Here is a 55,869-nt window from a genome sequence, read left to right on the forward strand (position 1 = left end):
ACTCAAAAATGCCCTATAAACAAGGGTGGGAAACTTTAGTCTATGATTTCCGTATCAGAAGTACCATCGGACTTTTCCGTAGTATGGATTATCATATCTTGTGTTATATTAGAGCCATTCAAGTATCGAGAAGCTTGCGCCACAGCCTTCACAGATGCAACACGATTGATAATACTTTCGTTGTTCTTATATTTTATCGGCTCCAACACCAAGACAGAAATCAAATAGGCGTTGTCATAGTCATTCACAGCACGCACGCCCTCAAAAGGTGCATTGTTATACATACGGACAAGAAAGTTGGTAAACGCCACCTTGTCGCTGGAATATCCTTGGGCATATGCCCCCAAGGACATCATTACAAATAATAAAATCAATAAATTTCTCATTGCTTAACTTCTTTTATGCGTTTTGTATATTCATAATATTCCCAAACAAGCCTATGAATCAATATTATTCTATCAAATATCAAATAAAACAATAATAAAAACAGAAGAATTCCACCTATACAAAAGAGGAGTTGAATCATATTTTGACAATAGCATTAGTATAAGTAGTCCGGGAATCACCATACTTTGTAAAAAAGCAACTTGACCTTCTATTATTGGAATACCATCATAACAACTTTCTTCTAACACATAACTATAAGCTTCATAATATTTGTCTTCCAATAATATTTTTGATTGCAAGTCTAATTTACAACAATCTAAATTGACATTCTCTATCAGAGAATTCAACTTATTTGTATATTCGTTTTTCGCCTTTTTCAAGCTATAAGATAAAAGAAAATTATTGTTACGGAATACTCCCCAAAGTTTCTTTGCTATTACATGGTTACCCATTCCTATTATATAAGAGGCTACAACTGCTCCTAAAACGGTCAACGGACTTATATCGTTGGAACCGATAGACAACAAATCTACGCCATAATAATCCAAGAAGAACAAAAGAATTGCTCCTCCTGGAATTATCATGACAATTATATCATAAAGAGATAATTTCCCTAAAAACTGATCCATATCAACGTCTATCTTGTATTTCAAATTTTGAATACTTAGAAATATCACTTGCAGGGATTAAAAAGCCAATTGTTATCTCTGGCCAAGTTTCCATTTGAAACGAAACATATTGTAGATTTCCGATTGAATCATACGCCTTACTTATATCATCTGGAATCATTGAATATTCGTAAGTATTCATATTCCCTGACGTCTCTGAATTTTTGTTCCAATACGTATATGGTCCTATCAAATTATCTTCAAGCTTGAAAAATGGAGCCAATAAGCCATGTCCTTTGAGTACGTAACTATGCCTGCCCGTTTGATCCCAAACGATAAAGTCACTGAATTTTGAGAAATCAGAATCATGCATAGCCTTGAACTTTTCATCATAACCTTCAAAATATGACTTGTTTCCCAAATTGTCCATTATTTCAAACCCAGTAAAATAATCATAGAAGGCATGTACCAAATTACGGTTCCAAGCATTAATGTCTGTAATTGAATTTCTGAAGTAGAAATTATTCTTCATGAAATTATAGGTTGACCATTTCAAGCCATCCTTTTGATATTCCCCCAAATCTTCAGAAGACAAAGAAATAGCATTGAGAGTTTTCAAAATGTATTCCAATAATTGTTTGGTGTTATCATTTGCAGTATACGTTATCTTCATAGTTACAAGATAAGAATTCGATTTCAACCACTGCGCCAATTGACTTCGAACCGTTTCTTGCTTACGCTTTACAACCATAGCATCTCCTTTAGCATAACGATAGAAGCGTTCGGTACAATAGTCCAATGTATTTAGACGTTCGAAATCATCATCAGGTAGTTTAGGCTCAGCCAATACCATTTCACGTTCAAAAAGGCTCGGCAAAAAAGCCTTTACTTGCACCAACAGATTGTCTAAAGCAGCCAACTCATTTTTGCGATTCAACTCTTTCATCTTCATGTTCATACCAAATGTAGAACCTGCAAATTCTGCAGATGCACCTTTAGACTTTGCATAGTTTACCAATTTAGAAATGCTCACAGTTGCTTGCAAGGTAACAATTGTCTTATTGTCTGTAGACAATGACTCTATTTCTTCATACGACTTAATATTTCCAGACGATATTGTCACGATTTCATCCTTCGTCAACTCATCATTTACAATAGAAGTGTTTGCAGACACAAATGTACCATACACTTGTTCTATCGCACTTCTTAACGCTACATTAGTAGCTTCCTCCTTGTTGGCACCATCACCTGAAACCACTAATGTTACATCATCTGTTGCTCCATTAGAGTCTGATTGTGAAAATACATTTGATACAACCAATGTTAGCATCAAACAGATCAGCAATAAATTCTTCATTTTCATCATAATTTTATATTTTAATGTAAATAATCTAAATCACATATATCACCACCACCCACGGATGATATTCTTTACTATACTTTGAGGTTGATTGTTAGCCCAAGCCATACCGACATCACGACAAGCCTTAACTATACTTCTTTTATAATCCTGACTATCTTCATATTGCTTCTGTTGGAAGTTCCACTCACGCAAATCGTCAGCTTTTAATTTGGAAGCCACTTCCTTACGTAACTTTTCCACATCTTGGTAACAAGAACTATACGGAGAAATGACATTAAGATATTGGGCGACCTCATTGGCACCATAGGCATCTTGACTTTTCATCCAAGCATTGCGAGCCTTATTCAACTGCTGCAATCCATAAGCATCTATTTTCTGCTGATAGAAACTTGTAGCAGCCACTTGGCATTTGTCGTAACAATCGGCACAAACATTAGGTACTGCCATCATACGAGAGATTGCCTCATCATAATTACCAACAGAAGCCATCGTACGGGCCTTACTTATCTCTTCCGCGCAATGATTCGTATAAAAATCAACAATCTTGCCCTTTGCCGTATCCAACATTTCGGAAAAATCTTTCTGATTAGGATTCAATTTGCTAAACGCACTAATCAAAGCTTTGTTTTCATTCGTTCCAATTCCTTGTAAAGACACAGTACAAGACGCATAGAGTTTGTTCTCTACAATATCACCCACAAAGAATGTAACTTCCATTTTTTCGGACACTCTTGCAGGAGTCGAAGGAACGATATCCTTGCTCGTAACATCCACTTTGGCAGTCAACACAAACCGCTCTACATAGCCATTATCACCATAGCCATTGCCTACAAGCATTCGCTGCATACGTGTCACCAAGTTTTTGCTTGCCTCTACAGAAATCACACCATCGGGCATCATTGCTTGTATGGAGATTCGCCCCTCATCAGATGTCTGAGCAAATGTAGCCATCGACATCATCAACACAAATAAAATGACTAACCTTCTCATCTTGTTATTTCTCACCAAGTACGACAATAGCTTCACCCAAACCTCTCACCATCACCTTAGAAGTAATATTGAAAGGAGGCTGTTGCAAATATTTTCTCAACTTTGTAGCAAACGCCCTGGCATCCATAGCCCTGTCTTTTTCATCAAGCAATGGGATACGCACCTGTTCAAACTGGGCAAACGACTCTGTTCCGTCACTCAGATTGAATGTTCCATTCACACAATTCTTCTGCAGCCAATCCTGTATGCAGTCAGTCAATTCCTCACCATTATATTCCTCCTCTAAATCTTTGTCCCAACTATCCCAACACCTTATGGTAAGACTGATTTCCCTACCACGTTTACTTTGGTCGGCAAACCAATCATCCATTTGGCTATCAAAAGGCTTAATATTTTCCTTTACCGCTTTAGCTAATAAGACAGGAATCATCTCTGAAGAAGGTTTGGTGGTGCCAGTAGATGTAGCTATACGCTTATTGGTATAGGCATCGAAGGCTTCAAGTGTAAAAGACACCGAATTACCATTTCCTGTACGATTTACCTGCCACCATAGCTGAATGATAACGTCAGACTTTACTCTACGCTTCAGTTGGTCAAGAGGAGATTCTACAAGCGAGGCTCCACTCTTTTTACTAGTCGTTACATTATCTTCAGCGATTTTCATACTGATGCTTTTGATTTCTTGCTCGGCATCTTTTAGGCTATAGCCCTGATCAGTAAGTACTTGACCAACCTTGCTAATAACCTGTCCCAATTCCGTATCCTCAAGAAAAGCCTGCTGGTAGTTTGCAACCTTTACCACATTCCCTTGATCGGAAAAATTAGTCATAAAGTATCGCTGATTACACCAATTGTCACTTGGCAAAATCATAATCGTTGGTTTCTTGGCTATCTGTGCAAAGCAAAACATGTTACACAACCAAAAAGCTAATACAAAAGAAATAAGCTTTCTCATAACTAATACTGATTTGGCTTGTTATTTTTTAGTCCAACTTTATAAATTCAAAATCATTCGGATTGCAGCAGGCTTTCTTATAGTCGAAAGCATAGATGCGCATGTAGGCTTCTTGCACCTCCTTGGCTCCATTGTAAAAAGGGGTGGCGGTGTGCTGCATGGTTGTTACTGTCACTACCATATCGGGAGTGAGGACAGTACCATTTGAGCGTTTAAGGCGCTTAGGCTTCACTTGAAATACTTTACTCATAAGCATTGAGTTTTTAGGTTATTACATATTGCTGCTCCTGCTTTTCAACCGAAACAGCAGATCATTTACTTTTATTATGCTGATATGCAGCTTATCTTACTGCAAAATTCATGCAAACGGGCGCAATGAAAACTGCTTTCAAATTGCCGAATGCAAGTATATCAGGTTGCAAAGGTAGGTAAAATCTGCGAACCAAACAAGTTCATAATGGTTCATAAGTGAAAAAAGATGGTGCGAACCCCTACTTTCTTCACTTCCTTGTAAGTTAGGCTCTGGTAAAACCCGTAGAAAAGAAAATGCGAAAGAGGAATCCACACCTATGACGGCGTAGACTCGCTCAAACAATTTCTCGTTCTTTCTACGTTTCAATTTACCAGATTTCAACCTACAGAACTGAATAGTTTGCTCGTGTCCACAAGATTATCTTGTTTCTCTGCATCATAGCGACTTCAAGCAAGGACTTTCACCTGCCCTGTCACTAATATTATGGCAAATTTAGTAAAAATCTGATGAACCACCAAACTTTTAACAAGAAATCTTATGGATTCCTCTTATATTTCACTTTTCAGGGGCTCCACTCCCTCTTTCTTTCAGCTTTCATACCTTAACTATATAGAGTTATTGTCAATTCTGCTGCAAAAGTACAATCCAGTTGCGACAAAAACTGACATAGGAGGAGAAAAGATGAAGAAGGAAGATTAAATTGCAGATGAAATACTATATGCATACTGCCCGGAAAGGAATGTGACCACGATTCTGACAAATCCATCATTTTCACTTTCGGAACCACCATTTCCGAAACAGCGGTTTCGAAAATATCCACCAATTATCCCAAGCGGGTCTAACCATCGGAAATGAAAGGATATAGTAAGGTGATGTAATATCACTGATTTACAGCAATAAATTGGAATACAAAAAGATACTGTAGCTATAGACAACGAAAATTAAGCATTTTTATTAACAAATATATATTTAAATTCCATTTCCTCTAAAGAAGTGCAAGTACGAACTCTAACGATGCGCTTTATTAAGGTCTAATGATGCGCATCGTTAGGTGTTAATGAAGCGCATCGTTAAGTATTAATGAAGCGCATCATTAGACCTTATTGAAGCGCTTCGTTAGGTTATGTAGATTTTCTACCAGCTATATTACTGAAAATCAGCAAATTACACTCCATCTCAAGACTGCGAACTCTTGCCGTCAACAGGAAGAACAGAAGTATAAAAGTTTGTTTCATCATTATATTGTATCATTAAACTATGCCATTGCAAAAGTATAAAAACTTTTACAATAACATACTATTTTATACCTGAAAATAACTAAAAACCAACATTGAAATTCAGTAGAAAAGAAAATCCCAATTAGGAAAAACTTGTCAATCATCTGACAAAATATTTTTTCCTAACTGGGAATTTCTTTTTTCTCAACTATGGATAATAGGTTTCCGCATACATATTATATATATGCAAGAAACGCCATACTATCTTTTTTCTGATCCTTACTCCGAGAGCATGGTAACCTCTACACGATGATTCTGCTTCAACAACTCCTTAGCCATTTTCTGCACATCAGAAGCTGTCAGGTTGTCCACCATCTTGCAGTAATCCTTGTCGAAGTCGGCATCGTCGTCGAGCTGGTGCCAGATGACGTAGCTCCAATAGTCGTTGGTGATTGCCATCTGTCCGTATTGCTTCTTCAGATACTTCTTCACCTTATCCATACTGCTTGCCACAGGACCATGGTCGGCGATGTTCAGGAGTTGCTTGTAGATGACAGGATTCAGTTCCTCGTAACGCTTGGGGTCGCTCTTGTAGGAAATGCGAAGCAAGGCATTCGGATTATCCTCCTTCTCGAGATTGAAGCTTACGCCCACTCCGTATGTTCCACCCTTCTCCTCACGTACCGAGTCGGTGTAAGCGATCTGGAGGACACGGGTCAATATGTCGAGCACCAAGTCGTTCTTCGGCGAAAATGGGACGTTGGCTGTATAGAACACGCTCACGTTGGCAAGCGGAGTTTCCTGCTTATGCACGAACTTCACCACCTCGTTCTTCTTCACAATCTGAGGCACGTTGGCCTTGTTGCTCTTTTCTGCCTTGTGGGTAGAAGGCAGGGTGGCGAGATACTGGCAGAGCAACGGACGAAGCTGCGCCATATCGACCTTGCCGATGAAGACGGTTTTGAAGTTGCTCGCATCGCTGAAACGCTCACGATAGATTTCGAAGATGCGGTTGTAATCCGCTTTTTTTGCAATCTCCACGGTTACAGGAGCCTTACGCACATTGTGGTCGTACAGAGTAGCCGAGAGGGAGTCGTTATAGACAACCTTCGAACTGGCGTTGCGGTTCTTCAGGAGCGAAAGGTTGCGATTCATCATTCCCTCGAACGCCATGCTGTCCTTGCGAGGAGCAGTGAAATAGAGATGAGCCAACTGAAGCATCGTCTCCAAGTCTTTTACTGACGAGGTGCCTGTGATGCGCTGTCCCTCGCTGTTGATGGAAGGAGCCAACTTCAAGGACTTTCCTGCCAATGCCTTGCGAAGACGAGTGGCCGTGAAGTCGCCCACACCCGCCTCCGTGACGGAACCACTCAAGAAGGCGAAGTTAGGTATGTCCTCGTCGCCATAGACGGATGTACCGCCCTCGCCTCTCATGCTCATGGTGATTTGGTCGGCCTGATAGTCAGTGGACTTCACATACACCTTCATGCCATTGCTCAAGACTATCTCCGTCATGCCAAACTTGCCGTATGGTTTCTCCGACACAATCTTGCCTGGTGCAGGCAAGACCGCCATCAAGGTAGCTGGCACTTGCTCCTCCTGGTAAGCATCGTAACGCTTCTGCTGTGCGGCAAGCACGGTGCTCTCAATTTCCGATTCCGAAGGAACCACGAAACCATCCTTGTCGGGTCCATACATGATGAACACCTGGTTCTTATCGGTGATTATCTCGCCCACCTGACTATTTACCTCGTCAAGACTCACCTCGCCATCAAACAGTTTCACCAACTGGAGGTTATAGGCAGGGGTCAAGATAGGCTCTCCCTCCAAGAAGTTGTTCACGCACTGGCTCACATAGTGAGAGTTCTTATAGTCTTTCTCCATCTTCAGTTGTCGCTCGGCAGCATTGAGATAGAGTTTCTTGGCACGTTCCAGCTCACTCTGTGTAAAACCATGCTGACGGGCACGTTCCACCTCGCCTACGGCTACCGAAACGCCACCCAGTACATTGTCCTGCTTGCAACTGATGCTCAGGCTGAAGGCATCCTTGGTGCGAGAAACGAAGAACGCACCATTCTTCACCGTCGCACTCATGAAAGGCGGATTGGCAACTTGCTTTTTCTCCAAAAGGCGACCATTGAGCATATAGGTGATTAAACCGTTGATGTAATCCTCACGCTGATATTTCACACTGTTTTTCTCGCTGTCTGGAGTGGTCTCGCTCTTCATATAGAGATGACCGAGGATGATAGGCTGCTCCTTGTCCTTCTCGATGGCGACAATCATCTTGTCATTATCGTTCACAGGATAGTAGATGCGCTCGGCAGGATTCTTGTGTGCCTTAATCTTACCAAAGAGCTTTTGGATTTTCCTCTCCATCATATCCACATCAAAGTCACCCACCACCACGATGGCCTGCAAGTCGGGGCGATACCACTTCTGATAGTAGTCACGCAGGTCCTGGTAAGGGAAGTTATCCACAATGTCCATATTGCCGATAGGCAGGCAGTCCTCATACTTGCTGCCCTTGTATATCTTAGGCATCACATTCTCCATCATGCGCTGCATGGCCATGCCCGTACGGCGGTTGCGCCATTCCTCGTGGATGACGCCACGCTCCTTGTCTATCTCCTTGGGTTCAAGGTTGATAAACTGGCTCCAGTCGTTGAGCACCAAGAGGCAGGAGTCGATGATACCTTCGCGCTTGATGGGAGCCGAACCGATGTGATAAACCGTCTGATCGACTGATGTGTAGGCATTGAGGTTGGTACCAAACTTCACACCGATGGTCTCGCACCAAGGCACGATGCCCAGTTGCTTACCCTTGCCAGGGAAATGTTTGGTACCATTAAACGCCATATGCTCCAGGAAGTGAGCCAAGCCACGCTGGCGAGGTTCCTCCAAGATGGAGCCCACACGCTGGGCTATATAGAAGTCGGCAAGTCCTGCCTCCTTGGCATTATGACGAATGTAGTAAGTGAGTCCGTTCTTCAACTTGCCCTGACGGATGGATGCATCCTGCTCCACAGTTTGAGCAAACAAAGATGCAGGAGCTAAGAGAAGAAGGAACAGGCTTAGAAATTGTTTCTTCATTTAAAAAGAGTTTATAAAATGATTACTTTACGATTACCTTCTTGTGGTTGACAATATAAATGCCCTTGGCAAGACCTTCTGTTGCATTGCTTGCTGCAACACCACTCTTTACCTTCACACCACCGATCGTATAAACATCTACAATTGCATCAGAATCAATGCCAGAAATGGTAGGTCTGTTGATACCTGTAGAAATGACATCACTCATCTTGTAGCTGTAATATACAGAACCCCAGTTTTTCAAATTCTCAAACTTTTTGTCTGTCCCATAGAAAGACGCTGCGCTTTTACCTCGATTTGCCATCACAAAATTCTCACCATCAACGATAGGGGTGGTTGCATTACCGACAATACCATAGTCACAAACTTGAATTGGAGTCTCAACTGCATAAGTATTCTTATTGATTGGAGCAACAATAGCACCACCACTGAAATCATAGCCAAAAGCATACAACTTCTCTGCGCCTTCATAAACACCAAAGAAGCCACCAATGCCACCATCTGTACGAACAGTAGCTTTTTCAACTTTTCCAGTTTCAGGATTCATCTTCAAGACATAGCCCTTCAACTGAGCAGAAGTATGGTTTGTTGCTATATTCTCACTTTCCCCCTCTTGCTGCCAGCTACCATTCAAAAGACCTGTGAAATAAACATAACCATTCAAGTATTGAACACTCTTGTTTTGTATAACAAATCTTCCTGATTTATTCGCAACAGACGTCAACGATTTGATATAGTTTACAGACAAATCCTCCGTGTTTACAGAAAGCAAGAGTTGAGTCTGAAAATCCTTACTTGCATTAACTGTGACACCACCAAATGTTATTTCATTGCCTACACTTTTCACACGACCATCAAGATAAAGTTTTCCATCATTATATACCACCTTATCCAAGAAAGCACAATCAACAACACCCTCATTTACGACACTATTAAGATAATAACCCTTGCTATCCAACTTGGCAAGGAACATATCACCCACCGTATTTTGAGAATCACCACCCCAAGTATCTACACTACTTTTGGCTACCAAAGTAACCTTTGTCTCGTCAGACTTATTCAGATACATTTCTGTTCTGAAATTACCTGCAAGATAAATATTATCATTCTCATCTACAGCCAAGCCATTAACATAGATGTTATTCTTGGTAGGCTTTTTTTCACCATTAGTTTTAACTAATCCCGTAATTTTACGATACCATTCAATCGTACCGATTTTAGTTATCTTCATAATCAAATAACGATACTCACTTTCTACTTGGTCACCAGTAATATTAGTTTCTGATTCGGTAGCATCTACATAACATAGCATATTTTCCAATCCTGCTTCTTTTACCCAAGCACGGCATTTCAAAGCAACAATCAAGCCACCATCAGAAGTTGGAGCAACCTGAGCGTGATCTACATCACCTTTCTTGGTAAACGTAGTCCAAACAACAGAACCGTCCTTAGCTACTTTTTGTAGCAACATATTGCCATTCTGACTTGTACCTGTGTATGGACTGCCCTCGTAAGCACCATGCTCATTTTTCAACAGTTCACCATCAAACCAAACGTTCAACGCTTTTTGAGTCGTTGACGTACCAAAGTTTGTGGCAATATAATAATAGCCATCACTTGATTTGCACATGCCCATCACATTGTCACCACCAGTAGTTGCACCATCAACAGAGTGTGCCCACTGAAAAGCCAGAGGACTTTGAGCATTCAGACTCATTGTAAGCGATAGGATCGCAAACAATAATAAAGTAAACTTTTTCTTCATAAAATTGATACTTTTAGTTAATAAAATTATTTTAAAGCTACATCACTTCTTTAGAACCGAATTCCTAACGACACAACCAAACTATTTTGATGTGCAGTCAAAAGATAGTGGTCGTACTGCCACGACAGTTTAACGAAAGGCAAGAACTTACAAGCCACCAAGAGAGGGACTTCCACATCCGCCCCCATGTTCCAACGGTCATGGACAAAATATTCATTCGTATGGATAAGCGGTCGCATCATCGCAGATTTATCCTCCAACAAGAAGCTATCATCATTATGCTTATTGATAGCCCACTCATAACCACCATGCACATTTGCCATCAACAGACATTTGCCTACCTTCACCTTGCCATCCAACAACAAAGAAGTCATCACAGCCGCATGTTTTAATCGGCGATAAGGTTCTTGATACTTTTCCGAAAAACCCATGTAAGCTAATTTCCACTTACCTCCCCATGCAGACTTGTTGGAATACACGCTTTGATAGAAAGCTTCCATCCCTATCCTGTCTTGTAACGAGGAGTAAAGACCTGCCGAAGCTATCAGAGGATAGATATTGTCTTGCGCCGTACCAAAGATGTTCTCTGTGCCATCCTTGCGGTAAAATTCACCATTCAAGTTAGCTCCATAATACTGATGCTCATCATTCATCAAGTAACCCACCGTAACATGGAAGCGAGTGCTCTCCAATGTTGCCATCGGCAGTTCGTTAAGCGTGGATATGATTTTATCTATGTTGGTATATTCGTACTCTGCCTGTGCAAACCATCCTTTCTGGTCTTTTTGCGAATACGTCAACATACCCCCTACTCCATAGCCTTTGTAATAAGTAGAGGTGTTGACACCCCGAAAACGATAGTAGTCATTACCAAGTCCTGTAAGATGATAGATGGTTGGCACAGACACCTCGTTATAGAGTTTCAGTTCATTGGTTTGCTTGTACTTACGAGCTGTCACAGCTGCGCTTATCGAGTGTAAGCCACTCAAGAGATACGAGACACCCACTTTCGCACGCAAGTCACCTGTAAGGTTCTTGGGACGAGGGTCACGAGTACGGTATTCCATTCTTGCAGTATATTCACCTTCCGCACCTATCGTCCACTTCTTGCCTAATGGGTAAGAGAAACCACCCATGAAGTGGTAAAACTCCTGCTGGGTCTTTCCGCCCACAGTATCAGCCATCAAATAAGGATAGAGTAAATCAAAATCCGTGGTTTCATTGTAACGAACGTTGCGAGTACTACCGTTCACATAATAGGCATTTCCCCAAAGTGTAGCCTTTCCCTTATGCAAATAAGCATCCACATCAGCAAAAACTCTACTATGCCCATCTCCCTCTTCCCATCTCTCAGGAGTAGTGGCATGACGATAGTCGTACCCCACATTCAGCGTATTCAACGAATGCTGATAATGAAACGACTGCATGGCAGGATTCTGGAAGACAGAAGCATTCACGCCGTCACGAAGCAAGGTGTGCTCGAAGACCTTGCCCGCCAAACTTACCTTTTGCGCTCCAGCATGGTTTGCCACCAATGCCATCATGACCATGAAAATATATATTTTTTTCATACCTTATTCTTATTTCTTAAGTTGAGCACCATCGTATGTCTCAGTCATTGCCTTTGTGCCCTGAGCATCAATGGCAGAATGTTGCATCTCGATGATGGAAGGAATACACTCAGTATTGAAGTCTTCCGTAGAATTGTTGGTATCCTTCAAGTGCATTGTGCCATCCGCATTGAGATAGAGCATCTTGCGACGAATGCTGCGAAAGTATCGGGTTTTGTCTTTGTCAATCTTGCCTACATGTGTCCAACCTGCATCAATGGATGGAGGCAGGATATTCCAAAGTCGCTTTGCCTCCACACTGCAGTTCACGCCATCAACAATCCAAGCATTTGGCATCTTATAAGCCTCTTGTTGCATAGGGAATGTACCTGCTGGAAGATACATCGTATATTTATAGGTATATCTATATTTCTTCAAGTATTCCTCTTTGTCGATTGGAATGCGAGCCAAGGCAAACGACGTAAAGCCACGGTTGTGAAGCACATAAAACGACTCTGTATAGCAATACCATTTATCCAAATTAGGCACCGTAGGACTATCTATGTCCATGTGATCAGGTTGGATGGAGACGTCATACCATTCAAAATCAGCATGACTCAAGTCGAATGAGTTTGGATTTGCCGTACGGTGATCGATGCCTGTATCACACAGAATCATGGAATGACCCGGCAAGACAGGATGGTCATGTCCACTACCAGGAACCACATACAAAGACCAGATGGTCATTGTGTCCTTACGAATATCTGGAGTATAATCAAAGTATTGCGTAGATTTGAACTTAGACTCGCAGAAAGCCAAGCCATCGGCATAGAGTACATGGTCGGTATTATTGTATATCTTAATATAGCTATCACCATTATACTGCAAGCCTGAAGAGCGCAAGGTGCCAGAGAAGAAGATTTCCTCAAAAATGAAGTCATCGTTCTCTGCAGAGAGATAGGTCTCAATCGAAATATTCTTGGTCTCCCCTGTTACCTCCACATTCTCTGCCTTACCTGTCAAGATACCTTTACTTTCTGTTTCCTCTCCATCAGAGTTCTTGGCTGTATATATGACATTGGCAGAATAGACGCAGTCGTAAAGTCCCTCCAGTAGGCTGACATTCTTCAAATCGTCCAAAACAGTTACCTTACCCGTAGATAAATTGGTCATCTTCAAGGTTTGGTCCACAACCTTCAGGTTTTCAACTCCTTCCGGCATGGATACACTAAACTCCGAGTTGGTGTGTGGAATATCAGACGTTTGGTCTTCACAAGCCAACAAGAACAAACTCACCACCCCAAAGACCAATAACCATATTGTTTTTGTTACGTTTCTAAAATCTTTCATCTTCTTACACCTTATTATATTATATAGTAAAACCTGCTTCAACACCAAAATAGGGCGAAGCATTTCTACGAATCACTCTTCCATTGGCTGTATAATCTGGCAAATAATCCAAAATTTTATTAGCAAAGAAAGAAAGACGCATATACCTACCTATTTCCTTAGTCACCTTCAGATTGACAACCATCGACATTGGGACTGTAAAAGCCTTAAATTGATCGTCGTTATAGGTTCTTGCCAACTGTAACAGATAAGGGTCATTCAGACTTTCTTCCGTATAGTCATGAAGTTGTCCATCCTCCGAAGAAATATAGGCTATTGGCATACCATTCTTCTTCATCTGCTTGGTACGAATCATCCACATACACTGCACAGAAGTGGTGAAGATAAGTTTCCACTCTGGTATCTGGGTGTCAAAAGTGACATTGGTATTCAAGCGGTCATTTTCTCGGCCATCGTTCCAGTCATAAAGCCCCACATACTTATCCCTAACCGTCTGTCCATTGACTACCGTACTGACGGCATCAAACATCGGTTGGCTATTGGTATATTGGGTATGGAACCAAGCCCCTGTCACATTCACACGAGTTTTGAGACAATGAATACGCTGGGAAGTGAAAGCCAACTCGATGCCCTGCTTCACCAGTTTACTGCCATTAGAAACCTGCTGATACCCATCCAACACTCTACGATTCTCGTATAGAAGTGTGGTGTAATCAACACCTGCTCCCATCTGACTTACATCATAATATTTATAGTCATATACCCCATAGATGGAAGAATAACGGAATCCCGAGTTCATTGCCTCTCGGAAATAATCAACAGAAAGACGATTGTCATTCCAGTTCATATCTAAACGAACCTCCCACTTATGGTTTCGAGCAGGCTTGATTTGATAATTGGTAGGATCCTGCACATAAGTATGCACAATGAACTTACTGTCTTGTGTTGGATTCTCGGTATCATAATAAGCCATGCAGATAAAGTTACTATAATATTTATCTGGATAGAGATAATTGAGCGTAGGCATCTTGGTAGTGATACCATATCCTCCATTCAACGAAATAGACATCGGTTTACCTCCCACATCAAACTTCGGGAAATGCCAAGCGAGATTGACACGAGGGTCAGCATAATACTTACCACTCATATCATACTTACTATCCAAGCCCAAAAGAGTATTCAATCGAACACCAGCCATCAGTTCTATCTGACTCATGCCTATATTCGCTTTCATTAATTCTTCTGCAAAGAAAGAAAAGTTTTGCAAAGCAGGAATATCGGAATATTTACGAGGACGAGAACTCCAACCGCTTACACTCAAAGGTCGGTGCATATCATACACCTGTCCACGTCCAAAGTTCTTTGCAATATCCCAATTAGCACCTATTTTTATCGTATGGTTGGTATGAGTAGTTTTAAATCCCATCACACCTTTAGCCTTCACGTAAGCATTGAAAGGCTTACCATCACAAAGATAGTTGGCTGTATATTCCGCAAACACAGCTTGCGCCTCGTTCTCACCATCCGTCCAGGAGAGAGGCACGATGCCGTAACGCTGAGGTGCCACCAAACGAGTTTGGTGCAAGCGGTCGAGCTGAAGGCTTACCAATGTATTGACATCCACTTCCTTGAACCAAGATTTCGGCATCTTCAAGTTGAAACTATTAGTCAATGCCAATCTACTAAAAGAAGACTTATATTCCTCCACATTGCCATAGTTGATATCAGGGTCACTCTTACTGTCATCAAAAGAACCTGAGTAATCAAAAGCGGAGTTATATTGCCAAAGATACTTCTTATCATTTTCACCTCGCAAGGTATAACGCAATGAACCTGTTACACGTTTATAGTTCTCGAAGTTGTCGGTAGGATCTATCTTAGAGTCCATGTAACCTAAATCAACATTCAAGATAGAGTTGCCAGCACTATTGAGAGCCAAACCTTTGCCCAAAGAGAAGAGCTTACTGTAGCCATCAGCCTTGAAACGGGCTGTCAATGGGATAGCACGACGAATCTTCTTGATTTTCACCAATCCACTGGTTAAATTACCATACTCCACGGAAGGAATGCCACGTACCACCTCCACGCTCTCGATATCATCGGTTGAGATAGAACGCATATCCACACCTCTATTGGTAATGTTGCGATTATTTTCTAACGTAGAAGAACTGACCGAAGACTGCGTATCCGACAATGGAGAATACTGCAAGTTGGCATCGGTAGAGATAGGTACGCCATCTACCATAAACTGCGTACCAAGAGAAGAAATGGAATAATTATTGTTTTTGGTAGTAGAACCATAAGCTCCCATCGTACCTGTCTCACGAAGGGTTATCGTGTTTGCCTCACCCATGTTCGGATCTTTGGCATAGCCACCAGGAAGGAGTTCCATAAGATCGGCAATACTGTTCGGCTGGAGATGAGTCATTGCATCTCTACCTATTACAGATGAGGTCACAGGACCATTGCTGGCACGAGCTGTCACCACCACCTCGCCAAGAGCAGCAACATCCTGGCACAAGCGATAAGTGACACCATTATGAAATGGCACATCCAAAGACTTGTATCCCACATAACTGATACGTATGATACTTCCTTCTGTCGTATTGCTCAAACGGAACTGACCATTGATATCCGTGACTGTCGCTATTTTTTTAGAGCCTTTCAACGTTACTGTCGCCCCTATGATTGCCTCTTGAGTCTTACTGTCAATGACCTTTCCTGTCAAATTTTGAGCCTCAGCTATCACCACAAAAAGCAATAGCAAGAGGGTACTAACCGTCCTTCTCATCTTACCTTGATGCTTATTTTTTTTATATGATATAGAATTCGGCTGCAAAGGTATGAAGAAAAGGAAAAACATACAATACCTAAAAGTCGGTAATTTAGCCCACATTGCAGCAGCAAGTATGCCCAGGAGAACGATCCTCGTCTCATCGCCAATGAGTTTCTTTCTGTCATCTGTTTGTTGGTTTTTCATTAAAATATGAATAAAATGTGCGGTAATCCGAAATAAAAGCGTATCTTTGTAGAATAATTGCAATATAAACAAAAAACATGATGAAACTTAACAAGACATTCCTAACACTCGGTTTGGCTGCTGCCCTGCTGCAGATGCCAGCCTCATCGTTCGCCCAAAATGCGGGCGGCAGTCGTCAGAATCCTCTCTTGCAGAAGAGCAACCTTCCTTTCGGAGCTCCTGATTTCAGTAAGATTCAGGAGAGTGACTATCTTCCTGCTATCGAAGCTGCTATCAAGGAGCAGCGTGCCAACATCCAGAAGATTGTCAACAACAAGAAGAAGCCTACCTTCCAGAACACCATCCTCGCCTTCGAAGAGAGTGGCGTGTTGCTCGACAGAGTGACAAGTATCTTCTACGGACTTACCAGTGCCCACAGAACACCAGCTATCGCAGAAACAGAGAAGAAGGCGACACCAATGCTCACCGAACTGGACAACGAGATTTCATTCAATCAGAAACTATTCAAGCGCATCAAGTACGTTTACGACAACGAATATAAGAAACTCAAGGGAGAAGACCAGAGACTCACCGAGGTCATCTACAAGAGTTTCGTACGTTCCGGCGCCCTGCTCTCTCCAGAGAAGATGGAGCGCATGAAGCAGATCAATTCCCGCATCTCAGACTTGCAGCAGAAATGGGACAATCTCCTTCCAGCCGCAACCAACAATGCAGTGGTTTGGGTAAACAGCAAGGAAGAACTTGCCGGACTGAGTGAGGCAGATATCGCACAATGCAAGAAGGATGCTGAAAGCCGTGGCAGCAAGTCACCATACTGCATCGTCATCATCAATACCACGCAGCAGCCTATCCTCACCAACCTGCAGAACCGTGAACTCCGTCGCAAGGTTTATATGGCAAGCATCCACCGTGCAGATGGCACCAACCCTGACTTCAATACCTTCCCTATCGTCACAGAAATAGCGAAACTCCGTGCAGAGAAGGGAAAACTGATGGGATATGACAACTATGCCGACTACTCATTGGAAAAGACTATGGCGAAGAACGCTAAGAATGTGGATGATTTCCTCAAACAGCTCATCAAGGAGTATGCACCTAAGGCAGATGCTGAGACCAAGGCGATAGAGGAATATGCTCAGAAGACAGAAGGCAAGGACTTCAAGTTGGAGCCATACGACCGTTTCTACTATTCAGCCAAAATGAAAAAGGAAATGCTCAATATCAGCGACGACGAGGTAAAGCCATATTTCAATATCGACAGCGTGCAGGTAAATGGCGTATTCTATGCAGCACACCGTGTATATGGTCTGAACTTCAAGCAGCGTAAGGATATACCAACCTATCACCCAGACATGAAGGTATTCGAAGTAAGCGACAAGAACGGCAAGCCAATCGCCCTTTTCTATAGTGATTACTTCCGCCGTCCAACCAAGCGAGGCGGAGCATGGATGAGCGCCTTTGCCAAGCAAAGCAAGCAGCGCGGTCAGTTGCCTATCATATATAATGTATGCAACAGTGCCAAGGCACCAGAGGGTCAGCCATCCCTGATTACCTGGGATGAGGTCACCACCCTGTTCCATGAGTTCGGTCATGCCCTTCACGGAATGCTCTCAGACTGCAAATACAACACACTATCCGGAACAGCAGTAGCACGCGATTTCGTAGAGATGCCATCGCAGTTTAACGAGTCATTCGCATCCATCCCAGAGATATTCGACCACTATGCCCGTCATACCGAGACTGGCAAGCCGATGCCAAGTGATTTAAAGGACCGCATGCTGAAGAGCATCAACTTCCAGACAGCCTATTCATTAGGCGAGAACCTGGCAGCCACCTGTCTTGACATGGCATGGCACAAGATCAGTGAAGATGAAGTACCATCCCCCTATATGGCAGGAGCCTTTGAAAAAGAAGAGCTTTACAAGATAGGTTTGCTCAACACACAGATACCACCACGTTACAGCACCTCCTATTTCAATCACGTATGGGATGGCGGATATGCAGCCGGATATTACAGTTATCTATGGACAGAAGTACTTGCAGTAAACATTGCCGATTACTTTGCGAAGCATGGCGCTTTAGATCCAGCCGTAGGACAGTCCTTCCGTGACAAGATCCTGAGTCGAGGCAATACCAAGGATCAGATGGAAATGTTTACCGACTTCACAGGCATGAAACAGCCAGACGCCTCAGGCTTTTTGAAAGCAAAAGGCCTATAACCCCTAACCTACCCCACATAAAAGGGTACGTCATAAATGATATGAACCCCGAAAGTTAGACAAAAACTTTCGGGGTTTTATTATGAGTATGTCTTCTGAGTAGCACAATAATGGTAACACTTTTAGAGTGAAAAATTTTGGTTTATCTTTAATTTCTAACATCTTGTGCCGCATAGATAGTGAAACAATTAATGCCCTGACTGGCACTCTTTGGACAAATTATAATCTTCCCTTGGTCCAAGATGGCAGATAAATTGTTAGTCAGATTGATGCTATTGACAAAGTCTTCAAGAGAGACTTTACGGGAAATCTCCAAAGTTATGGTTTCCTTGATAAGAGAATTATCAGAAATCTCGACTCCTACATTATACCAACGCCCCATTTCTTGAATTGCTTCCATTAATGGTGTATGATAGAAAGAAAACATGTCATCCTTCCATTTCAAAGAAAGAAATGCCTGATCGCCAACATTCAAAACACTCATTGTATGAGTATCAGAAGTGAGGTGTAGCTGTTGTTTTGGGGTTAATATCACAGATTGAGCGGATGTAGCTCCAATCTTATTCACTTTCACAGAACCGCTTAGCAGCGTAACCTGAGGATTTCCATCAGCATATGCCTTTACAACAAACTCAGTTCCAAGAACTGTTGTAATTATTGAAGGGGTAACCACGACAAATGGATGTTTAGCATCTTTAGCCACTTTAAAGAAAGCTTCTCCCTCCAGTTGTACGATACGCTCCGGTTTGCCTGCGAAATTAGCTGGAAAAGTAAATTTACTGTCGGCATTCAGCGCAACCTGTGTACCATCACTGAGGGTTACTTCAAATGTTTTTCCTCTTGGAGTGATGATTTTTCTAAAAGCAACGTCTAATATATCAGTGGCCAAGAAAACCTTATGATGAAGCGTATCTACTTTCTCCGTTTTCTTTGTTGTTCTTTTTGTTGGATTAATACTTTTTTCATCCATGATTAGAATTTTCTGTGGCCCTTTGGTTGATTCGAATGCAACCAGTTTTTCCTTTCCTTTTGCCTTACGCATCTCTATGTACTTTCTGGTATTGTAGTTTTCAACAACCAGTTTTCCTCCTTCTGACCACCAGATTCCGATACCTCCCATTACCATAACGAGGATAATGGCAATAGCAGCCGCATATCGCAAAAACATGACATGCCTTTTAGTCTTGAGACTTTGTTTTTTCATGATATGTTCATGCTCAAACTGATCCCAAGCTTTCTTCACGTCAGGAGCTTTATGTTCTTGTTTGGTCCTGATGTAACAATATTCCTGTATTAATAGTTTATCTTCATTGTCCATAGTTATATTTTATACCTACGATTTCATTTATTTTTTCTCTACATTAAAGGCTGATCTTAATATATTCAAAGCCTTTGTTATATGTTTTCTAACGCCTTCTCTAGAAATGCTCATCATTTCAGCTACCTCAACATATTTCCTACCTTCCAAGTAGCACTGATCTACTACAAATTTAGTTTTATCTGGCATGTCATTTATTATCTTCTCTATCTTCTTAAGACGTTCATCCTCCTTTTCGTCTTCACAAAAGAATGGGATTGTTTCTGAAAGATATATCTCACTATACCTGTCCTTTACCTTACTATGTCTGATAAAGTCTATACAGCGCCTTTGCACACCTCGATATAAGTATCCATACTTATAGAGAGTAGCATCTCCATCATATTGCTCCCACAAACTTGCAAAGAAATCGCTAACTATATCATGGGCGTCTTCCTCATCCTTCACGAAGGTAAGAGCCACATAGTACAATTTGGAATAGTTTTGTTCAAACAATTCCTTAAATTGATTCCTTTTATTTATTTCGTCTGTTGCCATTATGCTCCTCTATACGATAGCTTATATCTTTTTTTAACAAAGGTATGAATAATTCCTTACATAAACGAACAAAACTTAAAAAATTAATATTTTTTTAAACTTAAAGGGTGCCACAAGTACAAGAGAGAGAAGGAAAAACTTGTGACACCCAACAGTATGAATTATGATAAATCCACTTTATTTTTTCAAATCTTCAATCATTTTTACGTAGTACTGACTGAAATCCATCATAGTCATGGCAGGAATTACGCCAGGCTCGAGGTTCTTTTGTCTTTCCATTTCCTTGGCTTTTTCCTTGGCAATATTCTTCATACGTGCATTTATCCAACCGATTGCAGTTTCCCTTACTTTCGGATCTTTACAATGCTGCTGGATACGTAAAGCCCAATTATAAATGCTCATATCATACTCACCATATTTTTTGATGCTCTTGGTACATAGTGCTGCAAATGTTTTCCAGTCAGATTTACTTTCAGCCACATACATATCGTAGTTGAGGATAACCTCATCAGCGTTCTTTACTTTCCATTTCTTCATCTCTTTCTTGTAGGCTTCCATGGCTACCTCATCTACTTTTACGCTGCCATCAGACTCCTTAGTGACAAAAGAGCGTGGATAGGACATCCAAACACTTTCTATTGCTCTGTCAAGATGTTCGTCTCCATATTTTTTTGTAAACATTGCTTTATGTGACAACACATACTGGAATGCAGGAGAAAGCGGAGTGGTATTATATTTTAGGAAGGCATCAAACAAGCCTTTATTTGTAAGCATATCCTGATCTCTGCCCTCCAAAAGTACTCCTGCCACTTCATTGGCTTTTTTAGAATCATAGGCACCATCCAAGGCTTTGAGATATGACAAGAGGAAGGTTGTATCTCGTTCACCGCCTTCATAGCGCTTCGCAAGGGAAGATAAACTTAATGTTCCTATTCCATCATCAACTGATTTAAGGAATTTATCAGCATCCGAGTCACCACCCACAATTCTATTTATTTCTTTTCCATCTCCATCCAGAAAGAGAAAAGTAGGATAAGCTCTCACAGAAAATTTATTTTTAAGTTCTGGACCTTCTCCCTTTTCCATATCAATTTTGAAAGATACGAAATGCTCGTTGAAATAGTCACCCACTTTCTTCTGTGGGAACACCTGGGTAGCCATCATCCTGCATGGACCACACCAGCTGGTATAGCAATCAATAAAAAGCATCTTGCCTTCTTCTTTGGCTTTGTGCAAGACCTCTGCAAATGTTTTTCCTTCTACAAATGCAACTCCTTCTGATTTAACAATCTCTGTAGCTGTGACAGGCTGCTCGCCCTGTGCCTGCACTGCGGAAAAGGCACATAAAGCAGCCATAATAAAAAAGAATCTAATTTTCATCATGAATTTCTTTCAAATTAACTATATTCTAAAACTAATATTCAATAAACTGCTATTATTCCTGATAACCAGTATTTTGCTTCAACTTACCATATGAAATTCGAATCTCATAGTTTGGTATTGGCAAATTCCATCTATTTTTCTCAATGGCGCCCAATGTGTGGTCACCCAAGATATTATCTGTTCGCATGAGATCCCAGCGGTAATGTCCCTCGTATGCCAATTCACGATTGCGCTCTTTCAGCACAGTTTTTAGGAATGCTTCTTTCGAATCGAAATCAGAGGTTTGGTACGGAGCTGGTTTTGAACCGCTTGGATAAGCGCGCTGATGTACATCATTGAGTTGTTTGACAGCTTCTGCAGATACAGCACCAGATGTCCTGACGAGCGTTTCTGCATAAGTAAGTTTCATTTCTGCCATACGGATGAAGAGAACATCATCATAACCGCTATATTTCATTGTTGTCAAGTCATTCGGATAATCCGTCTTGGATCCTTGCCAAATGAGATAAGTTCTTCTGACGTCATTTTCATCATAGAGATCTTTCATTGAAGCAGGAACATAATAGCTCGTCTTGCGATAATAACTCAATCCGTTAGGATAATTATCTGTGTAGATACGGCTCGGCTCAAAGAAAATGAGTTCATTGCTGCGGGTAGTTGGATTAGGATACGTATTTCCTTGAGGTGACTCATTCGTTGGGAAGAGTGCCGTACTGTACTCGCTGCTTGACGAAGAGAAAGAATATCCGTTCTTTGCTATTACTTCCTTGGCATAGTCGCACGCCTTCTCCAAATCTGCCTGATTATTGGTATATGTGCCTTTATACAAATAGATTCGGCTCAGGAGCGCCTTAGCTACAGTTTGATTGGCACGTATTCTTTCTGTTACTGACGGAACATCATCTGGCAAATCAGGAAGTGCATCTGTCTCCAAATCTTTTAGAATGAAATTCCAGCAATCGGCATTTGTAGAGCGGGATGCAATGTCATCTGGATTATAGCCATTATAAGCATCGCTTCTCAGGATAATACCCTCACCTTGGTCGTTACCCAACAAGGCCTGATCGCCATACATGCAAAGCAACTGGAAATTAACGTAAGCACGGATGAATTTAGCTTCTGCGATATACTGACGCTCCATGGTTTCGTTAAACTGACCAAATTCATTGATTTTATTGATGATATTATTAGCATAATCGATGGCATTATAACCCCAAGACCACATACGAGCCAAGAGTCCATCATGCTCAGACGAAGTAAAAGAGCTAGTCTTTACAGCCAAATAGCCAGTTGCAGAAGAGCGTATGGCCATGTTGTCTGTAGCCATATCACCCATCAACAGGGTATAGCCTGCATTAGCATAGTTATTCTGGTCTTGAGGCGCACCAGCCAGGAAAACATTCAAGCGCACGTATGCACCAAGCAGTGCAGCCTCTGCCGTTTTCTGAGTCTTGTACACCTTTTCATCCACGAGTGTATTCTCTGGTGCATAGTCCAGATTACATGCGCAGAAAGAGAAGAGGGATGCTGCCAAAACACCGATTTGAAATATTTTTGTTTTCATATTCATTGCTTGTTAAATGTGATTAGAAACTTGCTCTCACGCCAAACTGCATACTGCGAGACTGAGGCATGGTCATATTATCATAACCGGCAGCCAGAGCAGAAGAACCGAATGCACTTACTTCAGGATCCACACCGGAATACTTTGTAAGGGTGAACACATTGGTCATGGTTGCAAATACTTTTAACTGGTTGAAGAACTTAGTGCGTGCCAACAATGTCTGAGGGAAATTATAGGTAAACGTAATTGTCTTCAGACGCAAGTAGGAGTTATTCTCTAGAAAACGAGTAGTGGTAATGGCTGTAGTATAGTCATAATTACCAATCACAGACTTGTTGTTCAACTTAGGAATATCTGTTTGTTGTCCCTCTATTTGCCACATGTTCATGATATCTTGAGACAAGTTGTATGCATCCTCGCTCGTATAATTGAGCAAAGTGGCACGAGTACTGTTAATCATCTTGCTACCCACAGAGAAATTGAACATGAAATCGAGTTCAAAGTCTTTATACATCAATGTATTGGTGATGGAACCATAGAAGTCTGGCAATGCAGTACCACATACAAACTTATTTGCCTGGGAATTATTGTAATCTGCAGCAGGAGGAGTAGTAGAGATAGTACCATCCTTGTATTCCCACAAAGGGTTACCAGTAGCAGGATCCACTCCAGCCCACCTATGTAAATACCACTGAGCAACAGGCTTTCCCTCTTCATAATACTTATATGAACTGTTTGCCTGATCAAGCTGGTTACCCTCAAAGCTCAATTTCAGGATCTTATTGGTAGCTCGAGAGAGGTTGAGAATCGTCTGCCACTGAAAGTCCTTTTTCAGGATATTAGTGGTGATGAGCTGGAAGTCCAGACCCTGGTTGCTCATGTCGGCGATATTTTGATTTTCCTTGCTATAACCAGTATAGAGAGGGAGGTCTGAAGAGAAGAGCATGTCTGTTGTCTTCTTGTAATAATAATCAAGAGTCATTTTCACTCTATGATCGAACATTTCCAAGTCCAGACCTGCATCAAAGGTATAGGTCTTTTCCCAGCGAAGGTTCTCATTTCCCGGTTGTGACATCTGAAGATAATTCTTTCCTCCATAGGTAGTGAGTTGGTTCAGTGCATAGACAGCCTGTGCACCATAATAACTGTTGTTACCATCCTTGCTTGATAAACCGAATGAACTTCTGAGTTTCAGTTCATTGAGGAAAGGAAGCCCCTTTTTGATAAATTTTTCATTTGACATACGCCAGCCCAATGATATAGAAGGGGTACTCAAATAGCGGTGATTACGATTGTAGCGTGATGAACCATCAATGCGATAAGTAAGACCCAACATATAGGTGTGCTTATATTGATAGTTAACACGTGCAAAAGCAGAGAAGAGGGCAGACTGCTGCATATAGGCTGCAGTGACACGCTTGGTTTGTGCAGCCCCTACTCCACTCAAATCAGGACTGAAAAAGTTATCGCCTGCCACAGATGTGATACGCTCCTTGGTATATTCGTAACTCTGACCAATGATACCTTGGAGGAAATGATCATGACCGAACATCTTGTTGACATTCAGGAGGTTGTTGACCACTGTCTTATAATTTAAAGTGGTAGATTCTGTAGCCTGATTGCCCACCACACCGGTAAGATTATCTGGTAAGTCGCCCTTGCGGATATTAGAGAAACTATTGTAGATATCTGCACCAATTTCTGTACGCCAAGAAAGCCAGCTGAAAGGTTTGTACTCAATATATCCATTACCAATGACACGGGTATCCTCTACGCTCTCGTCATTGATATAAGCCATAGCCACAGGGTTGAAAGCCTCTGCAGCACCCTTTGAGTTTGGAGAATATCCATAGTAGTATTCACCATTTTCATCATAAACAGGCAAGTTAGGAGCTTTCTTGATAGCTGCAGCATAGATAGAACTTGCAGCCAAAGCATGATTGTCGAGTTTATTCAGCGAAACACTCACACCCATATTCCATTTAGGAGCAAGAACAGTATTCAGATTCAGTCTTGCAGAATAACGCTTCATATCGTTGTTGATTACGTATGATTCGTTGTTATCATACGAAAGGCTAACGAAATAGTCTGTATTTTTATTACCACCAGAAACAGATGCATTTACACCATGGCTGACGGCAGTACGTGTGATAGCATCGAGCCAATCGGTATTATAGCCTTGTGGATAGTTACCATGAGGATAATACAGTGAATATATCTGACTGTAGCTATCTCCATTCAACAATTTGACTTTTCCTATTGGATTATCAATACCAAGAGTGTAACCTACATGGACCTTAGTTTTTCCTTTTGATCCTTTCTTTGTAGTAATCAAGATGACACCTGCAGCACCTCTGGAGCCATAAATAGCTGTAGCAAAGGCATCTTTCAAAATCTCAATAGACTCGATATCATCTGGATTAAGATTTGATAATGGGTTTTTCTCAAAGGAATTGTTTAAATCAATGTTATAAGTAAGTGTTCCACCACCTGTCTGCATACCACCTAAAGCCACGCCTGGAATACTACCACCAGTAGTGTTTACGGAATTGGATGTTCTATCTGTACCATAGATAGGTACACCATCAATGACATAAAGAGGGTTATTGTCGCCCATGATAGAGCTGATACCGCGAATGGTCAATACATTTGCTGCACCAATCTGACCAGAAGAATTGGACATAAAGAGACCAGGAACACGCCCCTGCAGCATCTGGTCAACAGACTGAAATGAAACATTGTCTTTTGGTTTAACAGAAGAAACTGATCCTGTAAGGTCACGACGCTCCACCTTGCTGTAGCCAACAACAATCAAGTCTTGCATCTTCATGGCAGAACTCTCTTTCATGACAACAACAATCTTATTTTTGTTTCCAACCTTTATATTTTGGCGATTGTAACCCACAAAGGAAAAGACCAGTATGCTATTAGGCTCTGCCTGGATACTGTACGTACCATCTTCGGCTGTAGAAACAGCCTTATGGGTACCTTTTACAGATACCGAAATCATAGGCATAGGTTCACCACTTTCATCAAGCACCTGTCCTGTTACCGTATGTTCTTGAGCAAGAGCCGTCAGCGAACAGAAGACAAAAGCCAAGAGTATATATAGTTTCGTTTTCATGAGCGAAATATTAGAATATCATTAAATACTGAAAATGAAAAAAGGAAACTTCCCTTTCCCAAGGAATCCTTGGACGGAAAGTTTCCCTGAAAATTGTGTATAAGTAATTACTTAATCAGTTTAATCCATGTATCTGTGCTAAATACATCAGAAGCGCCCAATGGGAATCCCCACATATCGGAAATGGCAGTCTTGTTACCACCGAAGATAAATGCGGTATTTCCAAGAGCTACACCAGCACTACCACGAACACCCTCAAAATTAGAAGGTACAGTAGTAACCTCTGTCCAGTTTACACCATCAGTGGTACGGTAAACCTTATTAGACAATACATGGGTACTACCATCAGCATCCACGTATTCTCCACCAATCATGAAAGCAACATCATCGCCAGCAATTACCTTTGCATGATACATAGCAGGAGCACCAGTCAACTCACCTGCTTTCTCCCATGTCAAACCATCAGCAGAAGAATATACATTGGTTCTCATATAATTTTGGCTACCAATATAGTTAGTGAAGCCACCTACACACCAGAGTTTGCCCTTGAAAGTGAAGAAAGAAGCTGCATTTCTGCGAGTAACATCAAAGTCAGGATCACTTGAAGTTGGAGTTACAGCATTCCAGTTCTTACCATCAGTAGTGTAAGCGTAGCGTCTTGCACCCTGTGCCATACCAAATCCAAAGTAATAACCGCCCTGAATAAACATCTTATCTTTGATGGTTGCCACATTGAAGTAAGCAGAAGATAATTCATAAAGACCATCGGATTCGAGACCCTCATGATCCAGTACCTTCATGCCCAATGTATCGCACTTGAAAGTCTCACCGTCAGCTGTTGAAACACTTCTCCAGTAGTTGATAGAAGGCATACCCCAGTCAACTTCAGCCTCATTGCCATACTTATCATTTCCCTTAGTACGAGCACCGCCCAAGATGTACATTCTTCCATTAAACACAGCCAAGCGTGCACCTTCACCACCGATGACGTAGTTTGTTTGACCTTCAGGAAGAGTCAGACCTGTAGCATCAGTCTTGTAATCAACTTCAGTCCAGTTCAAGCCATCCTCAGAACAGAACAACTGGTAGTTTTCTGTTTTAACCTCTCCTGAGCCAGAAAGAGATGTCGTGATGGCATAGAACTTGCCATTGAAGAAGGTCATATCATAATCAATCAAATCAGAAGGGAAGTTGGTAAAGGTACTTGCTTTCTTAATCATATCAACACCGGAAGCCACTTTAGCCTTCACCACCTTCAATGTATAAGATTTGGAGTTACCATTATTGTCTTTGGCAACCAGTGTTACAGGTGAAGAAGCATTTACTTCAACCCCCTGAGTTCCCACTTCTACATCATTATAATATACTTTAGCACCTAAAGTTGCAGTAGCAATAACTTTAGTTTTGCCGAGAGAAGCATCAATCACATCCCAATCTACACTGTCATTGGTATTCTCTATAGTCATAGCATCCTGCTTAATCACGCAGGCATAAGATTTTGCACTACCAGAAGGTGTTACCTGCACAGCAGTAATACCTACGGTAGGACCAGCAGATGGTCCATCATCGTCACTTGAACAAGAAACCATTGTTACGCCAGCCAGAGCAGCGAGCATCCAAATAAAACTTTTCTTCATGTTAAGTCTCTCCTATTGTTTTAATTAATAATGTACTCCTTGCTTTTACACAAGGAGCGGTTAAAGTTTTAAAGTCGGTTACATCATGGCTGCGCCCATGCTCATTACTACCTTAGGCGCAACTTTCTTACCTGCAAGACAATCATCAATAGCGTTCTTGATATCTTCGCCACGCAGATTCTTGCGATAAATGTTACCTTCCTTGTCAATGAGGATGATAAATGGAATACCGCCAAACTGGTAGGTGTTCATCACACTCTTACCTGCATCAGGAGTCCATCCTTGCATCCAAGGCATCTGCTCTTCTTTCAAGGCTTTAGTCCAAGCTTCTTTCTTCGCATCAATTGATACGCTAAGGAACTGAATACCCTTATCCTTATATTCGGCATATACCTTCTTGACATTAGGAATTTCTTTACGGCAAGGACCGCACCAACTTGCCCAGAAGTCGAGAACGATGATTTTACCCTTCAACTTTTTAATATTGATGGTCTTTCCCTTTTCATTTTGGAAAGTAAATTCCGGTGCAGGGTTACCTTCTCTCATGCGCTCACGCATTTCTTTTTCTTCGGCTTTTTTCTTGCGATAATCAGCCACAATTTGCTTGGCAGATTCTGATGTAGACTCCAAATGACTCAATGTAGCATTGATCAAATCTACATCTTTATCTTCATCCAATTGACTAAGCGGAACGAGTACACTGGTCATATCAGCATAGTGCTCAACGATATATTTCATCCAAGCATCACTATTGTCATAATTGGCATCATACATTGCGTTAGTCAACGTACTCTTCTCTTTCTGATCTTCAATTTTGGTTTTCCAAACATTCTGTGAGATGGCAATCATTGCCTGATACCCACGATAACCCACAAAATTAACAAGGTTCATAACCTCATTCTTCTTTCCCGCGCGTATATATACATAAGGAGGATTCTTGATTTTAATCTTAGCGGTATCTATACCACGAAAATCAATATCCATATTTTCATCTTCCAACCAAACGTCAACACCTTGCCACTGTCCGCAATCTACTGTTGCAGTACCAGGTTTGTCAAAAGGCACCGTAATTGAATAGGTGTGGTCATCATTCACAGGAACATCGGCAAGTATCTTTTTATCAGTACCGCTACGTTGGTAAACTGAGACCTTGAAGTCCTTATCGATAAACTTAACCTTACCTTTGATTGTTACTGAATGCTGGGCGAAGCCTTGGAGAGCCCACCCTGCGCATAAAGCAGCAATCATCATCAAACTGAATTTTCTCATAGTCTAAAAATTTTAATTTTATGTTTCAAATTTATATAGATAACGGATGGAAAGAAAAATAGGGGAATGAAAAAAAACAAAAAAACAGAAAAATATTAGTTTTTGGATAAAAATGATATTAAACAAGCAATATTTTATACATTTTGGCATTAAACTATTCTGGCTTGTATGTTCTGTTTTATATGGGGGAAATGGTTTTTCAATTATCAAGTTGAGTATATACATCATTATCTTTTTAGAATGCTGGTAGGTGCTTCGAAGGGTCTTCCTTCTTTTTGATACGTTGGAGAAGGGACATTTCTTCGACTTTCGAAGCTGTTTTTTTTCAACTCCTATTACGTTGATGTCTTTAGACAAGCGTTTGTCTGCGCTGTTGAAAGTAAATCTAAGCAATCCTGCGTCATATTCTCTTTTTTAAAATGTTTTTGTATTTCACCAAACTTCCTATTTGGTATTGTGCTTTTTTACAACTGTCGACTATTCTTTGTAAACGATAGAACTTTCTGCTAAAATACTATTTTTTATTGGATTATGAGTCAGGTTTTTCTCATTTTCTTCTTGCTATTCTAAAAAATACCATACATTTGTTTAGCGCACAGTTACTTTTTAAAGTGGGCTCCGTCTCTTATTTGCTGCGGTGTTATGCCCGTATGTTTCTTGAAATAACGGCAGAAGAAGCTGGTGTCTGCAAAATGATATTCCCATGCCATTTCCTTGATGCTCTGCGAACTGCGCTTGAGTTGCATCTTGAGCTGCAGAATCACATATTGGTCGATGATGGACTTAGGCGTATGGTGCGTTACCTGGCGCACGATGTTCGTTACGATGGGAGTGTCCTGACGGCAGCGATCTTCACTCAATGCTGAAACTCGGTTTGACTGCACTCCACAACAACCGCAGCATCCTCAACCACCAACTCTGCAATACGCTGGACATTGAAGCCGGCAAACAGATTATTCCTGATGCTACAATAGCTGAAAAAAATGCCGGCATGGAACTTCGTGGGACGTAAAATGAAAAAAGGAAAATCATAGGGCCACAGAGTTCAAATAGTTTTTTGAGATTATAAAGGCTTGCAGAGATTATAAGGTCCTTTCTGGTGGTTGCCGTTACCAATTTGATCCTTTCCACCAATTCTATAGTTGCATTTGTTACATCTTATATATTCTGCAGCATAGGAGAAATGATGTAGATTCAATTATAATAGAAGAACTTGCCTATTATTGTTTTTCCAGCCATTTTTTTACACACCTTATAGCTCTGATTTGTTCGCTTTCGCTAAACTTAGAATCGTCATTCGTTTCATTTCCTTCCAGAACAGCTTTATAAAGAACAAGAAAATAAAAATCGGAAGGGTTTATCATTCGTTCCATAATTAGTGGAACTATTTGTTTTCCCATTGATTTGAGAGGAATGAACTCAGGCAATTTTGCATATGAATGTATGCTTGCACTATATCGCGTCTTAGGATTATGATCTATTGCAAAATTCCATTTATCCACTAAAACTGCAAAACGATTTCTTATGCTATCTGGTACTTGTGAAGCCAATTCTTTTATTTTCTCTTTCTCTGTATTTGTTAGAAAATCCCTTGTTGATAGGCTGTCTTGTTTGTTGTCAGCATTGGAATTCCAAATGTTCTCTGGTTCATGTACAGTTTGCAATGGAACTTTAACAATAGAGTCAGAAGCCACTTTCTCATAGTCATTTGCAGAATGATCTGTTTGTTCCTTAAAACTTAAAAAGAAAAAATTTCTTCCCCAACCATTACCAAATATAACATCTAATGGTTCCACTGTATCTTTCCATATTCTGACTCTTGCTGCAAATCCAAAATCAAATTTAACGGCAGTACTATCATATGTAAAAGTTACAGTATAGAACTTTCTTCCTATCTGTTTTCTTATTTGAGGGCGGCTGTCTCCTCCGTAATCCTCCTTTTTGAAAACTTGAACATCCGATACGTTAGCCTCTTTAAAAAATGGAACATACGCAGGACCAAAGGTCAAAGCCACGTTTCTTGCGCTATTTACAAGAGTACTATTGTCTAAGACCTCTGGTCGCTTGCATGAACTCAAGAATAGTGTACATAATACCGCTATTCCCCAAACTACAATCATTATAGATGGTATTTTTTTCATAATTCGTAATTTTTAATTTGCATTTCGCATGAACATGTTACCAATGACTTGATTATGTCTTTGCCTTCTTATTTTAAGATTGCACTTTCACTATTTTGATGTTTGTAATCTGGTGACTTTGATGTCTTCTTGCCATAGTCAAAACTATAAACAATTTTCAGATTTGCAGACTGATTATAACTACGACTTTGATCTATTTGTTTGAAAGAATAATATAATGCAGATAATTCATCTACAATGTTATTCTTCATCATGAATAAATTGTTTGCATTAGCTTCGATAGCCCAATTTCCATGATTCCACATTGCCGATAGTTGATACCGCCAAAATGTCTTTCTATTAATTTGGCTGTCTATCAAATCTCTTGTCGGTGACGCTATGGATGCACCAAAAGAAAAATCCCGAACATAGTAATTTATCATAGCAGTCCCAGAGAATGCAGACAAATTACGATGCTCTGCTCCTCCTCGAACTAAATGTTTAACCCATTGACCGGATAACTTCATATTAAGTGTACCAGAAGGTTTATAAGTTATAGACATATCTGCACTGGGACGATGATAGATACAGTCATCTCTAAAAGTGCTAATAAGATGCCCGTCTCGAATATAGTAATCCGAAATAATCGAATGATTCTGGTAAAAGTATGACACTCCCGTTTGCAAAGCGAATTTGTTAAAATTCAATGTGTGGCTTAATCGTGGATTCAAAAGAATGGAATTATCCATGTTAGAATTACCTTTGAGAATGATGATAGGATCTATCTGCTGTTCTACATTGTTAATCGTATTTATTCTCGGATAGGTGTTTCCCAAAGCGAACATAAATTGAAGTTGCTGTACTTTATCAATCCTATAAGTAGCCCTTGCCTGAAGTCTCGGCGTAAGATGATTGATAGACCTCATCCCCTTTAAACGATATGTTAGAAATGACAGTCCAGGATTAATATCAAAGAAAAAACTCCCTAAACGTTGGGAATAGTCTGCAAAAAGGATGGTTTCGGACGAATGCAAATTTTGATTATATGCAGAAGTCCCAATGTATTCGGAATCACTAATTCTCATGAACTCGTATAAACTGAAAGCCAATCTATTTCTATGACTGAACGCCATAGAATAGTTTGCATTCGCTTTGATGTAATAATAATCTTCCTTGACAAGTGAACGAAAAGACACATTATCATCGTTATAGAGACGGTCATAATCGTTTCGAGAATAATATCCATCAAAAACATAATCCAACGATTTTGTGTTAGAAAATGTGTGCAATCCGTAAAAATAGACACTTGGACGATAAGATTTGTTTCTTGTGTTAATGTCCAAAATGCTACCGTTCTTGAGTGCAGCAGCAGTTTTCCAATACTCCGTCATTCCATTATTGACACCGTTTTTTGAGGCATTCCATGCCATACCACCTCTAAGCATCCAAATATATTTTCTTCCTCGGTTGCTGATTGATGCCTGTACATATTCTTCCGTTTGCCTATTGCCAGCATTATTGTAATGCTGCAGTCTATTCAGTTGATAATCAGGGAAAATAAAAGTCTCATTCTCGTCCATAGACGATTTTGGATTTTCCAAAGAATATCCAGCCCAAAGGTTCAAACTTTTGGTTCCTGTGACAAATTTCGAAATAAGATTGTAATCACCATAGAGATAGCCTACATTCTGAGACGCATCAAGTTGCGTGTAGCCACCATTGTTGAGTGGTTTCATTATTATGTTTATAGCATATGCATCTTTTGCATATTTACCATTCGGCACATCAAAATATTCCACTCGAGAAACGTCCTTTGGTCTTAAAGACTGTACCTCTCGAAAATCAACTTCACGCCCATCTATATAGAGAGTCGCAGCCCCATTGGGAGTTGTCACACTTCCAGTCGAACGCTCGACAGACACTCCAGGAATCATGAGATTGCTCAACAGGTCATAACCAGTTACAGCATGTTTACGTTGCTCTTTTGTAGGAATAGCAAGGATATGATCACCTTCTCTTGTAAGATAAGATGATTTTACAACAACTTCACCAAGTTCTTTGCCTTGAATAAATGTTTTAGTTGTATCTGGTTTTTGTGCATAAGTTACGTGTAGGCACAAATTCATTATGATGACTAACAATGCTTTCATCTATTGATTTTTTATTGTTTTTATACTTATAATCAATATGCCTTCTTCTGTACTTTAAAGACAATACCTTTAACTCTTTAACTACTATTACCAAAACTTTTGGCATAAAATTCTGCCCAAATATTCAGAATAGCTTAAAATGAGCGATTTATGAGTGTTTTACCTCAATAGAGGTAATAATTTAGCAACGGTTCTAATTTCTGCAATGTGCATATGTTTGCTTGTCAAACAACTCTTTTCGTTTGCAAAAATACAACAATTTATTGGATACACAATAAAATGTATGCTTTTTAACGATTGATATTGATAAGTGAAAATTCTGTGGATGAACATCTCGGTTAATAAATCCTGAGATATTCATCACACAGAATTTGGGTATTGCATTTTAGAGGTTGATTTGAAAACCAATACTTTTCTAAAAACGATTAATCTCATCCTCAGCAGAACCGCTTCCGTTGTATTTATCTTTGAAACTATTGAAGTTGTAACTAATGGAAGCTATGATGCAGCGATTGAAGTTATTCACCTTTCTGTTCTGTACCACAAAATTAACCCTCTTTACATCGTTCAACTTCGAGCTATCAAACAAGTCCTCTGCTTTCAATGTTATCGTCAATTTCTTTTTAAGTAACTGTTTCTGTACCATCATATTGAATGACGAATAACCGTTTTGCTCGTAGATGCCATGATGTCCCTTAATGTTCCAATAGAAATCACATAGAAAAAGCCAATCGCTCCTTAGTGCCACTACATTTTGGAAAGCGAAGAGACCGTATGGATGATTGTAGTCTAATTGCTCTCCATTATATGATAGCGTGAAATAAGGTTTATAGACACCCACCGTCAAAGTAGGTCGCCAACAACCAAAAACAGGTGAAACAACACATTGCGCTCCTATTTGTTGGAAATCCTTGGCATTGGTTGACATCCAAGTTACCGTTCCAGGTTTGCCGGATACGGCAACGACAGTCGGATGGATGTAATCCTTGATATACTGATAATCCAACTTGAAGTCGAATATGCTATAATTCACACTAAGCTCTGTATCATACACGTATTGCGGTTTCAGATAAATGTTGCCTTGCTCATAATGGTATTGATTGTTGTAGCTCACACTGTTGTTCAACTGACGAAACGAAGGACGGTTGACCCTGCTACTGAAATCAAGATTCATCCCCACTCTCCCAAACATAGTGGAAAGAGAAAGGGATGGAAGTAAGTCCGAATAATTGGTCTTGTTCTTTACTTCTCCTTGGTCTGTGTTGATGGCATGAATGTACTCATAGCGAAGCCCGATGCTTCCTTTCCATTTGGAGGCAGACAAACGAAAAGTGGAAAATCCTGCATACTTGGTTTCCTTATTCTTGAATTGGTCATCGGCTATCTTCCCTTCTTCGTTTACAGACATACCCCATGAACTGATTTTACTGAAATCCGTTCCGAAATCAAGCCTATTATTCTTATTCATGTTCCAAGCAAACACCCCTTTGAGTGCAGTCGCACGATTTCGCTGGTCGTTTTGCATATGCGTGATTTCCGAGACAGCATCTATTCTACTTGTCTCGCTCACTTGTTGCTTATGTTTCAGTTGAGCATAAACATAGTCGGCATCCAAGTTGAGCTGTAGGTTGTCTGTTAGTTTGCCGATATAATACAGATTGACATTGTGAAACCTTTCCTTTTCAGATTCTTCAGTCTTGTTATCTGCAGCTGTCAGCAGTTCATCATTCTTGTACGTCTGCATATAGTCGAAAGGAGAGTCGAGCATCTTGTAGTTGGAGATGCTTCCCAAATATCTTCCGCCGATAGTGTGATTCTTGTTTATGGCATAATTCATACCAACATTATAGTCATGAGAGTGAGAGCGGTCGGAATATTCAGAAGCAGAAATCTCATGAAATGTATCTTGCTCGTAATTGAACTGGTTAACATCATATCTGATGTCACTTCTCGTATTGTCATATTGATATGCGAGGAATACATCCAAAGCTCCCTTGTGGATGTTGAGGTTGACCTCCTCGTTGTTAGACAAATTCTTATGTTTGGAGATTTCCGCACCCACAATACCAGAAAGTCCATCCAAGGAATGGTGTACGGTAGTGATGTTTATGACACTCCTTGTTTCTGCATCGTATTCTGCCCCAGGGTTTGTTATGAGCTGTACAGACTTCACGTTGGTAGAAGAAAGGAGTGACAACCCTGAAGTATTAGTCTGCTTTCTTCCATCTATATAGATGACAGGCTCACCCTTACCAAACACCTCATACTTTCCATTTGTATAGAGCATCCCAGGAATATATTTGATAACATCTGTGGCCTTGCCAATATTTTTCAAATTGGAATTTTGAACGTCAAGCGTAAGTTTACCATTTTCTCTTGATATGTATTTGCGATGACCTTTAATCATAACTTTTTGCAGATTAATTGTTGCATCCTCCAAGGTTATGGCACCAACCTCACCGGTACGATATGCATTACAATAAGTTTTGTAGCCCACACAACTCACTTTCACAATCGCCTTTTTCACCTCGCAAGGAATTACGAACTGACCATTCTCATTTGTTACACCACCCGTGATTAAACTGGAATCACTAACATTGAGCAAAGCGACATTGGCGAAATCGACAGGTTGATGATGAGTGTCTACAATGCGTCCCATCATTCTGTTAGAAGCCTTTGGGATACATTCAACGATAATAACATTATCCACTTGTTTCATCTTGATAGGATAAAAGCCTATCAAGTTCATGATGGCATCTGGAACACTTTCATTTTTGATGCTCTTCGTCACCTTGAAATCCTCCAACTCGTCATACACAAAGTTGATGACATACTTATCCTGTTTGGCATTCAAATCCTTTAATGCCGCAGAAAATGACACATTATTATATTGTCGGGTAATGCGTTGGGCAGAAACGCCCATACTTATCACCGAAAGCAAAATCAAACTTATCAGATATTTACTCATAGCCTATTCCCTGTTTTATAGTCCATATACTGTATATACAGTTGAGACAAGCAAAAAACTAAGCAAAACAACAACTTTTTTCAAAATTTACAGAAAAAACATTCAACGACTCCTTGTCTTCCACAAAGCCATTGGATGAAATTTTATTCTATTGACCATCTCTTTATCCTCGAACAGCAATTCTGGAATATACTTCTTGGCATTGAATTCCCGGACATATTCTTTCTCTGATTCTGTCAGAACCAATAGCTTTGAGAGAAAATCTTTCACTTCTGTCTTGGCTTTTTCAAAGTCAAAATGCTCACTGCGCCTAAGCACAGGCAAGAGTTGCGAACGAATCTGCGGAAAACGGATCTTGTCTATCTGCGGAAAGTCAGTATATTCCGTAGGCGTAGCGTTGTCTTTTCTGCTTGAGCCAACAGTCAGATAAAAGACGGTCGCTTTTCCCAGCAACGTTTTCTCTTCATCGCTCACGAATAGCTGATGCTTCACCATGTTATAGACATCATAAATGTCACGTGCAGCACTTCTACCTATCAAGGCGTTTATCTTGGTGGCAAACAATTCGACAGGTGAAAGAGAACGTACCTTCACATCGCTCAGAAACGGAATGGACACATGAGTCTCTATGGCAGGCAGGATATGGCAACGGTCGGAATAGTTGATTTCTATCTTGATGCCATCGTTGTTGCCTGCGGCATTGGTATAATGAAACACCCATGAGTCAAGCGTATGCGGTGTCTTGGAACCTGGCGCAAGATGATAACCTTCCGACTCCATATAGCGTAGAATCTCGTTATTCACTTCTTGGCGAATGGAGAGCATGGATTCTCGGTCGCAATCCACCGTAAAGTCAAGGTCTATATCTACCGAGAGTCTTGGCAGTTGGAAAACGGTGAGATTGATGGCTGTGCCACCTTTCAGCACAAGAGATTTAGACAGCAAAGGACTGTCATGGAAATAGTTGAGTATCTCCACCAATCGCATCACCTTTTCGAGGTTGTCGCGAATAAAGCCTTGCTCCTTGGCGATGATGTCAAGAGCTTGTTTGTTATATGAGTTCATATTCTTCCTTTGATGTTAGTTCTTGCGGCACATACATGCGCCATTTATTTACAAATGTATCCGACTCTTCGTTGTTAGTCAACCACTTGACGCTTTTGGTTCCCTTGGCTCGGCACAGCTCCAAGAGGGATTCTGAGATGTTGGCTTGTTCCTTGATTCGCTCCAACAGATAGCCTGTCTTCTGGTACAGGAATGCCTTGTCGTACCTTGCGAGATAATCGATGAGCCTTTCCTCATTGAGCAAGACGATACCCTCCATGCAATGCAGCAATTCCTCAATACCACCAGCTCGGTCGATGCGGTCAAAGCAATCCAACAACGTACTCTCCACATCCGTTACTCGCACATAAGGGTTTCCCTTGGGTGTCATCATACCAACGATTTCCTTTGTTTGTCGGCAATAGGTATAATCCACATCGTCGAAAGAAAAGGAATTGAAGCGAGTCATGCTTTTCACAAAAACCTCATTGAAGGGTTGATGAGCCAATCCATGAAATTCCAATGCTGTGTGATAACTGATGCAAGCTGTAGGTGACAAGTGGCTTCCTATCTCATACTTGTCGCAAACAGGTAAGCCAGATGCAATATCCTTCATGCAATAGGTATTGCGCCGTATAGCCACAATCCACCCTTGTTGCTTGTACCGAGCGAGCAACGCCTCCACCGCCTTCACCTTGTCTTTCAGAGCCTCAGAAAGTTCATCCAAAGTGAATATCCGCAGCTTGTATAATATACTCAATAGTTCTGTCATTGTTTCTAATTTTGCGCAAATATATAAAATCTAATTTATTTATGAGAAAAATCAGAAACTTTTTATGCTTTTTTATATGTGCTTTCCATCTTAATTGTCCAACTACGGAGGAACGAATCACCGACAGGCAAGTTCTTTTGGGAGTAACCCAAAAGGTTTCGAGTAACTCGAAACATACTTGTCACTGCCAACTAAAGCCAACGACTGCCACAACCACTTGAAACTCAAAACAAGTACGTTAAATTATTACCTTTTCGTATCTAAACAGAATCCACACAATCACTTTTCTACCGTTTAGAGCGTATAGTATTGATAATCGACTGATAACAGATACTATGGCTGTGACTCTTTGGAACAGATAGTCTTTCCTGCAACATTGAAAATGTTGGGACAAGAAAGTTGTTCCTACATATCAGAATTAAAACGTATATATTGTATGGCCTCCGAACCTCCTGTATGCGAGGAAAGCGATATTTGCCCATAATTCCTTTTATTTTTATATGACCCCACCAACTCCAATTGGATATAATCAAAACGGTACGACCGGTTTCCAGAAATCGCTAATTTGATTTAGTTTCAAGTTTCTCTTCCAAACATTAGCTTTAATAAAATGCTCTTCATAGACAGCCCTGTCTCGCTCTGGATAAATGTTCCCTTTCCAATATTGTCTCAATTCGGCAACCTTAATGAGATGTCCATTGGTACATACATATTTTGCATATTCGTTCTCTGCGGAAGAAACATACACTCTTGAAAAAATACACTTGTATTTGTCGCTGATTTTGGGGTTTGGAATATCTTTGAATTCTTCAATTTTGTCATAATGCTCAGTATTAGGATTCCACACGCAGGCATCAAAATATTCAGTGCCAGAAGCACCAAAGCTACCCAAATAAAACAGCACATCTTCTTTTATACCGTCAAAATTCAAGTCAGTCAACAGACAACTATCAATACGTTCTCCATTTGGTACAAGATTATCATCTTCAGGATATTTGTATCCGAAGCGATGAATGGTCTTGTCGCCACGTTTTATAATCACTCCATAATCAACATCGTCAACCTCATGCTCTATCATAAGGCTTAGAGTGTCGTCATTACTTCTCATAGAAGAATCAGAAATTGCTTCTTTCTGTGGAACACATTTCGTTTTATTCTTATTGCATCCCCATACTACAAGAAAACCACAAAAAATGAGTAAAATAAAAACTATCTTTTTCATACTTCTTTTTATTTTCATTGCGACAAAGATACAGAATTTCTTTTTATTTTCTGCAAAAATTAGCAATTATCTTACTCCACCAATAGCAATTGGATATAAATCGTGCTGTGGGAACTTCTCGCAGCCGATATAGAGCGTATCGAAGGCATCGGTGCCGTCGGTACGGTGTATGATTGATATTATCCAGCACGCTTACTCATTTTAGCTAAAAAACAGCCTAAATATTTGGAAGTTACTAAATTTCAGAGTATCTTTGCAAAAGAATAAAACGTATCAAGACAAAGGAATCAAAACGTATCCCTGCAAAGGAATAAAAAAATGCGTATGAGACAGGTAGAAGAAAGATATATCAGCTTGCTGACCGACTTCGGCTTCAAGCGAATTTTTGGAACAGCAATAAACAAGGATTTGCTGATTTGTTTTCTCAACAGTTTGTTTGATGGCAAACAGGTTGTGAAGGACGTTTCGTATCTCAACCCTGAGCATGTGGGAGACGTCTACACCGACCGCAAAGCCATCTTCGATGTCTATTGCGAGGGCGAAAACGGCGAGAAGTTCATTGTAGAAATGCAGAATGCCTATCAGACATATTTCAAGGATCGCTCCCTGTTCTATTCCACATTCCCTATCCGTGAGCAGGCTGCCCTGCTCAACTTCGACATGAACGAGGAAGCCTTCGAAAAGGAAAAAATCCGCCATAGTGTGCAGTTGTGCGATACCGCCACTCATAAAGTATTCTACGACAAGCTGGAGTTCATCTATGTAGAAATAGCCAAGTTTAACAAATCGCTGGAGGAACTGGAGACACTTTACGACAAGTGGCTCTATGCGCTGAAGAATCTCTATAAGCTTACCCAGCGCCCTAAGGAGTTATGCGACAAGGTCTTCGACCGCCTCTTTGAGGAAGCCGAGATTGCCAAGTTTACTCCGCAGGAATTGAGGGAGTACGAGGCCAGTAAGATAGCGTATCGCGACATCAAGAATTCCGTAGACACCGCCAAGCGTGAAGGTATTGCTGAAGGAATGGAAAAAGGAATGGAAAAGAAAAGCCATGAGATTGCCAAGAAGATGCTGACAAAGGGCATGGATGAAGCGACTGTGATGGAAATAACGGGGCTGTCGGCAGAACTGATACAGCAGCTGAAAGCGGAGATGTAGATTATTGATTCGCAAGGCTCCTGTAACAAAACCAAGTCTTGCACAAAGGTTTTATCTGGAAAGGCGGATTAGGAGGGATTCCGCTTCAATGCAAAATATACTTTCTGTTTAATTTGGCTACTTTGTACTCGTTATTATAGTAAGAAAGTACAAACTTTGTTGCTTAAATAATGTACTTTATGTAATCACAATAAAGCGATATAAAAAGATGAAACAAACCGATAAAAATATAAAAGAGATACGAATATACCATAGCCTTTGGAAGAATATTCTTCTGACTGTTGGTTGTTTCGCTTTTGCTGCAGGTGGATATTTCATACTCCATGATGCTAATACCTCATGGCCAACAAAAGTATTTGGCGGTATAGGAAGCATGGTGTTTTTTGGTTGTGGCGGAATGCTTATGTTTATGATGACTTTGTATAACATAACTACTCATATACCATTTTTGATAATCCATGACGATAGGCTTGACATTTACGAACAGCGCAAGAGAACATATCGAACAATCTATTTTAAAGATGTGGAGCAATTTCGCCTAATTAGTATATATTCTAACAACTACATAGCCATTGATTATTGTACAGTACCTTTGATGCATAAGATGGATAATGCTTCATGTCTAACCCAACGTATGATGAAATTTAATGTGTCTGTATCAGGAGCAATAGAAAGCATCCTCGTGCAGAATCTGACAATGAGGGGTAAGGAAATATGCAATACTTTGAACAATCGAATGAAAATATGGAGGTCGAACTGCAATTAATAATTGTGCTGTTGAGTTTTTATAATACAAGACAAATACTTTATTGAAAGGCGGATTAGGAGAGATTCCGCTTCAATAAACAATATAGTCCTTGGATACTTTTACATTTTACTAATATCATCATCAAGTTGTTTCCTCCAGATTAAAGTTCCGATACCTGAAAAGATGAACGTGAAAATTAAAGCTGCTTGGGCATAACCGACAGGCAAATAATCTCCTTCAAAAAAAAGATAATCCGTTTCAGAAGCATAGTATAGTTTAGGAAAGATTCCTGACTTTATTTTGTTCAAGTTTCTATCTCCTGTATGCAATTTATATTGCTTTGATTTATATGTTATTAAAATTGTATTTGAACGTTTATAATTAAGTTTTTCTTCATATCCATTATACTGATAATCTACAATAGGCTTCTGAGTTTTTTCGATATGGTTACCATGTAAATATAACAAATATAAAGCAAGAGATAAAACTAACCCTGCACAAAAAAGTGTTTTAAATAATGTTTTAATTTTCATATTGTTTCCAATTCAAATTTAAAGTGCTTATCATATCAATGTTTGCAGAAACAAACATTTCACTTTTTGTTTTTACCATTATCTTATCTGCCTTTGCGTCTTAATGTCCCATTCTTGATGTATCTACAGCCTTTACGTTCTTCTCCTTGTAGCCACCAAACTTATAGATAACTGCGAAGGTGACAGATGCCCAGCTGTAGTTGATCTTCATACGGTAGTCTTGGTTGCCTTGCACGGAACGGGTATCGTATTTATTGTTGAAGATGTTGTTGCCATTAAGGCGCAATCCCCATTTTCCATCATGTGACGACCATTGCAGTTTGGCATTCATTCTGAAGATAGGACTTATGTCGTAAACTCCTTGTATTGCCTTTGACTGAATGAACGGATTAAGAATGAGACGCAAGTCCTGCGTGCTGCATAGTTTTACGGATGCCGTGCCTCCAAGTCTAACCGACAGTTTCTTGCGATTGAACGGCAAGTCGAAGAAGTGGCTGCTCTTGTCGTGCTTGTAGGTTCCTACTGCAAACACGTTGCCGTTGAGCCATTTGCCTGCACTGAATATGGCTGATGCTTGCAATCCAAAGCTATTGGAATAGTCGAAGTTGGTTTCCTTCATTATCACTGCCATGCGGTCTGTGGTTTGATATGGCAACTGCACAGAATAATCAGGTTTCAGACTTGCAAAAGCCATAAGCGTATAACGTCGCTTTATCTGCCACATCAGATTGACATTATAATAAGAGAAGGGTTTCAAATCGGGATTGCCATGTATCTCGGTGTAGGTGGACGAGTAGAACACATTGCTCATAGTGGACCAATAACTCGGGAACTCAGAGTTGGAACTGAATGATAGATTGAGCAAATGGTTGTCGTTGACGTTCCACAAAGCATTGAGCGTAGGATATACGCGCCATTTATCCCATATGGGAGAGTGATATTGCTCGGCAGCAACAGATGCTTCAAGACTAATAGCCTTGTTTATCTGCTTGCTGAAACCTGCATATATGTTCCATATACGCTCGTTGAGGTCCACGCTGCTTGTCCCATCGGGCAAAACGCTCCCATCCTTGTCTATTGTGGTCTGATAACTCTTGTTGCTTGTGAATTGCCCTTTCACACCATACGACAATCCCCAGCCGTGTGCCAAGGAATGGGTTTGGTCGGCTGTGAACATCCATTTGTTGATGGTCTGCTCGCTGCCGCTTGTCAGGTTGCGTTCAGTTTCATTTTTGTTTTCCGTAGTTATCGTACCATCGAGGGCTTGTTGCTGAGGCGTGCGATAGTAAGTGTACGAACCGCTAAGGGTTAGTCCGAAAGGAAGCGCGTAGTTAACATCCACATTGTGCAGATATTCATGACTGTCACGATGCATTCCGCTTATGCTTGAACCTGTCGTGCGGCTGTTTGAGTTTGTCTTGTTCCATCGTCCTGTATAGGCTACGTCGAGACGATGGTTCTTGCCAAAGGCATAGTTCATCCCCAGTCGGTAGTCGTGTGTAATGCCAAACGACTTCTGCCCAGTTTCATCATTATAGTGTATACGATTGTTGCCAAGTGGATGATTGGCTATGCGTGAAGACTCACCGTAGGAATTGCCGTTTACATATTTATATTGTGCGTCAAGTCCAAACTTGCCTCTTTGCAAGGAAAGATATAAATTACCAAACTCATTGGCGTATTTGTTTTGCCGCATGCCACCAATGATTTGTCCAGAAAGCTGATTGGTACCGGCGTAGTCTTTCGTGACGATGTTGATAGCCATGCCACGCACATGATAGCGAGCAGGGGCAGACAGCAGCACTTCGGCTTTTGCCAACTGTGCGGCAGGCATTGCCTTCAGACGCTCTGTCAGTTGTTCCTGCGTCAATGTGGTGGCTTGTCCGTTGATAATCAACGTTACTTCATTGCCAGAGAAGGATATGCTGCCTGTGGCATCGCTGACACCTGGTATGCGTGTCAATGCCTCGTAAGCGTTGTCGGCAGGCAATTGTTTTAAGAGTAGCGGCATATTGTACGACAGCATACCCCGCTCTGCCTTGACAATGGGGCGAGAACCCTTTACCATCACTTCTGGAAGATTGTGCAACATTGTCTCCATTGTGAGCGAATCCGTTTGCGTCAGAGTTTGAGCTTTCACGTTGGCAACAGAAAGCAGAAATAATCCTAAAAGAAATATCTTGTTGGCCATATTTTATCTTTTTAAGTTATCTTTTTAATTTCACCCAAACGAAAGCAAACTGCAATTATTTGCCTCTTTTTGCATTCCGAGTGTAAAGGTATAAATACTTTTTGAAACAACATAATTTTAGGAGGATGTTTAAATTACATTAAGCAATGTTATACGTGCTTACACTTTGCATAATAACGCTAAAACAACATTTTCACTTACTTTTTTACGGTTTACCTGCATTTTTATTCTATTTGATTCATTACATTGAAAAGAACTTTTCTGTATGCCCAAATAAAGAAGTTATTGAGAATGTGAGAACTCGTGTAAATACTCAATTCGCTATCATAACGAAATGATACAGATGGCAGCAATTAAAGATAGCATTGCTAATAGCCTATTTAAAGAAGCGAATGAAATTAAAAAGAAAATTAGCATGACACAGTTTAGTTAACACACTAATTCTTGTAGAACCATAATAAAAAACTCCCCATAGAGTTTACTTTTGAATAGAATTTACGTAAATGACAAGATTTTTTGCCTGACTAACAAATATAAACAACAATGCCACTTCACACACCTTTTAGTGCGCAAAGTGGCATTAATTATAAGACGTTGAACGAGCAGTAACCCGTTGTATCTCTGTAGCCTTCTGTTGTCTCTATTCTCATTTTCTTCCCAATGCGATATGTCCCTTTCGTATATTTCTGACGTACATTGCCCAGATCAATTTGAAATTTTCTGGCAGTGTTTGGTCGGATGCCAAGACCTATCTCTATAAAGGCAGCATTCTTCAATGGAATCTTTTTCCAACCTTTATTTTCCTTCTCGATAAAGTACTCATAACCAACGATACAAGTCCATGGTGAATTGTTGGTTATAGTCAACGTAACAACTTGAGGTTTATTCGTAAAATGCGTCTGCGAGAGTTCCAAGCCAAGGTTTCCTTGTACAGAGTTGGCCTCTTTTGCTGTTTTGGTCTCTTGCTCGGATTTATTCTCTTGCACATTACTAGTTAAAGCACTTGCTTCCGTTACTTGACTATTACTTTTATCCCCAACAGAGCAAGAAAGAAACAATAAACATGCAATCATGCATCCTAGCAAAAAAATAAAATTAATTTTCATACTCATTATTTTTTATGTTAGACAAAAATGAAAATTACAAAGGTCACTATCACTAACCTATTTTGTTTTGGCTTTATTATTAACAGTTTCTTCATAAACAATCATCTATTAAAATCCTGACTACTACTATTGCTTCCACTTCCAAAAGAACCAAAACCATTCCCACTTGAAGAAGAACGTGTATTTGAATTGCCTTTTTTATAGGACAGTAGTGAATTATGATAAACCGAGTTACTTCATTAAAATTGATTTATTATTGTAGCCATAGCCGATAATCTTTACATCTACTTTTGAATGGATTAAAGTTGGTGAACCTTGTATCTTGTATTGGAAGTAGATTGTATCTATTTTCTCTGTTGTGGCTATTTTGAGAGTTTTAACTTGATTGAATGTTTCCATTGTTGTCTTTTTGAATTTTTTATTGTCGCAAATAACCACTCTTTTTTTTACAATATATCCTCGTTGGTCTGTCTTGTATTCAATAGCAACGTATGCCTCCAAATTATTTTTTTGAAACTCAATAGGATATTTACATTTTCTTTTCAATTCGTTTATAAACAACTCTTTATTTCTATAGTCAGGATTACCTGTGCTTACTTGGCATACATCAAATAGTTGCGGAGATGTTCCCACAAGAGACACATTGGTATTGGAGTTGCATGAACCAAATACTACCAAAACTGACAATAATATAATACCCACTAATTCCTTCATCTTTATTCTATATGATTTTATCTATGACTCCACTTTTTCGTGCCCTAATCAATATCTCCTAAAAAGACTGGTTATTTCATATTCATAATGTTATGATTTTTTAATTAATTTGCGTAATATTTTTTCCCACTTTTTTTCAGATATAAATGATTCTGGAAGATTTGGCAAAAAAAACAAAAAATTATTAAAATAATCGATCCAATCATGAATGACGAAGCAAAAAAAACAAATTATACTTGATAATATTTTTATTATTTTGTTCATAACAATATTGTTAAATTTTAGTAAAGGTATGTAAGCATGATAACTTACGGTGTAGAAGGTCTCAGCACCGTTGCAATACTTCAAAGAAGCAAAATGTGAATATTCTTTGACTTTTCCTATTGATTTTACAGGAGGTTTATATTCTTGTCTTGATGATACATACATATGTTCTTATTTTGGTGTTATAATAAAAGAACGAAGATTGATAAAGTTTATTGCTTAGGATTACATCATTTTACAAATGAAAACACTATATGCTTGTCTCGGAAAGGTATATATTCATTTTATGATGGGGTTATGTTCACAAGTTTGAGATTTCATGTAAAAAAGTCCAATTTAGAGCGAGTTATAACATTAAACTCACCCTGGAAGGGATATGCATAGTGTGTTGTATGCATTCCCTCCCAGGGTGATTTTTTATGGTTCACCCAGAAATTTGATGATTTCTGCTACTTGTTGCCGAGTGTAGAAGTGGGAAAACTATACTGAACAAAATGCAAATAAACTGCATTAAACTATAACAGTGATAGCATGACACAGTTTAGCTAACACTCTCGTTAACTTGACATACAAATTCCGAGATGATATTTGTATAATAATTTATAAAATATAGTGTACGGGCATGGCTTTATGAGATAAAAGCCTTACCTTTGCAGTCGGAAATATTTGCAATGATTCCGACCAAAAGTAAAGATAGAAAGCTATGCAAGAAGCTGTAGTAAATAAGATTAATTGTATTGACATATTACTTGATTATTTATTCAAAAATTCTAAACAAAGCATACATTATAGACACAAAACCAACAACATATCCTTGAAGATAATTAATATAGTTTATTGTAAAACTCGGTGGGAAATTACGCCTGTCTTTGTATGTGATATTTAGGAATGTAATACCAAAGGATATTGCACAAATACTATCATATCTTTTAAATAAGATGGTTGTTATTCCTAAGCATATCATCAAAATTGAAAAAATCAAGTAAGTGCCATTTTTTATGGCACTTACCGACTTTCTGTGCTTAATAACTGAAAACATTATTGCAATTCCTGTTATAGACGCTAATATTCCCCAACCACAAATATAGTTCATATTGTTTTGCTTTTATGTTATAACTAAAGAACGATAGGCTATTGAATTTATTGCATTGAATTGTAGCTTTAACCACAAATGTTAGGACATATTGCGGTGTGTTACCACCTAATGTTGAAACGACACTCACGTTAAATGCTGATGGTACCTATTTGTTGATACGGACATTCAAAGAAAAGCAGAATGAACAGGAAAAGTTAAAGGGTACTTTCCAAGTGCTTGATAACAATGTCCTGATGCTTGTTCGTCCTTCAAGCGGTGACAACATCTTTTATAAGGTGAGGGATGGCAACTGTATTATTCTGATAGACTCGTTTGGCAACGAACCTAAAAAAAGTGGTTAGGAAAAACTACATTCTAAAAAAGAGAAAAGGGTAAAACGTAAATAAACTGTGTTAAACTATAATTATTATAGCCTGACACAGTTTATTTTATACTCTATGTAAATTACAAATTGTAAGTTTTTCAAATATTTTTTTTGATACACTCTTAACAGAATCTCCTCAATTGGATAATTCACGTAAACCTTAATAGTTTCCTAACGATAATAAAAAGTAATAGCAAGATTCCAACTATGTACAAAAACTTAATAAATCGTATTGTATTTGCTTTCTCCTCATCATTTTCAATACATTGGTAATTGTCTTTAATCTTATTGTATTCATCGTTGTCTATATCTTTAAATGATATGTCAGGATGTCCTTTGTTTCTATTATAACCTGTTTCATACGATACTAAATATTTTATGTTATTCAAACTGTCAGTACATTTCAGTAATACAGAAGTATCATTATAAGCATAACCTAAAAAATTCTTTATTCTAAAACTGCTTTGTTTGTATCTAAAACCAATACCCACTAACTCAAAGCCGTCTTCATCAAGTAAACAAAAGCTCTGAGGATAATCAAAATTGATTTTTGGTGTTAATCCATATGGCATATTTTTATTATAAAAACTACACTCTACTCCATAATAATACCCAGTTTTATCGTATCTAAGATACAATAAAACAAGTACAAGAAACAATACTCCAAGCCCGCTAAATTTCATTACATTTTTCATAAAATAGTCCGTTAAAAATTGTAGAGTTTAGGCTGGCAGCCGAAAGCTGCCAGCCGCAAAGGTAGTGCTTTTAGCCTTTAAACCACTATCACACAAACCCTTTCTTTGAAAAGAACGTAAAATCAATAGTATTATTGCGGTGATTGCACTCTTATTAATCGCTTCACTCGTTGTACGGTACTTACCCCTTAACCACTCAACTTTGCCACATCCCGAATGGAATACCCCTTGCGGAGCAGACTTATTACTTCCCTATATTCGGCTTTCATCTGTTCTTCCGTTTTTACAGAGCCTATCTTGCGTCCGAGTTTTCCACCTTTCTCTATATACCGCTTCCTTCCTGATTGCAATCGGAATGAGGTATTATCACGTTCCAATTGCGCACATGTCTAAAGCGAGGCTATCATTATAGGAGCAAAGAGTGATGGATGTCCTTCTTCGTCCAATAATATTAGTTGTCCTTTTGTCATTTCGTTTGTCGTTTGGTGTCTTCTACTTCTTTAGCCTTAGCGTCGAGTTCTGTGAGTGCTCGCCATGTGTCCATCGAGAGCACCGCTTCCTCTTTGGTGATGTCGGCAGTGGCTCTTCTGATTTTGGAGATGCGAACTGGCAACGGAGCAAATTGTCGTAGGAAGTCCAATGATGCCGTGGCTACTTGTACTTGTCTGATAGTGAGCGTAGCCTCCTGCTTTTGCTTGTGTCTACGCTTCACGAGATAGCTGCCGTCATGCGTCTTGTATAACACTCTTAGGTCTGCCCATTTGAACAGACAGAGAGTGAGTATTTCTTCCATTAGCAGATCGTCCGAGAGCTGTGTGAAGAAATATTGGAGTTGGCTGTCAGATAGTGACTGCCAATCTGTGGGTAGCGATAAATTGAAAAATGCTTCCATACTACGAAAGTACGGAAGCATTTGGGTTGGGGAAAAGACAAATTGTTTATTCTGGTTTCTGCACAAACATGATTTTGTCAAAAATATCACCTGCAGAAACGGCTACACGAACATAACGTCCATCCTGTGTTTCGTTTGGCGCAAATGTAACAGTGAGCGTATTTCCTTCCACCTTTGAAGATGTATAGCTGCCTTTAACTTCGGAATAAGGTTTGTCATCATACGAAGGAACGTTTTTAATGGTTTTATCACCCACCGACTCATTAACGTATTCAATCCAAAAATTCTTGTAATTCTTGCATTTGAAAGTATATGTACCGCCAGACTTTGGCACGCCAATAGCCTTGCCAAAACTTGGTGTCAGTGCTTCTTCATAATTGTTCTTTTCCCATTTCATGGCATCCCAATCACCATCGTCTTTGCTGCATGAAGCTAAAGACAAAATGCAAGTAAAAAGCAACATGGTTGCAAATAGTCTCTTTTTCATTTGTTATATATTTAATGGTTTTTATTATAAAACGCACAACCTCTTTGAATATTACATGGAAAATGCAACTTTTTCAGGATGAATATCCACTGCTCTCCTCCTTATTTTAATACGCTATTCAAAAACAAGTTTTTTGAACTTTTTATTTTCCATAAATACCTTTATATATGATGTAGAAACGGGTCCAACTACGGAATCGTTATTGCAACATTTTAAATTATTATCGAAAGCATTAATAATCCAATTATCATGTTTCGCTTTTCGTTCAATTATTATGGTTGAATCATTCCAATAAACTATATGCACGCTATCTATTATTGGGTCATTATCGCTTGATAATTTGCATTTCAAGTAATATGAATTATAGTATTCGTCTGGAGGATATATATAGTATTCATCAACCAGTTTAATGCCTGTTGAAGAACAACTGACAAGAAGAGACAGCAATATGAAATAGAAATGCTTAATCATAATCTTTTTTGCGATTTTACTTAATCATTGTAGAACTGCCACAAAAATACAACTTTTTTAGAAAAAACTGCCACAAAAATACAACTTTTTTAGAAGAAACTGCCACAAAAATACAACTTTTTTAGAAGAAATACCCTCCACACTCCTTTTTTTTATCCATGGTCTTCAAAGAGTTTGGCGGTGTCGGAGTAATGGTATTTTGCATACAATTTGTCGAAATGGGATATATATTATATTTAGTGACATCGATCTCACTCAGTGAATATTTTTCTTTTATTTTGGGATGTAACGCGAATGTATTAACATAGATTTTTATGTATCTATCACGACTGCTTATTTTGGTCGTAACAAATTCCCAAAAATTGCATTGGCGTAAACGACACATATCATAAATATAAATACCATTGTTGCCAGTCCTGCCAAAACAAGATGTATAGAATGGTGATTTAATAAAACCCTTTTTAGCAAGGATTGGAACAACATCCTTTATAAAAATGTCGTTGCGTATTTTAAGAGATTCTTTATCTGTAATTTGTTTGTAGAACATAGCCGCTAATTGTATGATTTTCTATCACGTTACACTACTTAAAGATAGTTGAATATAGGTAAAAGCCATCCATAACTATCGGTCAGACTATTCTTGTTGCCGGTCCAAAAACTTTGTATAATTTTCATTTTCTTATTTCTTTATATCAGGCAAGCGATTAGTTTCATTGTTGCTGATGTTTATATCTGCCTTTTTAGCTTTTTGCTTGCCGAAATTATAAGTCAATCCCACACGGAATGAGGTGTTGTCATTGTTTATTCTGTTTCTAAAGACATAATCTTTATATTCAGTTCTGTTATTGCTCTTAGTACCACTAAAGATGTCTTGGGCTTGTATATTCAAAAGAAGTTTGTTCTTAATAATATCAATCTTGCATCCTAAGCCGACACAATCGATGTTTCCAGTGTGAAAGGATTCTTCTATTCCTGGAAGCACATGATAATAGTTCGCATAAAAGTTCAAAACTTTGTAACGGTAACTTAAATTGGCAGAAAAAGATGTATTCAGACTTCGCAAATCTTTGTCATCCAGCTCGTCAACGTAAGATTTTGCTTTAACGTAGAACATAGATACACTTGAATACAAATTGAATTTTCCAAATGAGAAATTATAACTAGCATCTGTACCAAAAGTATTAATGGTAAGACAATTCTTTGGAGAATACTTGGTGAACAAGTCATCCACTACCTGAGTCAGATTCTGTATGGCATCAGATGTGTGATAATAATACAGGTTAAAAGAGAAATTTCCTTTAAACACATAGTTAAACTCCAAATTGTCCATGACCGATGGTGTAAGTCTATCGTTACCTTCGGTGTATGTGTAGGTGTTACGAAAAACACGTGTAGGATTCATATCATTCATAGAAGGTCTGTCAATACGTTTGCTGTAGCTTAAGGCAAAGGAATGATTATCTGAAGGATTGTATGAGATTTCTGCAAATGGGAACCAGTGATCATATTTATTAGAAACGGACAGCCCTTCTAATGTTATTCCATCATCATTGGTGTGTTCATATCGTAAACCAGCTTTGGCGTAAAAAGAACCAAACATTCGATTGACATCTGCATAGAAGGCTGATACCGTTTCTTTATATAAAAAACCATTTCTACTTCCAAACTCAGAGACGTTATTGGTCCTGAAATGGGAATATTTTCCACCTAACTCAAAATTTAGCCAAGTAAACGGAAGGTTTAAATCTGCGCTCAGGGTATTGACGATATAGCTATAATCATTATTGCTGTTCGAGAAGTTGTGTGCTGTACTCGAATCAAAATTCTGATTAATTTTGTCAATGACATGGATATAGTTGTAATTTACCGTTACTTTTTTGCCTAAGCTATCAAGTTTCCAGTCCACATAGGGGGAGATTGTCTCCAAACGGTATTTATCGTGATTCGACTCGGAATAAGAATTCGATGGACATGCGTCTGCATTGAAAGTCATCTGCCCCATTTGGTGAGCTTTACTGCGAGAATTATTTAATGTTGCAAAAAATCCCAAATTCAAATCGCCTAATTGGTAATTGCTATTTAGATTCTGACCTAGTATGTCATACCTATTTAAAGTATTGTCGGTCGTAAAGCGCATATAGTCAGGATAAGAATAAGTATTCTGTACTATTTGGCGGCGCTTTTCATTGGAATTATTTATTTTGTATTCAACAGAAAAATTGCCTGAGGAAAAAGACAGTCCAATTCCTTCTTCTGCGCTAAAGTGAGAGCGTTGTGTTAACACCGTGTGGACATTCCCATCAAACCCCACAGGCTTACTCTTTAGAATAATATTGATTACTCCGCAATTGCCTTCTGCATCAAATTCGGCAGAAGGATTGGTTACAAGTTCTATTTTGCTTACATTTTCAGATGGTAAGGTGCGTAGGTACATATCCAAATCTTTACCATCTAAGTTAATGCGATGACCATTAACCAAAACAACTACACCGTTTTTGCCAATAATCTTTATTTCATCACTTGTCGGATCTATACGAGGAATATTATGGAGCATATCTCGCATATTGAAACCACTGGCAAAGGGACTGTTTTGAACAAGATAAACAAGTTTGCCAGCTTTCTGGCTAAATAGTCTGCGCTGAGAGGTAATCATCACCTCATTCAGTGTGTGCTCCTTCACAGTCAACATGATATCGCCCAAATCAACATTGTTGTGTACGTCAATGGTGTCAGCTTTTAATATATCACCTAATTGTCTGTATCTGACGACAAACTTTCCTGACGGTAGAGAGAATGTAAACTTTCCTTGATTATCAGAAAAACCACTGGAGATAGTTTCTCCATCAAGATGACTTACTATTATTTCCGTGGCTTCCAACGGTAAAGAGCCTGCAGCTTTATCAAATAGTCTTCCTGTTAAATTCCATTCTTGAGCAAATGCCATATTATTCGAAATGGATAATGCTATAATAATTATAAACTTTAGTTTCATAATAATGCAATGAGTCCGCTTGAGAAAATTTTCTGCTATCCTTGCATGACTTGGTAACTATAGTTTTTAAAGCCTTAGCCATAGGAAAGAAAAACTCAAGTTTTCTCCTTTTTTAAATGTTATACATATTGCGGAGGTATACAGCCTCTTTCTTTCCATTTGCAAAAGTACTAAAAATGCAGATACGAAGAACTTTTATGTTGATATTTTAAACTGAATTAAACTTAATAACTGAAAACATTATTGCAATTCCTGTTATAGACGCTAATATTCCCCAACCACAAATATAGTTCATATTGTTTTGCTTTTATGTTATAACTAAAGAACGACTGGCTATTGAATTTATTATATTGAATTGCAGTATTAATCAGAAAACGCACAATAATATGTCTGTCAATGTTTTTCTATTGTCTCACCAAGCAGGGACTATTTGGCGACATGCATGTTCAAGTCATATATGCTTTTCCGCCAAAGGTGCCTCTCTGCAATCCTGCTCTCCATCCTGCTTCTGTCGCGCCATTCAAATAGGCCGATTACACTGGTACATCCTACGACGACGGTGACAATCGTGATGCCAAAAGCCATCCATCGGCAGACATGCCCGGTCTGTTCCTTGCGTTCAATTTTGTTGCTGATTTTTTATAATTCTACTACATTTTGATATGATTTAATTTGTTTGAACTGGCAAAGTTACGGTTGGAATGTCACAATCAAGAATTTTCGCAGCATTTATAACAACTTTTATGGAATAAAGACCTTTATGGGAATGCGATGAAGATGGAGAGGGTTGCAATCATACAATTGGGCATACAAAGACCTTTGTATAATATCTTATAAAAAGGGACTGTGCCATTTCACACAATCCCTTTTTGAAAGAATTTTAATTAGTCTATATTGACTTCAGCTTTATAGCTCTGATAAATTTCTCCTCTATTATTGTATTTAAATAGAAAAGCCGAAATAACAGGCGATCCATAAATGCCAACCATTTTATCTTTTGGTAGGATGTCGCATCTTATCATTCCTTTATATGGCTCCGAAAAATTTGCTATATACATACAAGAATCACAAGTTTCAGGACCGAATATAGATAATAAAGCTTCAGAATATGTTGGAGCGTTCCAAATAAATTTTTTCTCTATTCGATAAGACCAGAGAATTTGTTTGGTCTGAGTATCAACCATATCTGAAAAAATATCCCAATCAAGATCATAAATCGAATCTGAAACACACAGTTCTTTTGAATGGTAATAAACTTGCAGAATATCAAATGCCATATTTATAGCTCTCTGCTCATTTTTATTACCATAAATGATATTCTGAGCTGCTATCGTCAAAGAAGCCCCCAAAATGCACATCAAAAAGAATATTCTCATAATGATTCTCATTTTGTTTTAATATAATGAGCCTTTTTCCCCATGGAACTATTGTACTTCAACGAAGTTAAAGCCGATTCATTAAAAGGAATAATATTACCTTCTTTTGTATGGATCGCTTTATAATTTAACCTTTCTCCATAATTAAACCCTTGTTTGTTGAGTTCATTGCGGATTATATTCATGTTATCAACAACTGGTCCAGTTCCAAAAAGTTCTGTAGAATCATGATAGTCTCCACCTATTGTTGTATGATGAAGTTCATGTAAGAAGGTCATGCCAAAACCAAGCGTATTGCCATCTACACCAACAGCACCTTTAACCATGTTACTGATTTGCTCAAAACTGAGACCTATTTGAGTTCCAGATGTAACAGTACGTTTAGCATGATAGGATACTTCTATCTCGGTTTTGTTGTCAATCATTTTTATCAAGAAATTCCTTGCAGTTTTACTTCCTGCATCTATTTCTTTTCCTTTTTTGTTGGTAATCTTATTAACAATAGGTTTTCCTTCATCATTTTTAGCATATTGCAACTTGTTATCCTTGTCCAAACTGAGTTGTAATCCCGTTTGAGAAGCCAAATCTTTTATTACAGACTGAGTTGTTGACAATTTAAGTTGTTCATCAGCCAAACGAACTTTTGTCATATCAATTTCCATACCTGTAGGATCTGTATATTTCAGCGGATTAGAAATAACATAACAATACGTTGACACATTGGAATATTTTTCCTCTTGGGAATCTATAGAAAGCCAAAGACTCAACCTCGGATCATAGTACCTCGCCCCATAGTAATACAATCCTGTCTCCTCATCGAATTCCTTCGCATTGAAAAGATAAGGTGTATTCCAAATGTTGTTGCGTTCCTCAACAAAGACTTCACCGAAAGGCACATACTCAATATGCTGCACCACCTCGCCGTCAAGGTTGGTGATGTAACT

Annotated in this window: 42 protein-coding genes and 2 pseudogenes; 6 read left to right on the plus strand and 38 right to left on the minus strand. The window is 39.4% G+C overall.

What is annotated here, in order from left to right:
* Window positions 1–35 precede the first annotated feature (35 nt).
* The 11 genes from DW917_RS07690 to DW917_RS07740 form a co-directional block, all read right to left on the minus strand.
* Window positions 36–386, minus strand: a complete 351-nt coding sequence (locus DW917_RS07690) for a hypothetical protein (protein WP_199545510.1) — start codon at window positions 384–386, stop codon at window positions 36–38.
* 72 nt (window positions 387–458) lie between these two features.
* Entirely contained in the window at window positions 459–1,016 is a 558-nt protein-coding gene (locus DW917_RS07695; protein WP_118117489.1) for a hypothetical protein, read from the minus strand.
* Between the two features lies 1 nt (window position 1,017).
* Entirely contained in the window at window positions 1,018–2,361 is a 1,344-nt protein-coding gene (locus tag DW917_RS07700) for a hypothetical protein (protein WP_118117491.1), read from the minus strand.
* 39 nt (window positions 2,362–2,400) lie between these two features.
* Entirely contained in the window at window positions 2,401–3,348 is a 948-nt protein-coding gene (locus DW917_RS07705) for a hypothetical protein (RefSeq protein ID WP_147344139.1), read from the minus strand.
* A gap of 4 nt (window positions 3,349–3,352) precedes the next feature.
* Window positions 3,353–4,303: a DUF6175 family protein gene (locus tag DW917_RS07710; protein ID WP_199545512.1), complete on the minus strand. Its 951-nt coding sequence runs from the start codon at window positions 4,301–4,303 to the stop codon at window positions 3,353–3,355.
* A gap of 28 nt (window positions 4,304–4,331) precedes the next feature.
* A complete protein-coding gene (locus DW917_RS07715) occupies window positions 4,332–4,553 on the minus strand; it encodes a DUF6140 family protein (RefSeq protein ID WP_094446865.1) in 222 nt (73 codons plus the stop codon).
* 1,499 nt (window positions 4,554–6,052) lie between these two features.
* Entirely contained in the window at window positions 6,053–8,866 is a 2,814-nt protein-coding gene (locus tag DW917_RS07720; RefSeq protein ID WP_118117498.1) for a pitrilysin family protein, read from the minus strand.
* A 22-nt stretch (window positions 8,867–8,888) separates the two neighbouring features.
* Window positions 8,889–10,631: an SBBP repeat-containing protein gene (locus DW917_RS07725; RefSeq protein WP_118117500.1), complete on the minus strand. Its 1,743-nt coding sequence runs from the start codon at window positions 10,629–10,631 to the stop codon at window positions 8,889–8,891.
* A 50-nt stretch (window positions 10,632–10,681) separates the two neighbouring features.
* The gene (locus DW917_RS07730; RefSeq protein WP_147344140.1) at window positions 10,682–12,202 is read right to left on the minus strand and encodes a DUF6850 family outer membrane beta-barrel protein; all 1,521 of its coding nucleotides are present in this window, start codon (window positions 12,200–12,202) and stop codon (window positions 10,682–10,684) included.
* 9 nt (window positions 12,203–12,211) lie between these two features.
* Entirely contained in the window at window positions 12,212–13,531 is a 1,320-nt protein-coding gene (locus DW917_RS07735) for a DUF4876 domain-containing protein (protein ID WP_118117504.1), read from the minus strand.
* Between the two features lie 19 nt (window positions 13,532–13,550).
* Window positions 13,551–16,322 carry a TonB-dependent receptor gene (locus DW917_RS07740; protein ID WP_118117564.1) on the minus strand — a complete coding sequence of 924 codons (2,772 nt, stop codon included), beginning with the start codon at window positions 16,320–16,322 and terminating at the stop codon, window positions 13,551–13,553.
* A 266-nt stretch (window positions 16,323–16,588) separates the two neighbouring features.
* Between DW917_RS07740 and DW917_RS07745 the strand changes: the two genes are divergently transcribed.
* Window positions 16,589–18,730: a M3 family metallopeptidase gene (locus DW917_RS07745; RefSeq protein WP_118117506.1), complete on the plus strand. Its 2,142-nt coding sequence runs from the start codon at window positions 16,589–16,591 to the stop codon at window positions 18,728–18,730.
* A 148-nt stretch (window positions 18,731–18,878) separates the two neighbouring features.
* Here the strand turns inward: DW917_RS07745 and DW917_RS07750 are convergent, their stop codons facing one another.
* From DW917_RS07750 to DW917_RS07785, 8 genes are all read right to left on the minus strand, one after another.
* The gene (locus DW917_RS07750) at window positions 18,879–20,048 is read right to left on the minus strand and encodes a FecR family protein (protein ID WP_118117508.1); all 1,170 of its coding nucleotides are present in this window, start codon (window positions 20,046–20,048) and stop codon (window positions 18,879–18,881) included.
* Between the two features lie 27 nt (window positions 20,049–20,075).
* Complete coding sequence (locus DW917_RS07755; protein ID WP_118117510.1) at window positions 20,076–20,585, minus strand: sigma-70 family RNA polymerase sigma factor; 510 nt, start codon at window positions 20,583–20,585, stop codon at window positions 20,076–20,078.
* A 177-nt stretch (window positions 20,586–20,762) separates the two neighbouring features.
* Window positions 20,763–21,968, minus strand: a complete 1,206-nt coding sequence (locus DW917_RS07760) for a thioredoxin family protein (RefSeq protein WP_118117512.1) — start codon at window positions 21,966–21,968, stop codon at window positions 20,763–20,765.
* Window positions 21,969–22,020: 52 nt separating this feature from the next.
* Window positions 22,021–23,532 carry a RagB/SusD family nutrient uptake outer membrane protein gene (locus tag DW917_RS07765; protein ID WP_158570081.1) on the minus strand — a complete coding sequence of 504 codons (1,512 nt, stop codon included), beginning with the start codon at window positions 23,530–23,532 and terminating at the stop codon, window positions 22,021–22,023.
* A 22-nt stretch (window positions 23,533–23,554) separates the two neighbouring features.
* Complete coding sequence (locus DW917_RS07770; protein ID WP_118117516.1) at window positions 23,555–26,656, minus strand: TonB-dependent receptor; 3,102 nt, start codon at window positions 26,654–26,656, stop codon at window positions 23,555–23,557.
* A gap of 107 nt (window positions 26,657–26,763) precedes the next feature.
* On the minus strand, window positions 26,764–28,293 hold the full coding sequence (locus DW917_RS07775; RefSeq protein ID WP_118117519.1) for a hypothetical protein: 1,530 nt from the start codon (window positions 28,291–28,293) through the stop codon (window positions 26,764–26,766).
* A 78-nt stretch (window positions 28,294–28,371) separates the two neighbouring features.
* The gene (locus DW917_RS07780; RefSeq protein WP_118117521.1) at window positions 28,372–29,562 is read right to left on the minus strand and encodes a TlpA disulfide reductase family protein; all 1,191 of its coding nucleotides are present in this window, start codon (window positions 29,560–29,562) and stop codon (window positions 28,372–28,374) included.
* A 599-nt stretch (window positions 29,563–30,161) separates the two neighbouring features.
* Window positions 30,162–30,422, minus strand: a complete 261-nt coding sequence (locus DW917_RS07785; protein ID WP_158570082.1) for a helix-turn-helix domain-containing protein — start codon at window positions 30,420–30,422, stop codon at window positions 30,162–30,164.
* On the opposite strand from DW917_RS07785, the gene DW917_RS17205 reads away from it, so the two are divergent.
* The gene (locus tag DW917_RS17205; protein WP_158570083.1) at window positions 30,422–30,574 is read left to right on the plus strand and encodes a hypothetical protein; all 153 of its coding nucleotides are present in this window, start codon (window positions 30,422–30,424) and stop codon (window positions 30,572–30,574) included. The two genes, DW917_RS07785 and DW917_RS17205, sit on opposite strands and share 1 nt — an antisense overlap.
* 208 nt (window positions 30,575–30,782) lie before the next feature.
* Here the strand turns inward: DW917_RS17205 and DW917_RS07790 are convergent, their stop codons facing one another.
* The 6 genes from DW917_RS07790 to DW917_RS07815 form a co-directional block, all read right to left on the minus strand.
* Window positions 30,783–31,703 carry a hypothetical protein gene (locus tag DW917_RS07790; RefSeq protein WP_118117525.1) on the minus strand — a complete coding sequence of 307 codons (921 nt, stop codon included), beginning with the start codon at window positions 31,701–31,703 and terminating at the stop codon, window positions 30,783–30,785.
* A gap of 68 nt (window positions 31,704–31,771) precedes the next feature.
* A complete protein-coding gene (locus tag DW917_RS07795; RefSeq protein WP_118117527.1) occupies window positions 31,772–33,832 on the minus strand; it encodes a hypothetical protein in 2,061 nt (686 codons plus the stop codon).
* Between the two features lie 415 nt (window positions 33,833–34,247).
* Window positions 34,248–36,800 (minus strand): outer membrane beta-barrel protein, encoded by a 2,553-nt coding sequence (locus DW917_RS07800; RefSeq protein ID WP_118117529.1) that lies wholly within the window; start codon window positions 36,798–36,800, stop codon window positions 34,248–34,250.
* A gap of 102 nt (window positions 36,801–36,902) precedes the next feature.
* On the minus strand, window positions 36,903–37,865 hold the full coding sequence (locus tag DW917_RS07805; protein WP_118117531.1) for a nucleotidyl transferase AbiEii/AbiGii toxin family protein: 963 nt from the start codon (window positions 37,863–37,865) through the stop codon (window positions 36,903–36,905).
* The gene (locus tag DW917_RS07810; protein ID WP_147344141.1) at window positions 37,852–38,616 is read right to left on the minus strand and encodes a hypothetical protein; all 765 of its coding nucleotides are present in this window, start codon (window positions 38,614–38,616) and stop codon (window positions 37,852–37,854) included. The genes DW917_RS07805 and DW917_RS07810 overlap by 14 nt, the downstream gene beginning before the upstream one ends.
* 529 nt (window positions 38,617–39,145) lie before the next feature.
* Window positions 39,146–39,838, minus strand: coding sequence for a hypothetical protein (locus DW917_RS07815; RefSeq protein ID WP_147344142.1), 693 nt, complete (start codon window positions 39,836–39,838; stop codon window positions 39,146–39,148).
* Window positions 39,839–40,156: 318 nt separating this feature from the next.
* On the opposite strand from DW917_RS07815, the gene DW917_RS07820 reads away from it, so the two are divergent.
* Together DW917_RS07820 and DW917_RS07825 are read left to right on the plus strand one after the other, a co-directional pair.
* The gene (locus DW917_RS07820; RefSeq protein ID WP_118117537.1) at window positions 40,157–40,996 is read left to right on the plus strand and encodes an Rpn family recombination-promoting nuclease/putative transposase; all 840 of its coding nucleotides are present in this window, start codon (window positions 40,157–40,159) and stop codon (window positions 40,994–40,996) included.
* 208 nt (window positions 40,997–41,204) lie between these two features.
* Window positions 41,205–41,762 (plus strand): STM3941 family protein, encoded by a 558-nt coding sequence (locus tag DW917_RS07825; RefSeq protein WP_233524671.1) that lies wholly within the window; start codon window positions 41,205–41,207, stop codon window positions 41,760–41,762.
* A gap of 101 nt (window positions 41,763–41,863) precedes the next feature.
* Here DW917_RS07825 and DW917_RS07830 read toward each other — a convergent pair whose 3' ends face one another.
* Together DW917_RS07830 and DW917_RS07835 are read right to left on the minus strand one after the other, a co-directional pair.
* Window positions 41,864–42,277 carry a hypothetical protein gene (locus DW917_RS07830; RefSeq protein WP_118117539.1) on the minus strand — a complete coding sequence of 138 codons (414 nt, stop codon included), beginning with the start codon at window positions 42,275–42,277 and terminating at the stop codon, window positions 41,864–41,866.
* Window positions 42,278–42,377: 100 nt separating this feature from the next.
* Window positions 42,378–44,468, minus strand: coding sequence for an outer membrane beta-barrel protein (locus tag DW917_RS07835; RefSeq protein WP_118117541.1), 2,091 nt, complete (start codon window positions 44,466–44,468; stop codon window positions 42,378–42,380).
* Window positions 44,469–44,704: 236 nt separating this feature from the next.
* Here DW917_RS07835 and DW917_RS18155 point away from each other — a divergent pair.
* Window positions 44,705–44,901 (plus strand): annotated as a pseudogene (locus DW917_RS18155) (hypothetical protein); the annotation flags it as partial.
* A 151-nt stretch (window positions 44,902–45,052) separates the two neighbouring features.
* On the opposite strand, the gene DW917_RS07845 reads toward DW917_RS18155, so the two are convergent.
* From DW917_RS07845 to DW917_RS17070, 3 genes are all read right to left on the minus strand, one after another.
* A complete protein-coding gene (locus DW917_RS07845) occupies window positions 45,053–45,580 on the minus strand; it encodes an immunoglobulin-like domain-containing protein (protein WP_118117543.1) in 528 nt (175 codons plus the stop codon).
* A gap of 225 nt (window positions 45,581–45,805) precedes the next feature.
* Window positions 45,806–46,288 (minus strand): energy transducer TonB, encoded by a 483-nt coding sequence (locus tag DW917_RS07850; protein ID WP_118117545.1) that lies wholly within the window; start codon window positions 46,286–46,288, stop codon window positions 45,806–45,808.
* A gap of 1,021 nt (window positions 46,289–47,309) precedes the next feature.
* Window positions 47,310–47,645: a hypothetical protein gene (locus DW917_RS17070; protein ID WP_147344143.1), complete on the minus strand. Its 336-nt coding sequence runs from the start codon at window positions 47,643–47,645 to the stop codon at window positions 47,310–47,312.
* Window positions 47,646–47,743: 98 nt separating this feature from the next.
* On the opposite strand from DW917_RS17070, the gene DW917_RS07865 reads away from it, so the two are divergent.
* Window positions 47,744–47,989: a copper resistance protein NlpE N-terminal domain-containing protein gene (locus DW917_RS07865; RefSeq protein ID WP_233524672.1), complete on the plus strand. Its 246-nt coding sequence runs from the start codon at window positions 47,744–47,746 to the stop codon at window positions 47,987–47,989.
* Window positions 47,990–48,161: 172 nt separating this feature from the next.
* Here the strand turns inward: DW917_RS07865 and DW917_RS07870 are convergent, their stop codons facing one another.
* From DW917_RS07870 to DW917_RS17720, 8 genes and pseudogenes are all read right to left on the minus strand, one after another.
* Complete coding sequence (locus tag DW917_RS07870) at window positions 48,162–48,707, minus strand: hypothetical protein (protein WP_118117553.1); 546 nt, start codon at window positions 48,705–48,707, stop codon at window positions 48,162–48,164.
* A 188-nt stretch (window positions 48,708–48,895) separates the two neighbouring features.
* Window positions 48,896–49,171, minus strand: a pseudogene (locus tag DW917_RS07875) (DNA resolvase); the annotation flags it as partial.
* Window positions 49,172–49,173: 2 nt separating this feature from the next.
* Entirely contained in the window at window positions 49,174–49,599 is a 426-nt protein-coding gene (locus tag DW917_RS07880) for a hypothetical protein (RefSeq protein ID WP_118117556.1), read from the minus strand.
* A gap of 46 nt (window positions 49,600–49,645) precedes the next feature.
* Entirely contained in the window at window positions 49,646–50,086 is a 441-nt protein-coding gene (locus DW917_RS07885) for a hypothetical protein (protein WP_233524673.1), read from the minus strand.
* 114 nt (window positions 50,087–50,200) lie between these two features.
* A complete protein-coding gene (locus DW917_RS07890; RefSeq protein ID WP_118117558.1) occupies window positions 50,201–50,557 on the minus strand; it encodes a hypothetical protein in 357 nt (118 codons plus the stop codon).
* Window positions 50,558–51,236: 679 nt separating this feature from the next.
* On the minus strand, window positions 51,237–53,501 hold the full coding sequence (locus DW917_RS07900) for an outer membrane beta-barrel family protein (protein ID WP_233524674.1): 2,265 nt from the start codon (window positions 53,499–53,501) through the stop codon (window positions 51,237–51,239).
* Between the two features lie 932 nt (window positions 53,502–54,433).
* Window positions 54,434–54,937 carry a hypothetical protein gene (locus tag DW917_RS07905; RefSeq protein ID WP_089542656.1) on the minus strand — a complete coding sequence of 168 codons (504 nt, stop codon included), beginning with the start codon at window positions 54,935–54,937 and terminating at the stop codon, window positions 54,434–54,436.
* Window positions 54,934–55,869, minus strand: a 936-nt coding sequence (locus DW917_RS17720; RefSeq protein ID WP_233524675.1) for an RHS repeat domain-containing protein, incomplete at its 5' end; no start/stop codon positions are given. The genes DW917_RS07905 and DW917_RS17720, both read right to left, overlap by 4 nt.

The sequence above is a fragment of the Prevotella sp. AM42-24 genome, from assembly GCF_003461825.1.
In the GTDB taxonomy this organism is placed as follows: Bacteria; Bacteroidota; Bacteroidia; order Bacteroidales; family Bacteroidaceae; genus Prevotella; species Prevotella hominis.

Excerpts from the sequence above, each read along its gene's own strand:
- DW917_RS07690 (WP_199545510.1), bottom strand. The coding sequence starts at position 386 with ATGAGAAATTTATTGATTTTATTATTTGTAATGATGTCCTTGGGGGCA.
- DW917_RS07695 (WP_118117489.1), bottom strand. The coding sequence starts at position 1,016 with ATGGATCAGTTTTTAGGGAAATTATCTCTTTATGATATAATTGTCATG.
- DW917_RS07700 (WP_118117491.1), bottom strand. The coding sequence starts at position 2,361 with ATGATGAAAATGAAGAATTTATTGCTGATCTGTTTGATGCTAACATTG.
- DW917_RS07705 (WP_147344139.1), bottom strand. The coding sequence starts at position 3,348 with ATGAGAAGGTTAGTCATTTTATTTGTGTTGATGATGTCGATGGCTACA.
- DW917_RS07710 (WP_199545512.1), bottom strand. The coding sequence starts at position 4,303 with ATGAGAAAGCTTATTTCTTTTGTATTAGCTTTTTGGTTGTGTAACATG.
- DW917_RS07715 (WP_094446865.1), bottom strand. The coding sequence starts at position 4,553 with ATGAGTAAAGTATTTCAAGTGAAGCCTAAGCGCCTTAAACGCTCAAAT.
- DW917_RS07720 (WP_118117498.1), bottom strand. The coding sequence starts at position 8,866 with ATGAAGAAACAATTTCTAAGCCTGTTCCTTCTTCTCTTAGCTCCTGCA.
- DW917_RS07725 (WP_118117500.1), bottom strand. The coding sequence starts at position 10,631 with ATGAAGAAAAAGTTTACTTTATTATTGTTTGCGATCCTATCGCTTACA.
- DW917_RS07730 (WP_147344140.1), bottom strand. The coding sequence starts at position 12,202 with ATGAAAAAAATATATATTTTCATGGTCATGATGGCATTGGTGGCAAAC.
- DW917_RS07735 (WP_118117504.1), bottom strand. The coding sequence starts at position 13,531 with ATGAAAGATTTTAGAAACGTAACAAAAACAATATGGTTATTGGTCTTT.
- DW917_RS07740 (WP_118117564.1), bottom strand. The coding sequence starts at position 16,322 with ATGAGAAGGACGGTTAGTACCCTCTTGCTATTGCTTTTTGTGGTGATA.
- DW917_RS07745 (WP_118117506.1), top strand. The coding sequence starts at position 16,589 with ATGATGAAACTTAACAAGACATTCCTAACACTCGGTTTGGCTGCTGCC.
- DW917_RS07750 (WP_118117508.1), bottom strand. The coding sequence starts at position 20,048 with ATGGACAATGAAGATAAACTATTAATACAGGAATATTGTTACATCAGG.
- DW917_RS07755 (WP_118117510.1), bottom strand. The coding sequence starts at position 20,585 with ATGGCAACAGACGAAATAAATAAAAGGAATCAATTTAAGGAATTGTTT.
- DW917_RS07760 (WP_118117512.1), bottom strand. The coding sequence starts at position 21,968 with ATGATGAAAATTAGATTCTTTTTTATTATGGCTGCTTTATGTGCCTTT.
- DW917_RS07765 (WP_158570081.1), bottom strand. The coding sequence starts at position 23,532 with ATGAAAACAAAAATATTTCAAATCGGTGTTTTGGCAGCATCCCTCTTC.
- DW917_RS07770 (WP_118117516.1), bottom strand. The coding sequence starts at position 26,656 with ATGAAAACGAAACTATATATACTCTTGGCTTTTGTCTTCTGTTCGCTG.
- DW917_RS07775 (WP_118117519.1), bottom strand. The coding sequence starts at position 28,293 with ATGAAGAAAAGTTTTATTTGGATGCTCGCTGCTCTGGCTGGCGTAACA.
- DW917_RS07780 (WP_118117521.1), bottom strand. The coding sequence starts at position 29,562 with ATGAGAAAATTCAGTTTGATGATGATTGCTGCTTTATGCGCAGGGTGG.
- DW917_RS17205 (WP_158570083.1), top strand. The coding sequence starts at position 30,422 with ATGCTGAAACTCGGTTTGACTGCACTCCACAACAACCGCAGCATCCTC.
- DW917_RS07790 (WP_118117525.1), bottom strand. The coding sequence starts at position 31,703 with ATGAAAAAAATACCATCTATAATGATTGTAGTTTGGGGAATAGCGGTA.
- DW917_RS07795 (WP_118117527.1), bottom strand. The coding sequence starts at position 33,832 with ATGAAAGCATTGTTAGTCATCATAATGAATTTGTGCCTACACGTAACT.
- DW917_RS07800 (WP_118117529.1), bottom strand. The coding sequence starts at position 36,800 with ATGAGTAAATATCTGATAAGTTTGATTTTGCTTTCGGTGATAAGTATG.
- DW917_RS07805 (WP_118117531.1), bottom strand. The coding sequence starts at position 37,865 with ATGAACTCATATAACAAACAAGCTCTTGACATCATCGCCAAGGAGCAA.
- DW917_RS07810 (WP_147344141.1), bottom strand. The coding sequence starts at position 38,616 with ATGACAGAACTATTGAGTATATTATACAAGCTGCGGATATTCACTTTG.
- DW917_RS07815 (WP_147344142.1), bottom strand. The coding sequence starts at position 39,838 with ATGAAAAAGATAGTTTTTATTTTACTCATTTTTTGTGGTTTTCTTGTA.
- DW917_RS07820 (WP_118117537.1), top strand. The coding sequence starts at position 40,157 with ATGCGTATGAGACAGGTAGAAGAAAGATATATCAGCTTGCTGACCGAC.
- DW917_RS07825 (WP_233524671.1), top strand. The coding sequence starts at position 41,205 with ATGAAACAAACCGATAAAAATATAAAAGAGATACGAATATACCATAGC.
- DW917_RS07830 (WP_118117539.1), bottom strand. The coding sequence starts at position 42,277 with ATGAAAATTAAAACATTATTTAAAACACTTTTTTGTGCAGGGTTAGTT.
- DW917_RS07835 (WP_118117541.1), bottom strand. The coding sequence starts at position 44,468 with ATGGCCAACAAGATATTTCTTTTAGGATTATTTCTGCTTTCTGTTGCC.
- DW917_RS07845 (WP_118117543.1), bottom strand. The coding sequence starts at position 45,580 with ATGAGTATGAAAATTAATTTTATTTTTTTGCTAGGATGCATGATTGCA.
- DW917_RS07850 (WP_118117545.1), bottom strand. The coding sequence starts at position 46,288 with ATGAAGGAATTAGTGGGTATTATATTATTGTCAGTTTTGGTAGTATTT.
- DW917_RS17070 (WP_147344143.1), bottom strand. The coding sequence starts at position 47,645 with ATGAACTATATTTGTGGTTGGGGAATATTAGCGTCTATAACAGGAATT.
- DW917_RS07870 (WP_118117553.1), bottom strand. The coding sequence starts at position 48,707 with ATGAAAAATGTAATGAAATTTAGCGGGCTTGGAGTATTGTTTCTTGTA.
- DW917_RS07880 (WP_118117556.1), bottom strand. The coding sequence starts at position 49,599 with ATGGAAGCATTTTTCAATTTATCGCTACCCACAGATTGGCAGTCACTA.
- DW917_RS07885 (WP_233524673.1), bottom strand. The coding sequence starts at position 50,086 with ATGAAAAAGAGACTATTTGCAACCATGTTGCTTTTTACTTGCATTTTG.
- DW917_RS07890 (WP_118117558.1), bottom strand. The coding sequence starts at position 50,557 with ATGATTAAGCATTTCTATTTCATATTGCTGTCTCTTCTTGTCAGTTGT.
- DW917_RS07900 (WP_233524674.1), bottom strand. The coding sequence starts at position 53,501 with ATGGCATTTGCTCAAGAATGGAATTTAACAGGAAGACTATTTGATAAA.
- DW917_RS07905 (WP_089542656.1), bottom strand. The coding sequence starts at position 54,937 with ATGAGAATCATTATGAGAATATTCTTTTTGATGTGCATTTTGGGGGCT.